Origin of the sequence: Rhodococcus sp. USK10 (assembly GCF_019378875.1) — a bacterium.
Lineage (GTDB): Bacteria > Actinomycetota > Actinomycetes > Mycobacteriales > Mycobacteriaceae > Rhodococcus_F > Rhodococcus_F pseudokoreensis.
This window is the reverse complement of record NZ_CP076048.1, coordinates 2,547,842-2,605,512: the sequence shown is the minus strand read 5'-3', so window position 1 is coordinate 2,605,512 and position 57,671 is coordinate 2,547,842. Positions and strand designations below refer to the sequence as shown.

The window sequence follows — 57,671 nt, the reverse complement described above, 5'->3', positions numbered from 1 at the left end:
GTGCGCGGGCTCGGTGCACGGCAGCGGATCACCCCGGACGTGATCGGGTCCCGCGCGGACGACGTCCGGCCCGGCGACATCGCCGTGTTCCATACCGGATGGTCTGGGTTCTACGGAACGGACGCCTATTACACGCATCCGTTCCTCGACCCCGCACTGTGCGCACTGCTGCTCGACCGGGGAGTGCGGACGTTCTGCCTCGACGCCCCGAGCGTCGACGAGACACCGGACGACGAGCACGCCGATGCCGGATATCCGGTTCACCACCTGATCGCCGACGCGGGCGGCGTGATCGGCGAGAACCTGTGCCGGCTCGACCGGATCGACTTCCCGGACCCGCTCGTCAGTCTCCTGCCGATCTCCCTCGAGGACGGCGACGGAGCCCCCACCCGCGCCGTGGCGATGCACCTGGAATAGCGCGCTCAACCACCGGCGACGGACTGCAGGATCTGCAGTTCCTGCCCCGGGGTCACCGCGGTGCCGACGCCGCCGAGGAGCCGGACGTCCTCGCCGTCCACATAGACGTTGACGTACCGCCGCAGCGCGCCGGTCTCGTCCCGGATCCGGCGGCCGAGGATCGGGAACTCGCCCGCGAGGACGTCGAGTACCCGGGCCACCGTCGACGCGGAGTCGAGGGGCACGTGCACGGAGCGCTCCCCGCCGACGATCGACGCCAGCGCCCGCGGAACCCGAACGGTGACGCCCTCGCTCATGACTCGATCACCGCGGCCCGCACACACAGCACGTCGGGCAGGTGCGCCGCCACCGTGCGGAATGTTGCGCCCTGGTCGGCGCTCCCGTAGACCTCGCCGCCGCGCGTGCCGAAATACACGCCGACCGGGTCGGCGGTGTCCACGGCGGCGGCGTCGCGGAGCACCACGTTGTAGTCGCGGTCCGGCAGCCCGCTGTCGAGGCGCGTCCAGCTGTTCCCGGCGTCGTCGCTCCGGTAGACGGCCGGCCGGCCGTCGGGCGGGATGCGTTCACCGTCCGCCTTGATCGGAACCACCCACACCGTTCCCTCGCGGCGGGGATGGGTGAGCATCACGAACCCGAAGTCCGTCGGCAGTCCGTCCGCGATCGACTTCCACGTGTCGCCGCTGTCGTCGGAGCGGTAGACCCCGTGATGGTTCTGGGCATACAACCGGTCGGGGACGACGCCGTCGCGGGCGAGCTTGTGGACGCACTGGCCGAACTCCGGGTTCGGATCCGGCAGGAAGTAGGCCGTGATCCCGGCGTTGCGCGGCTCCCAGGACGCACCCCCGTCCGTGGTGCGGTACACGCCGCCGGTGCTCATCGCGACGTGCACGGTGTTCTCGTCCTGCGGATGAGGTACGACGGAATGCGCTGCGGCGCCGCCGTATCCGGCACCCCACTCCGGCCGGTGCGGGTGATCCCACAGCCCGCGTTCGAGGTCGAAATGCTCCCCGCCGTCGACCGACCGCCACACCGAGATGGGCTCGCACCCCGCCCACACGACACCGGGACGGTCTTCCGCGTCGGGCCGGATCTGCCACACCCGCTCGAGTGCGGCGCCGTCGCCGTCGCCGAAACGGATGGCGCCGTGGTCCGGTTCGGTCCAGGTGGCACCCAGATCGTCGGAATGCGCGACGGTCGGACCCCAGTGTTCGGACCGGACCCCGACCAGGATGCGGGTGCGCCCACTGCGCGTGTCGATCCCGATGCTCGGAATCTCGTTCATCAGGAAATGCGGGCCCGACAACGACCACGTGGCGCGGTCGCTGCTGGTGGCGAGCCAGAGGCCCTTCTTCGTTCCGATCGCGAGCAGGACGGTGTCGGCTGCGCTCATGAATCCATCGGACCACTCGGCCCGCCGGATGGCAACGACCGGGCGGGAACTCTCAGCGGGCGGGTCCGTGCCCGATCCGCGCCCGCAGGTGGCTCAGCGCGCGGTGCTGCGCGACGCGGACGGCCCCCGGGGTGGTGTCCAGGACCCGTGCGGTCTGTTCTGCCGACATTCCCACGATGACGCGCATGAAGAGGATCTGCTGGTGCCGGACCGGGAGGGTCTCGACGAGCAGTCCCATTTCGCCGCGCAGTTCGTCGCGCAGGACGTGGTGTTCGGGGCCGTCCTCGACGTCCACGACGTGATGTGCCGCGGCAGCGCGCGCGGTCGGCGGGACCGACATCCGGGTGGCGCGTCGCCGCGCGTCGGACACCTTGTGTGCGGCGATGCCGAAGATGAACGACAGCAACGACTTTCCCTGGTTCCGGTACGTCCGCAGCGCGCTCATCAACGCGAGGCACACGTCCTGGGTGACGTCGTCGGCGGTCGTGTGCGGGTGATCCACCGATTCGAGGCGGGTCGTGCAGTAGCGGTGCACGAGCGGGTGCGCAATGCGGAGAACCTCTTCGACGGCGTCTTCGTCGCCCGCCGCCGCGTACGGCGCGAGTCGTTCCAACTCGGCTCTGGCGTCCAATTCGATCATGGTGTTCTCCCTGTTCCTGCGGCTGCATCCAGCCTCGGGGGAACGCTCGATCGTCGATAGGCACCGCAGGGTGCGGAAGTACCCACCCAGGGCTTCCCTCGGGACTTCATAGCGGGATCTAGGACACGCGCTAGATGAGCGCAGATTCGGCAACAGAGGTTGTTACCTTCGTGGCCATGGACCCTGTCCGTAACCCCTACGCACCCGGCGCGGGGCAACGCCCGCCGGAGCTGGCGGGACGTACCAGGCAGCTCGACGCGTTCGACGTGGTGCTCGAGCGGATCGCGCGCGGTCGCCCGGAGCGCAGTGTGATGCTGACGGGTCTGCGCGGGGTCGGGAAGACGGTCCTGCTGAATCATCTGCGGTCGGCGGCCATCTCGCGGCGGTGGGGAACCGGGAAGATCGAGGCCCGCCCGGATCAGGATCTGCGGCGGCCGCTGTCCTCGGCGTTGCACATGGCGATTCGGGAGATCGCGGGCGCGCACCGCGACCCCGACCGGGTCGAGGAGTTCCTCGGAATCCTGAAGTCGTTCGCCCTGCGTGCGACGGCCGACAAGGGCATGCGCGAGCGGTGGCAGCCGGGGATCGACGCGCCGGCGGTGAAGGGTCGCGCCGATTCCGGGGACATCGAGATCGATCTGGTGGAACTGCTGCTCGACGCGTCGTCCCTGGCCCGTGACGTCGGCGTCGGGATCGCGCTGTTCATCGACGAGATGCAGGACCTCGGCGGCGCGGACGTCTCCGCGGTGTGCGGGGCCTGCCACGAACTCAGCCAGGACGCGGCCCCGCTGATCGTGGTCGGTGCCGGACTGCCGCACCTGCCCGCGGTGCTGTCGGCGTCCAAGAGCTACTCGGAGCGGTTGTTCAGCTACCACCGCATCGACCGGCTGGACCGGGTGTCCGCGGACCGGGCGCTGATCGCGCCCGCCGAGCGCGAGGACGTGAAGTTCACCGACGAGGCGCTCGACGCGTTGTACGCCGCGGCCGACGGCTACCCCTATTTCGTCCAGGCGTACGGCAAGGCGACGTGGGACGTGGCCGCGGCGACGCCGATCACGGAGGAGGACGTGCGGGTGGCGGAGCCGACCGCGGAGGAAGAACTGGCGGTCGGGTTCTTCGGTTCGCGGTACGAGCGCGCGACGCCGGCGGAGCGGGAGTACATGCGCGCGATGGCGGACCTCTCGGGGGACGACGGCCCGGTCGCGACGGCGGCGATCGCGTCCGAACTGGGCCGCAAACCCGCGTCGCTGTCACCGGCGCGGGACGGGCTGATCAAGAAGGGCCTGATCTATTCGGCAGAGCGCGGGTCGATCGGATTCACCGTGCCGCACTTCGGGAAGTACCTGCGCGCGCAGCACGACTAGCGCAATCTAGCGAATTCTACGGTTTTGCGTAGAAAGCCGAAGATTGTCCTGTCGAGTGCCGGACGGTTCCGGCCGCTGGCCCTCGCCGCCGCTCCGGCGCATCCTGGAAGGACGACGAAGGGATCAGCGATGTCGGACACTGTCGCCCGCAAGGTCATCGGTGCACACCTCCTCGACGGCCGGATGGAACCGGGCGAGGAGATCTCGATCCGGATCGATCAGACCCTCACCCAGGACGCCACCGGAACCCTGGTGATGCAGGAACTCGAGGCGCTCCACCTCGACCGCATCAAGACCGAGTTGAGCGTGCAGTACGTCGATCACAATCTGCTGCAGGCCGACGAGAAGAACGCCGAGGACCACGAGTTCCTCCGCACCGCCGCCCTGCGGTACGGGCTGTGGTTCTCGAAGCCGGGCAACGGCGTCTCTCATCCCACGCACATGCAGCGCTTCGGCGTTCCCGGCAAGACCATGGTCGGTTCCGACTCGCACACACCGGCGGCGGGATCGCTGGGCATGCTCGCGATCGGCGTCGGGGGGCTCGAGGTCGCCATGGCGATCGCGGGTCAACCTCTCCACCTCCGGATGCCTCAGGTCTGGGGTGTCGAGTTGACCGGCAGGCTCCCCGAGTGGAGTTCGGCGAAAGACGTCATCCTCGAGATGCTCCGCCGCCACGGCGTCAAGGGTGGGCTCAACAGGATCATCGAATACCACGGTGAGGGACTTGCGACGCTGACGGCGATGGATCGTCACGTCATCGCGAACATGGGCGCCGAATTGGGCGCCACGACGTCCATCTTTCCCTCGGACGACGCCGTCCGCGCGTTCCTGCGCTCCGAGGGCCGGGAGGACAACTTCGTGGAACTGCGCGCCGATGCAGGCGCGGAGTACGACGTGCACGAACAGCTCGACCTGTCGACGATCGTGCCGCTGATCGCGAAACCGTCGTCACCGGGAAACGTGGTGCCCGTCCGGGAGGTCGCCGGTGAGGACGTCAGCCAGGTGGTGATCGGGTCGTCCGCCAACCCCGGACTGCGCGACTTCGCGATCGTTGCGGCCATGGTGTCGGGGCGGCAGACCGACCCGAGCGTGAGCTTCGACGTCAATCCGAGTTCGCGGGAGATCCTCTCCGACCTCACCAAGATGGGCGCCACGCTCGAACTGGTCGTGGCAGGCGCGCGGATACATCAATCCGGATGCATGGGTTGTATCGGCATGGGACAGGCGCCGGCGACCGGCCGGAATTCTCTCCGGACGATGCCCCGCAATTTCCCCGGGCGTTCGGGCACCCACGATGATTCCGTGTGGCTGTGTTCACCGGAGACGGCGGCCGCGTCGGCTCTCACCGGGGTGATCACCGACCCGCGGGACTGGGCAGAGGATGCCGGGATGCAGTACCCGGAGATCACGCTTCCGGATGAGGCCACAGTGAACACGGCCATGCTGGTGGCGCCGTTGCCGGAGGAGCAGGCTCGGCACGTCGAACTGGTGAAGGGCCCCAACATCTCGTCCCTGCCCGAGTTTCCGCCCCTGCCCGACCGCATCGAGGCTCCGGTGCTTCTGAAGGTCGGTGACAACATCTCCACCGACGAGATCTCTCCGGCGGGGGCCCGGGCCCTGCCGTTCCGCTCCAACATTCCCAAGCTGTCCCGGTTCACGTTCACCCAGGTCGACGAGACCTACCCGGCGCGCGCGGAGGAGACGGCGAAGACCACCGGGCATTTCATCGTCGGCGGCGACAACTACGGGCAGGGTTCCTCCCGTGAGCATGCCGCGATCACCCCGCGGTACCTCGGTCTGCATGCGGTGATCGCCACCTCGTTTGCCCGTATCCACTGGCAGAACCTCGCCAACTTCGGTGTGCTTGCGCTCGAATTCGAGAACCCGGACGACTACGACACGATCCGGCAGGACGACGTGCTGGTCCTCGACGGAGTGCGGGAGGCCATTCGTTCCGGCCCCCATCTGACCCTGTTCGACTCGACCCGTGACGTGGAGATCCCGGTGCGTCATCGGCTGTCCCCACGTCAGGTCGACGACGTGCTCGCGGGCGGATTGATCCCCCAACTGGCACGCAGGGAGTGATCAGCCGGTCGCCGTACACTCGGCGCCGATGAATGGAATGCACTCGTTGTGGGAGCGCGTGAGCGCCGTCAGCCCCGCGCCGGCTCCCTGGATCGTTCAGGTCACGGCGGTGGTGGCCGTCATACTCGTCCTCGAACCACACGCTTGGCGAATCACCCGCAATGTGGTGACCATCGTGCACGAGGGTGCGCACCTGGTGGTCGCCCTGCTGTTCGGTCGCACGTTGAAGGGGGTGCGGCTGCACTCGGACACGTCGGGTGTGGCCATCTCGTCCGGTAAACCGACCGGGCTCGGCGTGGTCCTCATGACGTTCGCCGGCTACGTGGGTCCCGCCGTTCTCGGGCTCGGTGCGGCCTGGGTGCTGGGCACCCAGCATGCGATCGCGGTGCTGTGGATCGGTGTCGTGGCTCTTGCGGCCATGCTGATCCTCGTCCGGAACCTGTACGGACTGTTCTCCCTCACGGTGGTCGGGGCACTGCTGTTCGGGCTCGTGTGGTTCGGCACGCAGGACCAGCAGGTGGCGGCGGCCTATCTGATCACGCTGTTCATGCTCGTCGCCGCCCCGAGGCCGGTCCTGGAACTGCAGCGTCAACGCGCCCGCGGCGCGGCCCCGGAGTCGGACGCCGATCAACTGGCGCGGCTCACCCACGTTCCCGGCATCGTGTGGGTGGGGTTGTCCCTACTCGTCACGCTGGGCTGTCTCGCGCTGGGCGGCTGGTGGATTCTCCGTCCCGTCGGGGGCTGAATTCTCCGTCCCGTCGGCGGCTGAGACGCCGTCGAGATAGCCGGCCAGGATCGGTCCGATGACGGCCAGCGCCTCCGGGCCGGTCATCTGCGCGTGCGGGCGGTCGACGGTGTGGGCGATCACGTCCCCGTCGATCCACGGCCGCCACGTCGCGCACGCGGCCGTGGGCTGAGAGCCGTCCCCGGCCGCGCCGAAGAACAGCAGGCTGCCGTCGAAGTGTCCGGGCACGAAGTCGGCGGCGGCATCGATGACGTCGACGTAGTCCTCGTATAACCGGGCCAGCTGCTCCGGGCCCAGCTGTTCCGATGCGCCGTCCCCGAATTCCGCGAGCAGTTCCGGCAGCGTCGGTACCGGGGTGCCGCGTTCCGCCGACGCGTAGCTGTCGATCATCGCGAGCACACCGACGTCCTCGCCGTGCGAGCGCAACTCGACCGCCATCGCGTGCGCGATCACGCCGCCCACGGAGTACCCGAGGAGGTGGTACGGGCCCCGCGGTTGCACGCGGCGGATCTCCTGCACGTAGCGAGCGGCGCGCTCCGTGATCGACGTGAACCGGTCGCCGGCCGCCGTCATGGCGGGGGATTGCACACCCCAGACCGGACGGTCGGGGCGGAGATGCGCACTCAATCCCGAATAGCACCAGGCCAACCCGACGGCCGGGTGGATGCAGAACAGCGGCGCCCGTTCGCCGTCCGCCCGCAGCGGCAGCAGCACCTCGAGCGCCGCGGAGGCGTCGGAGGCGGCGGCGAAACTCGACGAGATCCGCGCGGCGATGCTCTCCGCGGTCGCGTCGGTGAAGAACCAGTCGAGGCGGACCTCGACGTGCGTCGTGGTGTGCAGCCGGGACGCCGCCCTGGTCGCGGACAACGAGTTGCCGCCCAGCTCGAAGAAGTTGTCGTCCAGCCCCACCAGACCGGTGCCCAGCACGTCCGCGAACACTGCGGTGACCAGTTTCTCGGTGCGGGTCGTCGGGGGACGGAACCGCTGCGCCCGCGGCACACCCGGATCGGGGAGCGCGCGCCGATCCAGCTTGCCGTGGGGTGTCGACGGCAGTGCCTCCAGCACCACGATCTGGTTGGGCACCATGTACCGGGGCAGCCGCTGTGCCAGTTCCGCCGACACGGCACGGGTGTCCACGTCCGCACCCGGACGCGGCACGACGTAGCCGACCAGCCGGGAACCCGTGGCAGGGGCTTCGTAGACGGCCGCCGCGGACTGCGCGACGGCGGTGTTGCGGCGCAGCGCCGTCTCGATCTCCTCGAGTTCGACACGCTGACCGCGGATCTTCACCTGGAGGTCCCGCCGGCCGAGGTAGCGGATCGTGCCGTCGTGCCGGCGACTGACCACGTCGCCGGTCCGGTACATGCGCTGACCGGGCGGTCCCCACGGATTGGCCGGGAATCGGGAGGCCGTCGTCCCCGGCTGCCCGAGATACCCGCGGGCCAACTGGGCGCCCGAGAGGTAGAGCTCACCGGGAACGCCGGCAGGCACCGGGTGCAGCCGCGAATCCAGCACGAGCGCAACGATACCCTTCTGCGGCACACCGATCGGGACGGTCGTATCGACACGACCGACGACCGTGCGGGTCACGGCGACGGCCGTCTCGGTCGGGCCGTACTCGTTGTAGAGCACCGTGTCCGGACACCGGGCGTGGAAACTGTGCGCGGTGCCCGGCGGCAGAACCTCGCCGCCGCAGGACACCTGCCGGAGTGACGTGAGATCCGCGTCGGGGATCGCGAGGATCTCGGCCAGCATCAGCGGAAGGAAGTATCCGGCGGTCACCCGGTGCCGCCCGATCAGCTCGGCGAGATGCCGGGGGTCGCGGTGGCCGTCCGGGCGGGCGATCACCAGTCGCGCACCGGCGATCAGCGGCCACCAGAATTCGCGGACCGAGGCATCGAACGTGTACTGCAACTTGAGCATCACCGTGTCGCCCGCGCCGAGCGGGTCGGTGTCCTGCCGCCAGTGCAGGAAGCTCACGACGGCCGCATGGGTCACGACGACCCCCTTGGGGGTGCCCGTCGATCCCGACGTGTGGATCACGTACGCGGGGTTCTGCGCCCTCAGCGGCGCAGTCCGGTCGAGATCGGAGACCGGTGACGGGTCGATCCCGGACAGGTCCACCCGGTCGACCACGACGAGCCGTGTCTCCGCGGGCAGGACGTCGGCGAGGTCGAACCGATCGCGTTCGGTGGTGAGGACGACCCGCGCGTCCGAGGCCCGGATGATCTGGGCGTTGCGCTGCGCGGGCTGGTCGGGATCGATCGGCACGTACGCCGCGCCCGCCTTCGCGACGGCATACATTCCGACGAGCAGGTCGACGGAGCGGCGAATCGCCAAACCCACCAGAGACTCCGGGCCGACACGAGCGTCGATCAGGTGGTGGGCGAGCCGATTGATCTGACGGTCGAGTTCACCGTAGGTGAGCACGCGGTCGCCGGCGACGACCGCATCGGCGTCCGGCGACGTGGCGACGTGCCGCTCGAACAGATCGACGAGGGTCTCACCGGAGGACGGCCCTGCGGCCGGGACATCCGGGTCCGGATCGACGAGGGCGAGGTCGCCGACCGCCCGATGCGGATGCGCGACGGCCTCGCTCAACGTCCGGAGGAATCGTTCCCCCAGATTTACGACCGTGTGATGGTCGAACAGGTCGGTGGCGTAGGTGAACACGGCCGTGCGCCGGGTGCGTTCCGTCGACGGGCCGGGATCCGCGGTCACGGTGAGGTGCAGGTCGAATCGGGCCGCCCGGGTGGGCGGAGTCGTCGCCGACACCCGGAGTCCGGGCAGGGTGAGCGGCGTGTGGTCGAGGTTCTGGAACGCCAGGGCCACCTGGAACAGGGGATTGCGGGCGCGGGACCGGGTGGGATCGAGCGCCTCGACCACGGTCTCGAACGGGACGGTCGAGTGCGCGAACGCGTCGAGGTCGTCCTCCCGTACCCGGGCGAGCAGGTCCGCGAAGCTTTCCGCTGGACTCACCTCGGTGCGCAGAACCAGGTTGTTGACGAACATGCCCACCAGTTCGTCGAGCGCCTGATCCCCGCGTCCCGCGACGGGGGTACCGATCACGATGTCCGTGGACCCGCTCAACTTCGCGAGCAGAACCGCGAACACGGCGTGCACCACCATGAACGGGGTGACGGCACACGTCGACGCGGTGTGTTCGACCGCGCGGTACAGCGCGTCGTCGAGCGCGAATTCGACGGTGCCGCCGCGGTGCGACGCGATGGCCGGATGCGGCCGGTCGGTGGGCAGCGACAACTGCTCCGGCGCACCGGACAACGTGTCCTTCCAGTACGACAGTTCCCGTGCCGCGACGGACTGCGGATCGTCGCGGTCGCCCAGCACTTCGTGCTGCCACAGGGTGTAGTCCGTGTACTGGACGGGCAGTGGGGCCCACCGCGGCGCCTCGCCCGCGACCCGCGCCTCGTAGGCGGTCATCAGATCGCGGACGAGCAGCGGCACCGAGAATCCGTCCGCGCTGATGTGATGGACCATGACGGCGAGCACCCACTCGTCGGCGGCGAGGGCGAACAGCCGGGCGCGGATCGGCGGTTCGGCGCCCAGGGTGAAACCCTGCGACGCGAACGTCGCGACCCGTGCGGCGACGTCACCCCGGGCCACGGGTATCGGCCGGAGGGACGGCGTGGCCCGCATCACCGGGATCACCCGCTGGTACGCGACGCCGTCACTGTCGGGGTACAGGGTGCGCAGCGGTTCGTGCCTGCCGACCACATCGGCCACGGCCGCGGTGAGGGCGGCGACGTCGAGTGTTCCGTCGAGTCGCAGCGCCATCGGAATGTTGTATTCGGGCGAGCCGGGTGCGAGGCGGGCGAGGAACCACAGTCGTTGCTGCGCAGGCGACAGCGGCACGCGGGGCGGGCGCGGGCGCACGGTCAGGGCGACGTGCGCCGCGCCGTCGGTCTGCTCGGTGACGGCGGCCGCGAGTGCGGAGACGGTCGGGGTGTCGAACACCGCACGCACCGGCACCGACGTCTCCATCGCGGCACCGATCCGGGACACCGCGCGCGTCGCGGACAGCGACGTGCCACCGAGGGCGAAGAAGTTCTCGTCGCGTCCCACCAGGTCGAGTCCGAGCACCTCGGCGAACACTGTCGCCACCACCCGCTCGGCTTGTGTGTGCGGGGCCTCGAAATCGGTTGCCGCCGGAACGGGGTCGGGCAGCGCCGAGCGGTCCAGTTTCCCGTTGACGGTGAGCGGCACGGCGTCCAGAACGACCACGATCGCGGGTACCAGCGGTGCCGGCAGTCGGGTCGACGCGTAGCGGATCAGCTGATCCGGATCGACTGTCTCGCCCCGTTCCGGGAGTACGTACGAGACGAGTGCGTCGACACCGTCACGCAGTTCACGCACATCCGTCGCCGCGAACCGCACGCCCGGATGGGTGAGGAGGGTCGCGTCGATCTCGCCGAGTTCGATTCGTACACCGCGCAGTTCGATCTGCGCGTCGTTGCGGTAGAGATACTCGATCGACCCGTCGCTGCGCCATCGGCCCACGTCGCCCGTCCGGTACATCCGCTTCCCGGCGCCGCCGAACGGGCAGGGGACGAACCGTGCGGCGGTGAGCGCGGGCCTGCGATGGTAGCCGCGCGCGACACCCGGACCGCGGATGTAGAGTTCGCCGGCCACCCCCGTCGGAACCGGATGCAAACGGGCATCCAGCAGGAATACCGCGGCGCCGCGGACCGGGCGGCCGATGGTGACCGGCCGATCGGCCACCATGGGGTCGCTGATCGTCGTCATCACCGTCGTCTCGGTCGGACCGTAGCCGTTGAACAGCGACACGTGCCGGTGCGGCGACCAGACTTTCACGAGTTCCGGCGGACACGGTTCGCCGCCCACCACGACCACCCGCAGGTCGCGCAGGCCGCGGGGGTCGACCGTCGCCAGAACCGTCGGTGTGGTGAACACGTGGCTGACCCGCTCCCCGGCCAGCACGTCCGTGAGCGGATCATCGCCCTGCACCGTCGGTGGTGTGAGCACCATGCACGCGCCCGCACCGAGTGCGAGCAGAATCTCCAGCACCGCGCCGTCGAAGCCGGGGGACGACGCGTGCAACGTGCGCGAGGACGCCGTCACCGCGTAGCGCTCCCGCTGTTCCGCCGTGAAATCGGCGAGACCGGTGTGAGTTACCGTCACACCCTTGGGTTTTCCCGTCGAACCGGACGTGTAGATCACGTACGCCGGGTGGCGCACCTCCAGCGGCCGCGTGCGTTCCGCATCGGTGATCGGGGCCGAAGAATAACCGCGACATTCGGTTCGGAAGTCGGGGGCGTCGAGCAGCAGCCAGTCCGTCCCGTCCGGCAGCGCCTCGTGGTCCGCGACGGTGGTCAGCCCGAGCGCGGCGCCGGAGTCGCCAAGCAGGTACTCGATCCGTGCGGCGGGATAGTTCGGGTCCACGGGCACGAACGCGGCACCGGTCTTCGCGACGGCCCACACCGAGACGACGGACAGCGCCGAGCGCGGCAGAGCGAGAGCGACGATCGTCTCGGGTCCCGCTCCGCGCCGCATCAGTGCGCGGGCGAGGCGATTCGACTCCGTGTCGAGTTCGCGGTACGTCAGGGTCCGGCCGTCCGCCGTCAGCGCCGGACCGTCCGGATTCCGTTCGGCGGCCGCCGACATCAGGTCGGGCAGCGTCCGCTGCGGCAACGACGGCGCACCGGCGTGCCGGGCCGCCCTCTCCGCACCGCCCCGGAGGTCGATGTCGCCGATTACCCCGCGCGGATGGGCGAGCGCAGTGTGGAGCACCCGCCGGAACCGGTCCGCCAACCCGGAAACCGTGGCCTCGTCGAACAGGTCGGTGGCGTAGGTGAAGACGCACGAGAGGGGCCCGGGGCCACCCTGATCGTCAAGCGATTCGGAGACGGTGAGCTGAAGATCGAATTTCGCGGTGTGCGTGTCGATCTCGACGACAGACGCGGACACCTCCGGCAGGTCGACCACGACGGGTGCCGTGTTGTGATAGGCGAGCGCCAACTGGAACAGCGGATTCCGGCCACGCGACCGCTCCGGCGCGATCGCCTCCACGATCTCCTCGAACGAGATGTCCGAGTGGGAGTACGCGGCGAGGTCGACGTCCCGCACGCAGGCGAGGGTGCCGGCGAACGTGCTATGCAGGGGGAGGTTCGTCCGCAATACCAGCGTGTTGACGAACATCCCGACGAGGTCGTCGAGCGCGCGCGGCCCGCGCCCGGCAATCGGAGTGCCGATCACGATGTCCGCGGTGCCGCCGAGTCTGGCCGCGAGGACGGCCAGCACCGTGTGCACCACCATGAACGGAGTGGCGTCGTGGGTGCGCGCGAGCGCGCGAATCCGCCGGTGCGTCTGCGCGTCGAGGGTGAACGCGACGTCGGCGCCGCGGTGCGTCGCGACCGGCGGTCGGGGACGGTCGCACGGCAGGGTCAGCAGTTCGGGCATCCCGGACAGGGTCTGCCTCCAGTACGCCAGACCCGGCTGCCGGTCCCGCAGTTCACGCTGCCAGAGGGCGTAGTCGGCGTAACGGACCGGCAGTGGCGTCCACACCGCTGAGCCGCCCTGCACCCGAGCGCGGTACGCCGCCATCACATCCCGGGCGAGCGGTCCCAGCGAGAACCCGTCGGCACTGATGTGATGGACGACCAGGGCGAGCACCCACTCGCCGGTGCCGGCCGCGAGAAGTTCGGCGCGTACCGGGGGTTCGGCGGTGAGGTCGAATCCCGCCGACAGCAGTTCCCGCACCCGGCCGGCGGGGTTCGTCGTCTTCCGCACCGTGCACGGCGGCACGGCGCTCGCGGGGAGAACGTGCTGGCACGGGATCCCATCGTGCTCGGGATACATGGTGCGCAGCGGTTCGTGGCGTTCGATCACGTCACGCACCGCCGCACACAGTGCCGCTTCGTCGAGCGTGCCGGTGAGGTGGAGCACGACGGGAATGCTGTCGGTGGCCGAGCGTCCGTCGAGCCGGTTCAGGAACCACAGGCGTTGCTGGGCGAGGGACAGCGGCACGTGGGCGGCCGGGGCACGGGCGATCAGGGGCGACTGCGCGGTCTCGAGGGTGCGGTCCGCGAGATACGCCGACAGTTCCGCGACCGTGGGGTGGTCGAACAGTGCGCGGAGTTCGACGGTGGTTCGCAGCGCCGCTCCGACGCGGGCGGCGGCCTGCGCGGCGGTCAGCGAGTTTCCTCCGGCGGCGAAGAAATTGTCGTACCGTCCCACGGACGCGGTGCCGGTCACCTCCGCGAACACGAACGCGATCACGTCCTCGGTGGGTGTTGCGGGCGGATCGGACGCAGGCCTCGCGGGCGCCGGTTCCGGCAGGGCGGCGCGATCCAGCTTTCCGCTGGACGTGACGGGCAGTTCGGGAAGCGGGACGAAGGCGGACGGAATCATGTAGGCCGGGAGCAGTCCGGCGAGATGGCCGGCGATCCGCTGCTCGTCCGGCGCATCGTCTGCGGTCACGATGTACGCGATCAGCCGGTCTCCGGCATCCCGGTCGCGGTGCACGGTGACCGCCGCGTAGGTCACCGCCGGGTCGGACGTCAACGCGGTTTCGATCTCGCCGGGTTCGATGCGCTGGCCGCGGAGTTTGATCTGGAAGTCGCTGCGCCCCAGATATTCGAGCTTGCCCGCCTCGTTCCAACGAACCACGTCGCCGGTGCGATACATCCGTCCGCCCGTGCCGCCGAACGGATCGGCGACGAAGCGTTCGGCGGTCAGGTCGGGACGTCCGGCGTATCCGCGCGCCAGGTAGGCGCTGGCGACGTACAACTCGCCCCGCGTCCCGACGGGCACCGCTCGCAGCCGGCGGTCGAGCACATACGTACGTATGTTGTGGACGGGGCCGCCGAGGGAGACCGTCGCGCCGATCTCGTTGCCGTCGACCGACTCCGACGTGGCGGCCGCCGCCTCGCACGGGCCGTACCAGTTGTACAGCGCAGCGGCACTGCGTTCCACGAACCGTGTGGCCGTGGCCGCGGGCAGCGACTCGCCCGCCGAATACACGCGACGCACAGTCTGGGGCACCTGCGGCCCGCACTGCTCCAGGAAGGCGTCGAGCATCGACGGAACGACGTGGAGCGTCGTGATCGACTGCTGCGCTACGGTCCGCGCGAGATAGCCGGGGTCCTGGTGTCCGCCGGGCTCGGCGATCACCACCCGTGCGCCGGTGTGTAAGGGCCAGAACAGTTCCCATGCGGAGATGTCGAACGTGAGCGGCGTCTTGTGCAGCACCGCATCGGTACCGTCGAGCGGCGTCAGCGTCTGCGCCCACCGGAACTGGTTGACCATCATCGCGTGGGTCACCGTCACGCCCTTGGGTCGTCCCGTGGAACCGGACGTGTAGATCACGTACGCCGCGTTCGCCGGGCGCAGCGGTGCGCGTCTCTCGGCATCCTCGACCGGGCGGGGATCGTATCCCGCGACGTCCAGCCGGTCGAGATCCACGACAGCGACTCCGTCCGGCACCGTGCCGTTCCCGGTACCGGACGTGAGAACCAGTGCTGCCGAGTCGAGTACGAGGGCGGTGCGTCCGAGCGGGTGCGCCGGATCCACGGGCAGGTAGGCGCCGCCGGCCTTCAGCACCGCGTGCAACGCGACGAGAAGCTGCATCGAACGGGGAACCGCCACCCCGACGACGCTTTCCGGTCCGACGCCCCTCGCCACGAGATACCGCGCCAGCCGGTTCACCCGCGCATCGAACTCCGCGTACGTCACCCGATCCGCGCCGAACACCACCGCCACGGCACCGGGCGAGCGCCCGACCTGCGCGTCGAACAGGTCCACCAGGGTTGCCGGGGGCACCGGTGCGTCCGTCGCGTTCCACGTGCGCAGCACCCGCTCCCGCTCCGCCGCACCGAGGAGGTCGAGGCCGCCGACCCTGACGTGCGGATCCCTGCCGATGCAGTCGAGCACGCGGCCGACTCGTGCGAGCAGGGCCGCGCCGTCGTACCGGTGTGACCGGCACTTCGCCGTCAGCCGCAGGGCCGTGGCCGCCGTAACCGCGAGTGTCACGGCGTAGTGCGAGGCGTCGTGTGCGCGAACGCCGTCCAGGGTCAGACCGTCCGTGGGCTCCGGCAGCGCGGTGCGGTCCACGGGGTACGACTCGAACGCGACCAGCGTGTCGAACAGCGGCGCCACCCCGACCGCCCGCTGGATGTCTGCGAGACCCAGCCAGTGGTGTTCGAGGAGGTGAACGTGCTCGGCCTGCAGGCGGGCGAGCAGCGCGGCGACGTCGATGCCGAGATCCAGTCGGATCCGCACGGGGACGGTGTTGACGAACAAACCCACCGCGCTCTCGACGCCGGCGAGTTCCGGCGGCCTGCCCGAGACGGCCTCCCCGATCACGACGTCGTCGCGGTCGGTCGCCTGCCCGAGGACGATTCCCCAGGCCGCCTGGACGATGGTGCTCAGCGTGACTCCGAGTTCGCTCGCGCGGGCCGTCAGCGTCCGGGTGTCCTCCTCGCTCAGTTCCAGCACCGACTCGGACGGGGTGGGGGTGTCCTCCGCCGGGGCGGCGGGCTCGGTGATGCCGTCGAGTGCGGCGGCCCACGCCCGCGCCGAGGCGTCGGTGTCCCTCGCCGCCAGCCACTCCAGGAAGCTGCGATAGGGGTTCGAATCCGGTGATTCGGTGCGTGAGTCACCGCGTCGGTAGGTGGTGAACAGTTCGCGCACCAACAGCGGCATGGACCAGCCGTCCAGGACGATGTGGTGGGCGGTGATTGCGAGTTCGGCACGGTCCGGTCCTCGCGACAGCAGGGTGAACCGAATCAGCGGTGGGGCCGACAGGTCGAAGCGGGTGGTGCGGTCGTCGAGCAGGATCTGCTCGGCGCCGGTACCCGTGACGTCGACGTGCCGCCACCGCAGTGGCACGTCGCGGAGTACGAGTTGCACCGGGACGCCGCGACCGTCGCGCACGAACGCGGTGCGCAGGTTCGCGTGCCCCGCGAGGACGGCGCCGCACGCGCGTCGGAGTCGGTCCCGATCGAGGTGCCCGGACAGGGTCAGGATCACCTGCATCGCATACGGATCGCCCTCCGCGCCTGCGAACGCCGCGTGGAACAGCAACCCCGACTGCAAGGGCGTCAGCGGCCACACGTCGAGCAGGCCCGGACGGGCGCGTTCCCACTCCTCGATGTCTTCGCGGTCCACGGCGACCAGCGGCAGATCGGACGGAGTGAGCCCACTCGTGTGCGGAGAACGCGCCACCGCGGCGAGGGCTGTCAGCGCCTGCTCCCACAGATCGGCCAGAGCCTGCACGTCCTCGGCCGCAATCGCACCCGTCGGGAACGCGAACGTGGCGTCGAGGACGCCGTGACTGGTGAACGCGGTGATGTCGATCAGGGCGGTGACCGGCATCGACGGTTCGGCGGAGGCGAACACGGCGGTGCCGTCCCGCACCGGCCGCCACTCACGCTCGGAATCAGCGTTGTCGAGCCGCCCGAGGTAATTGAACGCGATCTGGCCGGTCTCGTCCCCTGGACGCCGCAGCAGGCCGTAGCCGACGCCCTTGTCGGGCACCGCACGCAACTGTTCCTTGACCACCGTGATGGCGGTGCCGGGATCGTCGAGGTCGAGGTCCTGCAGATCGAGACGGATCGGAAAAATACTGGTGAACCATCCGACGGTGCGCGAGAGATCGGCACCGGGCAGCACCGCCTCCTCGCGGCCGTGACCCTCGAGCCGGATCAGCGGCACCGTGGCCGGTCGTCCGCGGCGACGTTGCCACTGCGCGAGAGCGAGGGCGAGGGCGGTGAGCAGTACGTCGTTGACCTCGCAGCGGAACGCGGCCGGAACGTCGGTGAGCAGCGAGTGCGTTGCCGATGTTCTCGTGTGAATTCGGCCCACCGTCGAATTCACGTCACGTCGCGGGTCGAGTTGTCGGGTGCCGAGCGGCGGATCCACGACCGACGTCACGGCGCGCCAGAACGACAGTTCGGACCTGCGGCCCGGGCGCTGCGATTCCTCGGCCAGTCCGTGCGACCACCGGCGCAGCGACGTGCCGACCGGCGGAAGGCTGGGCGACGCTCCCGCCTCGAGTTGCGCCCACACGTCGGCGAGGTCGCCGATCAGGATCCGCAACGACACCCCGTCGACCACCAGGTGATGCGCGACGACGAGCAGCCGCGCACGCCGCGCGGTCGCCTCCGCTCCGGGATCGAGCCATACGCACTGCATCATCACGCCCGCAACCGGATTCAACCTCCGGACTGCGCTCTCGTGCTCGTCCCGCGTGCGTTGCGCTGGGTCGTCGTCGGCAGGCAGCGCGACCCGTGTGATCGCGCCGTCCGGCAGCGGTGCGCCGGCCGGACTCACCGTGAGGAATGCCGTCCCGTCGGAGCGGCGTCCGAGGCGCGCCCGCAGCGCGTCGTGCCGATCGACGACGGCCCCGATCACCGTCTGCAGTTTCTGCGCATCCACACCCCGGGGCAGTTCCACCACCACGGCCTGCGCGTACCGGTCGATGACCTCGACGCGGTCAAAGAGGAACCGGGCGGCCGGGGTGAGCGGCATCTCGCCGATCCCGCCGCCGGGGAGTTCCTCGAGGGTCGGTCCGCTTCGGTCGTCGCCGGCGACGACACCGAGCCGGGACACCGTCCGCTGCTCGAACACGTCGCGCGGGGTGAACGACATTCCGGCGCTCCGCGCCCGGGCGGCCAGTTGGATCGCCATGATGCTGTCGCCGCCGAGCGCGAAGAACGACTCGTCCACACCGAAATCGGACGTCCCGAGGATGTCGGCGTAGAGGGCGTGCAGCGTCCGTTCCCGGTCGCCCTCGGGAGCGACCCTGGTAGCCGACCGGGCGTGCGGCTCGGGAAGGGCAGCGCGATCCAGCTTGCCGGACGGGGTCAGCGGAAGGTGGGGGAGCACGACGACGTCGGCCGGCACGAGATGCGGGGGCAGTTCGGCGGTGAGGAACGACAGCAACTCCCGCTCCGTCACGGCGTCGGCGCCCACGTACGACACGAGGTGATCACCGGTGGCCTGCGAGCGAATCACGGTGACGGCGGACCGAACCGCCGGATGCCGGCGGAGCGTGGTGTCGATCTCCCCGGGCTCGACGCGCAGGCCCCGCAGGTTCACCTGCTCGTCGCTGCGCCTGAGGTACTCGAGTTCGTGGTCGCGGGTCCAGCGGACCGTGTCGCCGGTGCGGTACATGCGGGTACCCGGCGGTCCGTACGGATCGGCGACGAACCGCTCCGACGTCTCCCGGGCCCTGCCGTGATACCCGCGGGCCAGGGCCGGCCCCGCGACGTACAGTTCACCGGCCGCGCCGACGGGGACCGGGCGGAGCCGGTGGTCGAGGACCACCACCCTCGTGCCGTCGATCGGCCGGCCGATGGTGACCGGTGCGGAGGCGCGGAAGGGACCGCTGACGGTCGCCATGACGGTGGTCTCCGCCGGGCCGTACGCGTCGATCACCCGGCACCGGGACATCCACCGCGACACCAGTTCCGGTGGGCACGCCTCGCCGGCGACGACCAGGGTGCGCAAACCTTCGACCTCGGCAGGCTGTATCGACGCCAGCACGGACGGGGTGAGCACCGCATGGGTGACGGTTTCGGTGGTCATCAGCTGTGCCAGCGGGGATCCGCCGTAGGTTTCGGGTGGGGCGATGACCAGTGCGGCGCCGGAACCGACGGCCATCAGCATCTCGAACACGGAGGCGTCGAAGCTCGGCGACGCGACGTGCAGAACCCTCGCCGACCCGTCGAGGTCGAGTCGGGTGCGCTGCGCGGAAACCAGATTCGCGATGCCGCGGTGGGTGACCACCACCCCCTTGGGGGTGCCGGTCGAGCCGGACGTGTAGATGAGATACGCGGCGTCGTCGAGTCGTGTTGCCGACGTGCGGAAGTCGGGGCCTCCGGAGCGGGCCGCCTCGTCGAGTAGCTGCCACTCGGTGCCGTCCGGCACCGCCGAGGCGAACTCCGCGGAGGTCAACCCGATCGCCGCGCGGGAGTCGTCGAGCATGTGCCGGACACGCGGCGTCGGATACGTCGGGTCCACCGGCACGAATGCGGCTCCCGTCTTCGCGACGGCCCAGACCGCGCAGAGATAGTCGAAGGACCGTGGGAACGCCAGCGCCACCACGTCGCCGGACCCGACGCCGAACCGTGCCAGAGCCCCAGCGATCCGATCCGACCGCTCGTCGAGTTCCCGATAGGTGACCTCCCCGCCGGACCAGACGACGGCCGTCGCGTCCGGATCGCGGGCGGCAGCAGCGCGGAACACGTCGGCGAGCGTGACCGGCGCACTGCCCGGCGGTCCGGGGCAGGGGACCAGCGCCGCGGTTTCGTTCGTGGCGAGGACGGGAAGATCACCGATCGGGTCCGCAGGCTCGGCGTCGAGGAAGCGCTGGAAGTACCGCAGGAATCTCGTGTGGTGACCGTCCAGCTCGTCCTGCGAATACAGTCGCGGGTTCGCCTTGAAGTCCAGGTGCACGCGTCCGCGGGGACCGGAGCGGTACAGGTTCACCAGCAGGTCCTCGATCGGACCCGAAGACAGCACGTGCAAGTGACTCCGCAGGGAACCGAGTTCGAGTTCCTCGGGGAACAGCATGATGTTGACGGCGGGGCCGAACAGCCGCGGCCCGGACAGCGTGTCTCCCAGATCGGCGCGGATGTCCTCGTGCCGGTACCGCTGATGCCGCAGGGCACCCGACATCACGAGACGCGTGCGGGCTACCAGATCGCCGACGGTCGCGGTCCCCGCACCCGTGATCCGCAGCGGCACAATATTGGACACCATTCCGCCGGACCGGCGCAGCGCCGCCGTCGTGCGGGCCGACACCGGGAGGCTGAGCGTGACGTCGTCCTCGCCGGTCATGCGCGCCAGATAGCCGGCGACCGCGCAGACCGTGAGCGTCGCAGGATTGACCCCGTGCGCGGCCGCGCATTTCTCGAGCCGATCAACCAGTTCGGTGGACAGCAGTCCGCTGACGTCCCGGGAACCGGCGGCCGCGGGCCCGGAGTCGCGCGCGAGGGTGCTCGGGTGGGTGACGCCGCGCATCGTGCCGGTCCAGTACTCCCGGTCGGCGTCGCGGCGGGCCGAGTCGCGGTAGTCGATCTCGAGGTCGTGAATGCGTCGCAGGCCGAGGGTCCTGCTCGCGGGCGGCGGCAGTCCGTGCACCGCGGCCGTGTAGAGCGCGGCGATCCGGTAGACCAGCGTGATCGACCCGAAACCGTCCATCGCGACGTGGTGTGCGCGCGAATACCAGAAGTAGTGGCCCGGCCCGACGTGGAGAACGAACGAGACCGTCAGGCGGTCGTGCCGGATGTCGATCGGGTCGGCGGACTCGGCGCGCATCCACGCGTGCGCCGACGTCTCGGGGTCCGGAGCGTCCCGGAAGTCGATATAGCCGACGGTCGCGTCGAGGCTCGGATCCACCCATTGCCGCGGTTGCCCGTCGACCTCGGTGATCTGCAGGAAGAACGACTCGAACTCGGCGGCAGCGCGAGCACACGCCGACGCGAGTGCGCTACGGTTCAGCGCGCCGCGGATGTCGACGTACTGGGCGACCGACACGGGAACGGCAGGGTCGACGCGCTGCGCGAGCCACATCCCCATCTGTGCGGGCGACAGCGGATAGGCGCGCGCGGGCGAGTCTCCGGGACCAATCGGGGTCGGTGAACTCATCGCTGACTTCTCTCGGGTGCCTCCCTTCAGGAGTCTGCCCCAGTTTTCTAGGAGATTGCTTAGAAACGTCTAGATAGTGCTACTTCCGGTTGCAGTTGTGCGATCACGCCACCTCGTCCTCACCGCCGGCAGCGACTTTTCGCAGGCCACGGTAGGCGCCTTCCGGCGTCTGCCGACCCGCGACCACCGCCTCGACCTCCGCGGCGATGGGCATGTCCACGTTGTAGTCGCGGGCCAACTCCATCACGGTGGGGGCGGTCTTGACGCCCTCGGCCACCTGCCCCAGCTTGGCGACGGCCTCTTCGACGGTCATGCCGCGGGCAATGAATTCGCCCACCCGCCGGTTGCGGGAAGTCGGGGCCATACACGTGGCAATCAGGTCTCCGACGCCGGTGAGCCCGGCGAACGTCCGCGGGTTCGCACCCATCGCCTCGCCCAGCCGGGTCATCTCGGCCAGCCCGCGTGCGAGGACCATCGCGCGGGTGTTGTCGCCGACGTCCAGTCCGTCTGCCATCCCCGACGCGATGGCCACGATGTTCTTCAGCACGCCGCCGAGTTCGCAGCCCAGCACATCGGTGTTCCGGTAGACGCGGAATACCGCCGACGCAAACAACGGCTGCAACGCGGTGGCGACCCGGACGTCCTGGGTGGCGACGACCGACGCCGCGGCAAGCCCGTCGACGATCTCCCGCGCAATGTTGGGGCCCGCGAGAAGCCCGACCGGATGCCCGGGCAAACACTCGGCGATCACCTCGGTGGGCCGCAAGCGTGTTCCCGGCTCCAGCCCCTTCGCCAGCGACAGCACCGGCACCCACGCCCGCACCTCGTTGGTGATCTGAGTGAGCGTGCTGCGAACCGCGTGCGACGGCACCCCGACCACGAGAACGTCGGCTTCCTGCGCCGCTTCCACCAGGTCGGCCGTCGAACGCATGGAGTCGGGGAGTGCCCGCTCGCCGAGATAGCGGGAGTTGCGATGCTCGGTGTTGATCTCGTCCGCAGTATCCGAACTCCGCGCCCACAGCAGGGTCGGCGTGTTGTGGGCGGCGAGACCGGCCACCGTCGTTCCCCACGAACCGGCGCCGAGCACGACGACGCGTACCGGCCGGGCCATTACCGATCACTCATCGAGTTGATGCTGTCCATGGTCTCAAGCGTGGCATTTGTGAGGCGTTCACGAAGCTGATTCGGCAAGTCCCGGCGGTCGGTGTCGTCCTGGCGTGATCGCGCTGTCACGACGCACGCACGTGTGCGATGAGCACCGCCTCGACCTCCGATTGCCGCGCGGAGGCCGGGAGTGGTGGTGCCGCAGATCGGTAGTGGTGCCCGGTCGGGGTGCCCAGGTCGACGAGGTGGGTGCGGCCGGGGCGGCATATCGGGCGGGCCGTCCAACCGTCGCCTTCCTTCGCGTAGTTGCACGCCTCGCAGAGGCCGGACCCGTTGTGCACCGTCGTGGCACCCCGCCGCCGCCGTGAGCGGATGTGGTCGTGGTGTCGGATCGGCGCATCACACCACGGGGTGCGGCACGTCTGATCCCGCAGATCGATCAGCTTTCGCAGACCCTTCGGGAACGTACGGGACTGCGATTCCATCGCCGTCAACGACCCCGACTGCGGGCACGAATACACGCGCTGCAACGACGTCTCGGTGTCACCATCGAGGGCGTCGGCCACCAGCTGTCGCGCGATCCCGGCCGGCACCGGCCCGAACCCCTGAAGCTGCGCCGCCTCGTGACCGCCTGCCAGCAGCGTCTCGTCCGAGAGCACCAGGTTCACCGACACCGGCACACCCGACGCCACCGACGCTCCGGTGCCGCGTTCGAACAACAAGTCCACCATCAGCTGATTTCGGCTGAGACCCCGCACCTTTCCGGTCGCGATGAGACTGTCCGCATCCCGGCCCAGCGTGGCCTGCAGGCACACCGCTTGCTCCACCGGCATCAGCACACTCAGATACGCCATCGAATCCGGGGCAGGCCTTGTCGTGACCCGTCGCTCGGACACGGCCTTGCGATGCCGCCGGACGACCGAGGCGGCGTCGAGTTCCACCGCCAGGGCCTTGGCCCGCGCGATCAGACCGCGGTCGCCGACGCCGTCGAGTGTTGCTGGTTCCGAACATAACTGACGATCGACGATAGCCCGATCGGTCGCGGACAGGCAGGCTGTCTCCCTCACGAGTAGGGTGGCACGCCATTCGTTCAGCCGACCGGTCTGCAGCATGGCCAACGTATGCGGCATCTCGTGCACAAGAGCCTGCGCGAAACCCAGATGCCGCCCACCGCGGTTTGGAGACTCCCTGCGCGCCAGCGCAATCTGCGAGGCGATACCCCGATCCCACTCGGATCGCGGACGTTTCCGAGCCCTGCGGTCCGCACGGATACTCGTCGCGACATCGTCGGTGATCACCGCCTGCACCGCGCACCCGACCGATTTCAACGTCTCGATCGCATCGAGCAGGTCGATGCCCAACCCCGGATCCCCACTCGCCGCTTCGGCGCATTGCAGTCGCGCCGTGAATGCGCGCAATTCCTCGAGAAGCATTGCCCCCACAACCAACCTCCCCCAAGGTCATTCGAATTTACGTTCGATTGTAGTTGGAGACGCGAGGCTGGGCAATACCCGAATGGCAGGCGCAGTCCCCGTGGAGGGGCAGGCACTGACCGTCAGCCCACGCGGATGCCCTTGTCGGCGAGGAATTGGCGGGCTCTACCCGGGACTTTCGACCACATCGACTCCGTCCACATCGACTGGATCTGACTACCAGTAGATTCGGCCACCGGTCGTGCTCGAGGGTCGCCGCCGGGTCCTGTGTGTCGCGGCGTTGACGTCTTCGCTCAGGGGGTGTTCGGCCCGGGCAGGGCGTAGCCGAGTTTGTGTAGGGCCCTGCGGAACTTCGGTTCGTGTTCGACGGGGACCGCGAGGTGGCGGTCGCCGATCGGACGGCACAGTGTGCGGAGTGCGCGGTCACGGGTGATGAGCGCAGCGAGTGCGGCATCGGTGCATTCGATCACCCGGGCGTGGCCGTGGTCGGTGAGCTGGGTGGCTCGGCGGGTGACGTCGTCGATGACGGTCCGCAGCGTGCCGGGCAGCTCATGGTCGGTGCGCGCGGCGAGGAAGGTAGTGAGGTCCTCGAGGTGGTGGCCACCGTCGATCGCGGCCAGCAGGCTCGCGGCGGAGAGGGTCCAGACCCGGTCCGCGGTGTGCTCGGCGTAGCCGGACAGCAGTAGCTGATCGCCGGGGGACAGGGTTCCAGTGGCGACGATGTCGAGGTTGGGCAGGACCTTCAGAACCCGGGGTGGAGGGTTGTCGGCGGGCGGCTCGTAGGTGTCGGTCAGGCCCAGGGTGTAGCAGCCCAGGGCGGTGAGCCGGATCGCCTGCAGTCCGTCATACCTGCTCAGCGCGTCCAGGTCGTCACCGCCCCAGTTGGCGTGGAAGTCCGACCGTGCGCCGGTGGGGTTGAGGTAGTCGAGGTCGAGCAGGCCCAGCGTGCCGGCGTACTCGAACAGCACCGCCATCGTGTAGCGGCCCTCGAGGATCTCCCACCGGTGGTAACCGTCGTAGCCGAGACTGCCGTACTGCGGGTCGACGAGATAGAGCTTCCACAGCGCGCGCTCGCTGCGTGTGACGTTGGGGCTCATGCCTTTCCGTCGCATTGCCGTGAACAGGGAATCCATGCCGATCCACTCTCCGGGTGGGCAGCCGGCCAAAGCCGCAGCGACGGTCTGCCGGCGGGTCCGGGCCGAGGTGAGGACGTTGTGTGCGCGCTGACCCTTGATCTGTTCGATTCGGCTGAACTCGTCGATCACCGCGTGGGTGAGCCAGCGCCGCCACAGTTGGGAGATCGCCTCGGCCGCCGGCCGACGCAGGGCGGTACGGCCCTTCGGGGTCAGCCGCAGGCGCCCGCTCTCGATCGTGGCGAGCCCCCCCCGCCTGAATGAGCAGCGGCCACGCGAACGACGCGATCGGGTCGTCGAGGTAGAAGTCGCCGTGCGCGAGCTGTGAGCCCACGGCAGCGACCGTCGCCGCGGAGGGGCGGTGGGTCTTCTCGCTGCACCGCAATTCACCGGCCGCGCAGAGGTGCAGCACCGTGTGCAGATTCGATATGGCCTCCTGTTCGGTCATTCGTATCCGGTGCTCCCCGGTCGCGCTCGGAGGTGCAGTGTCGCCGGTGTTCATGCTCGTGTCCTCACCTATCTCAGCCAGTGGCGGTATGCCTCGATCCACTCGGCACCGTCGGGTGGCGGTGCCGGCAACGGCAGGTCGAGGTTCTCGTGGAGCATGGTGTAGAAGCCGGTGACGCATTCGCTGTCGTTGTAGCAGTCGATCGTCGACTCCGCGACCATGGCCTCCAGTGCGTCGCGGTTGGGTGATCTCACGGCGACGAGGATAGCCCGAAGCAACCCGGAGTCGGACTCGCGTTCCCGCTGCTGCCGGGTTCGCGGCGCGCGCTGGGGGTGTTCGCGTTGCCCGATGACCTGCGGATCCTCGACCTGGATGATCCGGTGGAGTTGGTGCGATTGGGACTGTGCCCGACGCAGGTGGTGACCCGGAATCTTACGGTCACCCCGCGATGGTCGACGCGGCGAAGGCCCTCCAGCGCATCGTCGAGGTGTACCACATTCGGCAAGTCCCGGCGGCGGCTGCCACCGGGACTTGCCGAGTCGGAAACCTAGACCTTGGCCGCTGCGGCGGCACTCTGCGCCGCGAGTTTCGCGAGTCCGGCCGGGTACATCCGCTTGCCGAGGAACAGGGCGACGATCGCCAGCACGTACACCAGCGGTGCCAGCTGCAGGGCGCCGAGCAGGCCGAGGCGGTCGGCGAGGATGCCGATGACGAAGGGGCCGGTGGCCAGGCCGAGGACGTTGTTGGTGACGGTCAGGCTGCCGAGGGCCGAGGCCCGCACCGATTGGTGGGTCAGACCCGCCACCATGGCGGCGGTGGGGCCGGACGAGCCGGCGGCGAAGAAGGCGCCGATGCCCAGCAGAATCAGCTGGGATGCCCCGGTTTCCAGCTGAAATGCGATTCCGAGCGAGGTCAGCGAGATCGTGCAGTAGATGATCGCGCTTGTCCACTTCGTGGCCGCGGTGTTTCGGCCGACCCGGTCGGTGATCATGCCGCAGACGATCATGCCGATGGCGATCAGCAACACGAACGCCGACGCGACCGCCCCCGCTTTGTCCGGGGCCATGCCGTAGTAGCGGTTGAAGAAGCTGGGGGCCCAGGCGAGCAGCACGGCCGCGTTGAACATCTGCAGTCCGCCGCCGAGGTATGCGCACCACACGGTCGGGTTGGTGAACAGTGTCGACACCGGGACGCGGATCGCGGATTCGTCGGGGCGGACGGCTTCGGCGGCGTCGTCGGTGGCGGCGTGCTCGGCCAGGCGGCGTTCGGTGACGATCGTGCGGAACGCCAGGACCAGGATGAGTCCGAGGACCGCCATCGCGGCGAACGACCAGCGCCAGCTCAGGTGCACGGCGATGACGGCGCCGAGCGAGACTCCGACGACCGAGCCGAAGGAACCACCGGCCATGAACGCGCCGCTGAGCGTGGAGTGGACGCGTGGCGCGAAGACGCTGAGAACCACGGCGATTCCGACACTTCCGTACGCGGCCTCGCCGACACCGACCAGGAAGCGCGCGGCGAGCATCTGCTCGTAGCTGGAGGCGATCGCGCACAGCAGGGTCGCGACACTCCACAGCGTGGCCATCAGCACCAGGGACTTGACGCGCCCCCAGCGGTCGGCCAGCAGGGACAGCGGGAGGGTGAGCAGCCCCACCATCAGCGCGACGATGCTGGTGAGGGATGCGAGCTGGGAATCCGTCAGCGCCCAGTCGGCCTTCAGGAACGGGAAGACCGCACTGAGAACCTGGCGAGACATGTAGTCGGACAGCAGCAACGCGAACGCGAGGGCGAAAACGAGCCAGGGGTAGAGCGAGGAGCGTCGGGTGCGGCGGTCGGCGGTCGGCACGGAACTCGACAAGTCGGCGACTGCGATCTCGAGTTCGGACGTGGTGGGATTCGGTCCCATGGATGCTCCTGAGGGTGCGGATGGAGAGGAAGGGAGTGGGGGAGCGGCGTTCAGTGTGCCGGGCGCCGGGACTCGTACGCGTCGAGTTCCTCCGCGAGGATCGGCACGCCGAGATTGCAGGCGTGGATTCCGAGGACGCTGACCATCTCGAGGACGGTGAGGATCTCCTCCTTGGACACACCGAGTTCGAGTGCGGCCCGGATGTGCCTGCGCACTCCCGGCGCGTACAGGTGGGTGGCGGCGGCATCGATGGCAATGCTGAGCAGTTCGACGAACTCGGGCGTGAACACCCCACGCTGCACGGGCGTGGCGTTCATGGCCATGAACTGCTCGGTCCACTCCGGATCCCACTGGGACAGGGTGTCCCACAGAGGATTCCAGCTTCCCGCACTCTTCATTCGGTCGAGTGTCGGGGTGGGTATCGGCTCAGCGGTCATGGCGGCTCGTTTCACGGAGAACGAATCGGGTGTGATGCGGGCGACGGCCCGACCCGATAGTGGCCTGCATCACGCTACGTGGCCCGTGAGCCGATTAGTTGCCCCTACGGGACGGAATTCTTTGCATTTCGGGACATCAGTCGCACACCTATCCCGAGGTCTGTTTGCGCCACTCGCGAGGGCTCATGCCGAACTGCTGATGGAACCACCGGGAGAAGCTGCTGGGCGTCGAGAAGGCGAGCATCTCGGAGATTTCCGTCAACGAGTAACGCCGGCCGGTGACCATGCGTTTCGCGAGTTCGGCGCGGGTGGAGTCGAGGACCGAGGTGAAGGTCTCTCCCGATTTCGCGAGGTGTCGATGCACCGTCCGGCGATCGACGCCGAGGCTGCGGGCGACCTGCTCGATCGAGCAGCGTCCGCTCGGCAGCAGCAGTTCGACGAGTTCGCGCACGCGATTGGTGAGGGTCGGTTCCTCCGGCGTGGTGAGAGTGTCGAGGACCTGTTGCGCATAGGACCGCAGCAGCGGGTCGGACAATCTGTTCGGCTCGTCCAGATCTCCTGTGTAGACCAGGATTCCGGAATACTCGCCGTCGAAGTGGAGTGGCGCACCGAAGAACTGCCGGTGTGTGGAGTCGTCGGCCGGGCGTCCGTGTTCGAAGCTGACGGACACCGGATGCCACCGCTCGCCCAGCAGGTGCCGCAACAGTTGGTGGGTCACCGCGACCGCCAGTTCGACGGACTGCCGGACCGGCACGGGTTCGCCGGGATCGAAGCGGATTCGTATCGTCGCCAGGCCGTCGCGCTCGGCCAGCCGGATGTGCAGCGCCTCGTTGTACGTGTGCTGGAAGCGGATCAGCATCCGGAGTGCGCTTCGCGCGTCGGGCTCGTCCCGGATGCCGACGCTCAGTGGACCGAGGGTGGACAGGCGCCGCCGCTCGGCCAGCTTCAGCGCGAAGTCCTGGCGACCCGACGTCGCCGCGGACAACTCCAGGAGGCGGGCGACCGACGCCGCGGGCACCCAGCGGTCCTGCAGGTCCAGCCCGGCGGGGTCGAGTCCGACGCTCGTCAGCAGCGTCACCGGGTCGAGCGAGAGTGTGCGGCCCAGTTCGACGAAGCCGGTCAGCGCGGCATACCGGGCGAGGGGCTTGGCCATTCGCGTCACCTTCCGTCGCATGCGTCCCGCTCGGCCGAGGTGTCCCGAACAGGAAACAAATATGTCCCGTCAGGGTAAGTATGGACCCCATCCCGTGGCTACCGTTGTGTCAGCTGAGTCACAGTCCCGCCGTCCGCAACCTTTCGAACGGAGAACATCCATGCATTTCCACGACGACGCCCTCTTCCCCGAAACCCAGGAGAAGCTGGTCATCACGTGTGCCCCGTACGGCCCGGAGTGGGAGCCGGACGACTTCCGCGAGGACCTGCCGCTGACGATGGACGAGCACGTGCAGAAGGCGGTCGACTGCTACGAGGCCGGCGCCACCGTGCTGCACATCCACGTCCGCGAACTCGACGGCAAGGGCTCCAAGCGGCTGTCGAAGTTCAACGAACTGCTCGCCGGACTGCGCCAGGCCGTGCCGGACATGATCCTGCAGGTCGGCGGTTCCATCTCGTTCGCCCCCGAGGGTGAGGGTGCGGACGCGAAGTGGCTCTCCGACGACACCCGGCACATGCTCGCCGACCTCGATCCGGCGCCGGATCAGGTGACGATCGCGATCAACACCTCGCAGATGAACATCATGGAGCTGATGACCGCCGACGACATCGCCGGCACCTCGATGCAGCGCCCCGAACTCGCCGAGGCGTACCGGGAGATGACGGTCCCGGCCGGTCCGGCGTGGGTGGAGGAGCACCTGCGGCGGCTGCAGGCGGCGGGGATCCAGCCGCATTTCCAGCTGTCGAGCATCCCGCAGCTCGAGACGGTGGAGCGGCTCATCCGGCGTGGGGTGTACACCGGTCCGCTGAACCTGACCTGGGTGGGCATCGGTGGCGGCTTCGACGGCCCGAACCCGTACAACATCATGAATTTCGTGCAGCGGGTGCCGGACGGTGCGTGCCTGACCCTCGAGACGTTGATGCGCAGTGTGTTGCCGGTGAACGCGATGGCGATCGCGATGGGTCTGCATCCGCGGTGCGGGAACGAGGACACGATCTGGGGTCGTAAGGGCGAGAAGATGACGTCGGTCGCGCAGGTCGAGCAGTTGGTCCGGGTGGCCGGGGAGCTGGGCCGGGAGGTGGCCACCGGGAAGGAGGCCCGCGACATCTACCGGATCGGTCAGACCTACGCCGATGCCGACGAGACCCTCGCCCAGCTCGGGTACGCCCCGAACCGCCGTCCCGGCCAGGTGGGCTTCACCCAGCACGCCTGACGTCGACGCCGCCTGGGCGACACATCATCGGCCGATGATGAGCACTGTCGACCCTGCCGCGAAACGGCGTGCCGCGCAGTTGGGCCGGCGTCCGTCCGCCCGGAAGGCGGCGGCGGTCCTGGTGATGCTGTTCGTCGCCGGTTGTTCGCTCACCCTGCTCGGTCTGATCAGCTGGATCAGCCTGTGTGTCAAGCACGGCCGCGGTGGCCCGCTGTACGGTCCGGCGACGGCGGCTCTCGGGTTCGGTGCCGGGTGGCTGTACGCCGCCGCCCACACCGATCCGGGCCCGGACGAGCTCGCGCAGGCGGGCGGCCGCGCGCACCGTGCGGTCGGGGACGCAGACGGTGGGGACCGTGACGGACAAGGGTTATCGCGAGTTCACGCCGCGCCCGTTCGGCCCGAGCACGATCCTGACGGTCGTGACGTTCACGTTCGTCGACGCGAACGACGTGCAGCGGTGGGTTCGGCGGCGAATGCTGATCAGCAGCGACGCACCCGTTCTCGACGGTCAGGCGACGAAGATCTGGTACGACGCTGCCGATCCGGGCAACGAGAGCAGGATCGTGGTCGAGCTCGCTACCACTTCCGCGCGGTGAGCAGGAGGTACTCCCAGTTCATCACGGTGCTGCCGGTGTCGTGGTCGAAACGCCGTGCAAGGTCGGCGAGTTCGTGGTCGAGCTCGGCCACCCGGGCGGGGTCGTCGGCGATGTACCGGTACACCGCGATGGTCGGGCCGTAGCGGGTCTTGAAGTAGTCGCGGAAGTCTTCCGGGGTCCGGAACTGGTCGATGCGGACGGTGCGCCGGGCTGCGACGACATCGGTCACCCGATGTCCGAACAACGCCCGGACGTGGTCTTCGCGACCCCACAGCGGCGGCGGCTGCGCGCCGGGAGGGGGCGGGGGTGCGTACGGTTTCATCGTCGCGAACATCTGCCCGATGAACCCCTCGGGGGTCCAGCTGAGCAGTCCGATCGTCCCGCCCGGCCTGCAGACGCGGACGAGTTCGTCGGCGCTCTCCTGATGGTGCGGGGCGAACATGACACCGACGCACGACATCACGGTGTCGAATTCGTTGTCGGCGAACGGCATCGCCTCGGCATCGGCTTCGCGCCACTCGACCTCGGCGCCGAGTTCGGCGGCCCGGCGGCGCCCGGCGTCGAACAGTTCCGGGGTGAGGTCACCGGCGACGACGCTCGCACCGGACAGCGCCGCGGGGATGGCGGCGTTGCCGGAACCGGCCGCGACGTCGAGGACACGGTCACCGGGCCTGACCCGGCTCGCCCGCACCAGGGCGGGGCCGAGGTCCGCGATGACGTCGGTGGCCACGGCGGGGTAGTCGCCGAGCGCCCACATGGCGCGGTGTGTGGTCTTCAGTTCGCGGTCGGCTCGTACTGCGTCGATCGTGTCATCCATCTCGGTACTCCGGTGGGTCGGCTGCATCGGTCGAGATCCAGCCTGGCCGGACGGCGGTGCCCGGAACAGGCACCCTCGGGGTGGGTTTCCCGCCACCCGGGACGTCACTCCTGGTCGCGGAACTGCGCCGCGAGTTCGCTGCGCGAGCGGATGCCGAGCTTCGCGTAGACGCGGGTCAGGTGGTACTGCACGGTCTTGACGGACAGGAACAGCTCGCCCGCCGCCTCCTTGTTGCTGGCTCCACCGGCGACGAGTATGGTCACCGCCCGTTCCTGCGGGGTCAGTTCCTCGAGCGTGAACCGGCTGCGTTTGACGTTGAGGCCACCTGCCTTCAGTTCGCGGTCGCACCGCTGCACGTAGGCGGTGGCGCCGAGCGCGGAATACCCTTCCCGCGCGGCCTGCATGACGGCGTCCGCTTCGCGTCGCTTGCCTGCCCGGCGCAGGGTCTGGCCGTACGCGAAGTTCACCCGGGCGCGGTCGTAGGGGAGGGGCAGCGTGTCGAGCTGGGTCAGCGCAGTCTCGAACACGTCCCGGGCGGTGTCGATGTCGCCGCGCGCACCGGCGATGCGACCGCGAGCGTAGCCGAGACGCGCCATCGCGGACCGGTGCCCACGTTCTGCGGCCCGTTCCTCGTGCGGGGTGAGGAACGCGTCCGCGTCGTCGACGTGCCCGGTCATTACGAGCGCATTCGCGTACACGTCGGGCCACTGCCAGAAACCGGGCTCGTCGACGCCCTCCCGGGGTTCCAGACGGGTGAGGGGCTCCAGCGCCCTGATGACGGCGGCGTAGTCGGTCTCCACTTCGGCGCACTGGGCGCGCGCCAGGGCGGACGGAATGAACATCATCGGGTAGTCGTGAGAACTCGCGGCGGCGCGGCGGAGATGCTCCTGTGCCGCGGGCCAGTTCCCGCGCAGCGCGTGGGTCTGCGCGCCGGTCCAATGGACGAGGGGCCGGAGGAGGTCGAGCGTGGCGTCCTCGAGTTCGTGCGCGGCACGGTCGACGGTGGCGATGGCGCCGTTCCAATCGCCGAGGGCGAATTGTGTTCGCGCCAGCCAGGCTTGCGCCCACAGCGAGATGCGGGTGGAGCCCATCCGGAAGGCCGTGGGGACGGCACTCTCGAGTTCCTGGCGCGCCGCTTCGGGATCGTCCAGTGCCAGGTCGAGCCAGCCCCGGGCCATGTCGAAGCGCTGGGACTGGGCGCCGAGGGCGATCTTCGCGGACAGGGTGTCGTAGTGTGCCCTCGCCTCCGCGATCCGGCCGGTGGCCGCGAGTCCGAGCCCCATGATCGCCGCGGATTCGACGGCCGACGGATCAGCCGCATCGACGAGAGCGACTGCCCGGGAACCCCACTCGACGAGGTCCGGTCCGTCCCAGCGGGCCAGCGAGTCGAGGACGCGGCGCTGGCAGATCAAGGCCGCGGTGGCCGGATCGGTCTCCGGGTCGCAGGCGGCCCAGGACTGGGTGAGCAGCGTCTCGGCTTCCGCGCGACGGCCGCGTTGGATCGCGAGGTAGCCGAGCACGGCGTCGCGCAACGGGCTTTCCGGGAAACTCTCGATCTCCGGGGCGAAAGCCACTGCCTGAGAGAGATTTCCGGTGCCGAGGAGGGCGTCGACGGCGCGAATCAACCGCTGCTCGCGTTCCCGCCGATCCGCGGTGAGGCGGCTCGACTTGATCAGTGCGTCTGCGACCGCCGACCACGCCCCGACCGTCGCCCTGCTCGCGGAGTAGCGGTCGAGTTCGTCGGCGAGCGCGGGGTCGGCGAACGGGGACGCCGCGGCGCGGTGGTCCAGTCGCCTGCCCTCGTCCTCGACGATCCGTGCGGCGTGATCGTGCAGGTCGCGCTTTCGGATCGGCCCGAGGCTGTGGTAGACGGCGGCGCGGGTGAGTGGGGACGGGAAGGTCAGCACGATCACACCGCGGTGCTCACCGGCGGTGAGGAGGCCTGCCTGGTGAAGTTCGTCGAGCGCGTCCACCGGGTGTTCGATGCCGGCGAGGGCGGCGGCGTCGGCGAATCTCGGATTCCCGGACAGGACTGCGGCCGCTTCGGCGAGCGCCCGGGCCTGCGGTGAGGCCTCGGACAGCAGCGACCGTACCTTCGCCGCGAACGTGTGCGGCACCGGGAGGACCGCCTGCCAGCGTCCCCAGTCGACCGGATCGACTTCCTGGAGGAGTTGCGTGAGATGACGCGGGTTCCCGGCCGTGTGCTGGACCAGCTGGTGCGCGAGCGGGGCGGGAAGGTCGACGTGCGCGAGGCTGCTCGCGAGGGCGCGAGCGTCGGACGCGGCGAGGGGGCGGACACGAACCCGATGGCGGCTGTGCCGGTCGAGAACGTCGAGGACGTCCGCGGGAACACCGTCGGGTGGTTCCGGGTTAGTGACGAGGACGATCACGGCCGGACGGTCGAGCAGGTGCACGGCGGAGGTCAGCGACTGCAGCGACGCGAGGTCTGCCCAGTGCGCGTCGTCGACCACGACGAAGAACGGCGCATCACCGGCGCGCGGACCCACCGAAGTGACGAATTCACGGGCGACGTCGAGAGGGTCCTGCGACCTGACGGCCGTACCCAGGAGCTGTTCGGCGACTCCGAAGGGACGGCTCGACGCCCACCGGGCACACACCGCGAAGAACGCGGGCACATCGGGATGCGCGGCGAGGAAATGTTCCACCAGAGTCGTCTTGCCGATGCCCGGCACGCCTTCGACGACCACGACGACGGGCGCGTTCCGGGTCGTCTCGTGCAGGGCCGCCTCGAGTTCGGCGAGCTCGCGGGAATGTCCGACGAACTCGATTTTCCCTGGGTCACTCACGTCACACACCGTATCGCGACGCGCTATTTCGGCGTCTTCCTGGCGAAAATTGGGAACGCTTGTACGGTGAGGTTAGAAGCTGCTGGTCAGAGCGAACACGAGTCGAAGGATTCGGTGCAATTCATGACGACGGTGCATTCATGACGGACGCGAACTCCACGAAGCTGGAGCGGGTGGCGATCCGCTTTGCCGGCGACTCGGGCGACGGTATGCAGTTGACCGGCGACCGGTTCACGTCGGAGGCGGCGGCGTTCGGCAACGACCTCGCCACCCAGCCCAACTTCCCCGCCGAGATCCGGGCGCCGCAGGGCACCCTGCCCGGGGTGTCGTCGTTTCAGATCCAGATCGCGGACTACGACATTCTCACGGCCGGCGACCGCCCGGACGTCCTGGTCGCGATGAACCCGGCGGCGTTGAAGGCGAACGTGGCCGATCTGCCGCGCGGCGGCATGATCATCGTGAACACGGACGAGTTCACCAAGCGGAATCTCGCGAAGGTCGGGTACGCCACGAGCCCGCTCGACGACGACTCCCTCGACGACTACGTGGTGCACCCGGTGGCGATGTCGACGCTGACGTCGGGTGCGGTGGAACCCGCCGGACTGAGCCGGAAGGACGGCGAGCGGGCGAAGAACATGTTCGCGCTCGGGCTGCTGTCCTGGATGTACAACCGCCCCACCCACGGCATCGAGCGGTTCCTGCAGGTCAAGTTCGCGGAGAAGCCGCAGATCGCGGAGGGCAATCTGCTCGCGTTCAAGGCCGGGTGGAACTACGGGGAGACGACGGAGAGTTTCGCGACGACGTACGAGGTGTCGGCGGCGACGCTCCCACCGGCCACGTACCGCCAGGTCACCGGGAACACGGCCCTGGCCTACGGGGTGGTCACCGCGGGGCGGCTGGCGTCGCGGGACGTCTTCCTCGGCACCTATCCGATCACCCCGGCGTCGGACATCCTGCACGAGCTGAGCAAGCACCGGAATCTCGGCGTCACCACGTTCCAGGCTGAGGACGAGATCGCCGGGATCGGCGCGGCGCTGGGCGCGTCGATCGGCGGTGCGCTCGGGGTGACGAGCACGTCCGGGCCCGGGCTGGCGCTGAAGAGCGAAGCGATCGGGCTGGCGGTGATGACGGAGGTTCCGCTGCTCGTCATCGACGTCCAGCGCGGCGGTCCGTCCACCGGTCTTCCGACGAAGACCGAGCAGTCGGACCTGTTGCAGGCGATGTACGGGCGCAACGGCGAGTCGCCGGTGGCCGTGATCGCACCGTGCTCACCCGCGGACTGTTTCGACGCGGCGGTCGAGGCCGCCCGGATCGCGTTCACGTACCGCACCCCGGTGCTGTTGCTGTCGGACGGTGCGATCGCGAACGGCAGCGAACCGTGGGCCGTCCCGGACGTGTCCGAACTGGACCGGATCGATCCCGGCTACGAGACGGCACCACCGGTGGACGGCGAGTTCGCACCGTACGTCCGCGACCGGGAGACGCTCGCGCGTGCCATGGCGATACCGGGAACTCCCGGGCTCGAACACCGCATCGGCGGTCTCGAAAAGGCCGACGGCAGCGGCGACATCTCCTACGATCCCGCCAACCACGACCTGATGGTCCGGTTGCGTCAGGCCAAGATCGACGGAATCACCGTTCCCGACGCCGTCGTCGACGACCCGTCGGGGGAGGCCGACCTGCTGCTCGTCGGGTGGGGAAGTTCGTACGGGCCCATCGGCGAGGCCTGCAGGCGTGCTCGCCGTGAGGGCAAGAAGGTTGCCCACGTGCACGTGCGCAACCTGAACCCGCTGCCCGCGAACCTCGGTGCGGTGCTTCGCAGCTACGCGACCGTCGTCGCCCCGGAGATGAATCTGGGACAACTCGCGATGATCCTCCGCTCGCGGTTCCTCGTCGACGTTCAGTCGGTGACGAAGGTGAAGGGCCTCGCGTTCCTCGGCGACGAACTGCACGAGGTGATCGACTCCGCGCTGGCCGGGACGCTGCGGGAGCACGAACTCGCGAAGACCGCCGACGCGCTCGCGTCGGCGACCTATCGATCGACCGGACCCCGGCAGGAGGAGTCGGCGTGACGCGGATGATCAGTCGTGTCGGTGCGGATCTGGGACTGAGTGCCACGGCGCACGTGCCCCGGACCGACGAACCGCAGAAGGCGAAGGACTTCACGTCGGACCAGGAGGTCCGCTGGTGTCCGGGGTGCGGAGACTACGTCATTCTCGCGACGATCCGAAGTTTCCTGCCCGAACTGGGCCTTCGACGCGAGAACCTGATGTTCGTCTCCGGCATCGGATGCTCGAGCCGGTTCCCGTACTACCTGGACACGTACGGTCTGCACTCGATCCACGGTCGCGCGCCCGCCATCGCAACGGGTCTGGCGGTGACGCGTCCGGACCTGTCGGTGTGGGTGGTGACCGGCGACGGCGACGCATTGTCGATCGGCGGCAACCACCTCATCCACGCCCTGCGCCGGAACGTCAACCTGACGATCCTGTTGTTCAACAACAGGATCTACGGGCTGACGAAGGGCCAGTACTCCCCGACGTCGGAGGTCGGGAAGGTCACCAAGTCGACCCCGCTGGGGTCGGTGGACCACCCGTTCAACACGCTGTCCCTCGCGCTGGGCGCCGAGGCGACGTTCGCGGCCCGCGCGATGGACTCGGACCGCAAGGGGCTGACGGAGGTGCTGCGGCAGGCGGCGGCCCACCGCGGCACGTCCTTCGTGGAGATCTACCAGGACTGCCCGATCTTCAACGACGGCTCGTTCGACGTCCTCCGCAAGGACGGTTCGGAGCAGCGCCTGATCCCGCTGGTCCACGGCGAGCCGATCGTGTTCGGCGGTTCAGGCGAATACTGCGTCGTCCGATCGGGTTTCGGCCTGAAGGTCGTCGCGACCGCCGACGTCGACCGGGACGAGATCGTGGTGCACGACGCCCACACCGACGATCCCGACTACGCCTACGCACTGTCGAGGCTGTCCGACCAGGACCTCACCCATACCGTGACGGGTGTGTTCCGCAGCGTCGCGCGGGACACGTACGACGACATGGTGCGTCTGCAGAACGAGATCGCGCGGGAGACGGACCCGGTCGACGACGGTTCGCTGCAGCGGTTGCTGACCGGTCACGACACCTGGACGGTGGAGTAGGACTCCTCGCTCGTGGTCGCAACCGTATCCCGTTGGCGCGGGACGAAGAACGTCACGATCCCGCCCAGGACGGCGATGCCCGCGAAGACGTAGAACGCCACCTGGCTGCTGATGCCGGCGCTGATCAGGGCGCCGCCGATCAGTGGGCCGAAGATACCGCCCAGCCGGCCGAATCCGGCGCACCAGGCCACCCCGGCGCCGCGCGCGGACGTCGAGTAGTAGTTGGAGACGAATCCGTAGATCAGGACCTGGGTGCCGATGGTGCCGACTCCGGCGACGGCGACGGACGCGAGGAGCACCGGAAGCGGGAAGCCGAGCGTCAGGAGGATCAGGGCCATCGCGGCGAGACCGAATGTGGTGGCGACGACGCGTTGCGGTCCGATGCCGTCGGCGACCTTCGAGGCGATCAGGCCGCCGAGGATGGCGCCGCCGTTGAGGACGAGCAGGAACGACAGCGAACCCTTCGCGTTGAAACCGGCGTCCTCCATGATCTTCGGAAGCCACGTGTTGAGGCCGTAGGTGAGCAGCAGGCCGGAGAAGCTCATCAGGCCGAGAAGTGCGGTGCCCCAGGCGTAACGGCGCGTCGCGAGTGCCGCGAAGCCGACCTTCTCGACCGACGCCCGGTCCGCGGCGATCTCCTCGGCGCCGGGCATCGGGATACCCGTCCGTTCGGAGACGCGACGGGCCTTGTCCTCCTGCCCGCGGGCGACGAGCCACTTCGGCGACTCCGGCAGTTTCGCGAGGGCCAGCGGAAGGAGGATCACGATAGGCAGTGCACCGATCCAGAAGAGGCCGCGCCACCCGATCGTGTCGCGCAGGACGATCGCGAGGAGGGAGGCGAGCACACCGCCGGCGGGAACGCCGCTGTAGACGATCGCGTTGTACAGGTTCCGCTTTCCGGGAGGGGCGAATTCCGCCACCATCGCGCCCGCGGTGGCGACGAGACCCCCGACGCCGATGCCGGTGAAGAACCGCAGCAGGCCGAACATGGTGACGTTCGTGGCCAGCGCGGCGAGTCCCATGCCCACGGAGAACCATGCGATGTTGACGAGCATCATCCGGCGCCTGCCGAGGTAGTCGCCCACCGCGCCCGCGGTGAGTGCGCCCACCATGACGCCGATCAGCGCGTACGAGCCGAGGGCGCCGGCCTGCTGAGCGGAGATCTCGCCGAGTTGGCCGGGATCGTTCATCAGCGTCGGGAGGATGGTGCCGTACACGACGAGGTCGTACCCGTCGAAGATGATCGCGATCGTGGCGATGGCGACGATCCAGGTGACGGCGCTGCGGTGTCTCGGACCTGCCCAGGTGCCGGGGGTGGATTGAGTCATGGTGATCTCCGCTCGGTGGGTGTGACGGGGAATCGGGGTCTTGCGTGAAAGTGCTCTGTGTCACAGTTGAATTCGGGTAGAGAAATGCCCCATCGGCGAGGCGGTGCAACGCGCCCCGCCGATGAGGCGGTCGAGATCTGTGGGGGCTAGCCGAGGTCGCCACCGGCGACGGGCAGGACCGTGCCGGTGATGTACGAGGCCTCGTCCGAGGCGAGGAAGACGATCGCGGCGGCCTGCTCGTCGAGCGTGCCGTACCGCTTCATGAGGGAGGAGTCGACGGTCTGGTCGACGATCTGCTGGTACCAGGCCTTTTCCTGATCGGTGTCGGCGCCGGGGCCGCGGGGAACGCGGCGCGCGGGCGCCTCGGTGCCGCCGGGAGCGGTGGCCACCACGCGGATTCCGTACTGCGCCGCTTCGAGCGCGAGGGAGGCGGTGAGCGCGTTGACCCCGCCCTTCGACGCCGCGTAGGGCACGCGGTTGACGCCCCGGGTGGCCACCGACGACACGTTGACGATGGTGCCCGACTGCTGCGCGATGAGGTGGGGGAGGGCGGCGCGGCACGTCCACAGGGTCGGGAACAGGGAGCGCTGCACCTCCGCCTGGATCTGCTCGGCGGTGTAGTGCTCGTACGGCTTGGCCCAGATGGTGCCGCCGACGTTGTTGATCAGCACGTCGAGTCGGCCGTGCTGCTGCCGGGCTTCACCGACCGCCGCCTCGGCGTCGGCGAACTGCTCCAGGTCGGCGGTGATGCTGTGCGCCTCGGTGCGGTTCTCCCGCAATCCCTTCGCGACGTCGTGGACGAGGTCGGCGCGGTCGATGAGGATCAGCGACGCGCCCTCGGCCGCGAGTCGGGTGGCGACCGTCAGTCCGATACCCTGCGCTGCGCCGGTGACCGCGACGACCTTGCCGTCGAATCGGTGCGGAGTGACGAATCCACTCATGCGACGGCACTCCTCTCGATGGCGCGGCACATGGTGGCCTTCGCGTGCGCGCTGTGGCTGACGATCAGGTCGTGGGCGGCAGCGCGGTCGCCCTTCTCGAACGCGGCGACGATGTCGAGGTGGTCGTGCTGGATGTGCTCGTCCACCCAGTCCGCGGTGCGGAGCACTTTGGTCATCAGCTGCGTGACCTCGAGGCGGTTGTACGCCTCCAGCAGCACGTCGTTGGCGGTGCACCGGAACAGGAACTCGTGGAACGAGGCGTTGGTGTCGGTGAACTTGCCCGCGTCCGTGAAGTGGTCGTTCTCGATCGATTCGCAGGAGGTCTCGGCGAGAATCCGGTACTCGGACAGCTGTTCCCGCGTCATCCGGCCGATGGTCAGTTCCATCGCACCCAGTTCGAGGGCCATGCGGGCGTCGAACTGCGCGTCCGACTCGGACAGCGGCTGGTGCTCCTCGCCGATCTCGTACTCGGGAGCGGCCTCGACCATCTCGACGACCTCTGCTTCCGGCGCCGCGGCCGCCGCCGAGCCACCCGGTGTCGCCGCGTTGTTGAACTTCTCGAAGTAGAAGTTCGCCGGCGTGACGCCCTCCGCCTTCAGGTGGTCGCGCACCGCCTCGACCATCGGAGGCGGGCCGCACAGGTACACGTCCACGTCGCCGTCGTTCAGATGCGCGGGTTCGAACAGGCCGGTGACGTACCCCTTGTTCGGGGCGCTGCTCGCCGGGTCGGACACGCAGTAGTCGAACGTGAACTGCGGCAGCGACTTCGCGTAGTCCTCGAGCTTGTCCAGTTCCACCAGGTCCGCGTCGGACGACACACCGTAGATCAGGTGCACGGGGTGGTCTGCGGCGTCGGCGCGCATCTTGTCGAGGATCGACAGCAGCGGGGCCAGCCCGGTGCCGCCTGCGAGCAGCAGGGCGCGGCGCTTCTGCTCGCGCAGGAAGAAGCTTCCCATCGGGCCGGTGAACTCGAGTGCGTCGCCTACCTGGGCGCGGTCGCGGAGGTATTCCGACATCAGACCGCCGTCGGTGATCTTGACCAGGAACGACAGTTCCTTCGACGTGGGTCCGGTGCTGAACGAGTACGAGCGCGTCGCCTCCGTCCCGGGAACGGTGATGTTGACGTACTGCCCGGGGAGGAAGACGAGGTCGTCCCGGTTCGCGATGTCGATGGTGAACCCGATGGTGGTGTCGGAGAACTTGCGGATCTCCGTGATCGTCGACGTGAACGTGCCTGCCGCCGTCTTGGCGACATCCGACGTCGTCGGGATCTGCAGCACCAGATCGCTTTCCGGCATCATCTGGCACGGGAGGCAGTAACCCTGCTCCGCCTCGTCGTCGGTGAGCGCTTCCTCGATGTAGTCGCCGCCGTCGTACGTGCCGGACTCGCAGAGCGACTTGCAGGTGCCGCACGCCCCGTCTCGGCAGTCGAGGGGAATGTTGATGCGTGCGCGGTAGGACGCGTCGGCGACCGTCTCGTCGCCGTCACACTTGATGAAGCGGGTGATCCCGTCCTCGAAACTCAGTGCAACTTGGAAAGTCATGGAAAACAGCTCGATTCGCGAAGAATGGAAGGAAATCAGATGTGATAGATGTCGACCACGTGGTGGATGTAGTCGTTCTTGAGCACGACCTTCTTCTTCATGATCAGAGGCTGCTCACCGGAAAAATCGATCGTGTAGAACGAATTCCCGAAATACGTGTCGACCGTGTTGTACCGGAAGTACAGGGTGAACCAGTTGAACCGGATGTCCACGACGTCGCCGCGGCGCTCGACCACCTCGACGTTGGAGATGTTGTGCCCGGTGCGCGGTTCAGGAAGGCTCGTCGCGCTCGACCGGTCGGTCTTGATGCGAAACACCCGGTCCTCGATGCCGCCGCGGTTGGCGTAGTAGATCAGTGAGATCTCGGTCATCGGGTCGGTGGTCAGTTCACCGTCGTCGGCCCACGCCGGCATCCAGAACTCGGAGTCGGGGTGATAGCACTCGATCCACTTCTCGAACTCCCGGTCGTCGAGGTAGCGGGCCTCACGGTAGAGGAACTGCTCGATGTCGTGCTGGGTGACGGTGCTTTCGGCTACTGCAGTCATGGTGATCGTCTCCCTCAGCGGTTGTTCGCGGCAACGTCGGCGTCGAGTGCCTTGGTGAGCGCCTGCACCCAGTAGCCGTGCTGGATCGGGTAGAGGCCCTCGTCCTCGGTCTTCACGCCACTGGAGATCGGGTTGATGCCGATCTTCTTGGCGTCCTCGTCGGGACCCTGGAGTTGGTGGGTGACACCGCGGCTGAGGTCGTTGAACGGTGCGGCCCCGGCCTGGTACGTCTTCTGGCAGGAGCGGAACTCCTCGAGGTCGTCCGGGGTGGCCATGCCGGTGGCGTTGAAAAAGTCCTCGTACTGGCGGATGCGGGCGGCGCGGGCCGTCCGGCTCTCACCCTTCGGGGCGATGCAGTAGATGGTGACCTCGGTCTTGTCGACGGAGATCGGGCGGAAGTGCCGGATCTGCGAACCGAACTGGTCCATCAGGTACACGTTCGGGTACAGGCACAGGTTGCGGGACACCCCGATCATCCAGTCGGCGCGGTCCTCGCCGTACTCGGCGATCAGTTCGTCGCGACGCTCGTTGAGGGGGCGGTTGGCGGGGTCGGCCCACTTGGTCCACAGCAGCAGGTGGCCGTTGTCGAACGAGTAGTAGCCGCCCTGCTGCTTCGACCACTTGCCGGCGTCCATCGCCTTCGTGTCGTTGGTGGACTCGCCGGATTCGCGTCGCGACGTGGTCGCCGCGTAGTTCCAGTGGGTGGCGGACACGTGGTAGCCGTCGGCGCCGTTCTCGGTCTGCAGCTTCCAGTTGCCGTCGTAGGTGTAGGTGGACGCACCGCGCAGCACCTCGAGTCCGTCGGGCGACTGGTCGACGATCATGTCGATGATCTTCGTGGTGTCCCCGAGGTGTTCCTCGAGCGGCGGGACGTCGGCGTTGAGGCTGCCGAACAGGAATCCGCGGTAGTTCTCGAACCGTGCGACCTTCGTGAGGTCGTGGGAGCCGTCCTTGTTGAACTGCTCCGGGTAGCCGGCCTCGCGGGGGTCCTTGACCTTGAGCAGCTTGCCGGAGTTGTTGAACGTCCAGCCGTGGAACGGGCAGGTGAACGTGGTCCGGTTGTCCGTCTTGCGCCGGCAGAGCATGGCGCCGCGGTGGCTGCACGCGTTCACCAGGGCGTTGAGTTCGCCCTCCTTGTTGCGGGAGATCACGACCGGCTGGCGGCCCATGTACGTGGTGAAGTAGTCGCCGACGTTCGGGATCTGGCTCTCGTGGGCCAGGTAGATCCAGTTGCCCTCGAAGATGTGCTTCATCTCCAGTTCGAACAGGTCCTCGTCGGTGAAGACGCTGCGTCGCACCTGGTAGCGGCCGGTTTCCGGGTCTTCGATGAGCGCGTCGGCCAGCTTGGCGCGCACGTCCTCGGACGGCGCTGAGTACAGGGTTTCAGTCATGGGATCCTCCAAGATCTCCGGGGGCTTGCGCCCTGCGAGGGCGCCCGGGTCCGGCAATGGATTCCACTCTTGCAGCCTGTGCGCTGCATCACACTAGGCATTTACCGAGTACTGGCTAGGACGTGTTCGGCATGCGCACGCGAGCCGGGATCGGACGGCAGGACCCCGGACACGCAGACGCACCCCTTCTCCGCGTCCGCACCCGAATTCGAGAACTATTTCGGGTGCGGTTGCGGAGAAAGGGTGCGTCTGTGGGGTCGATCGGCTACTTGTTGCCGAAGTACGAGACGTCGTCGTTTCCGATGAGGTCGGGTACTGTCCAGCCGTCGAGGTCGTACTCGGCGAGGCACTGCTCGGCGAGGCCCTTCATGGAGGCGACGTCGCCACGGTTCTCGGCGGCGAACAGCAGTTCGGCCTTGACGTTCTCGTGGTTGCCGGAGTAGTTGCGCTCGTAGAGTTCGTGGCGGCCACCGAATTCGCTGCCGATCGAGTCCCACAGGGCCTTCATGATCTTGACGCGTTCGACGGCGGTCATGCCGTCCGAGCCGCGGACGTACTTGTCGAGGTACGGGCGGACGTCGGGTGACTTGAAGTCGCGTGCGCTCGAGGGGAGGTAGATCAGGCCGGACGCGACGTCCTGCTCGATGATCTCCTTGATCCGCGGGTAGCCCTGGATCATGAACATGCGGTACGTGAGGCCGTACTCGAGCTTGGGGATGACGGTGTCGCCGATCCACGGCTCGGGGTTGCGGGCCATCGATTCGGTGAGTGACCAGAACAGGTTTCGCCAGCCGATGACTTCACCGACGCGGGTCTGCACACCGCGGAATCCGCCGGCTCCGGTGGCGTCGAGGGCCTTCATCAGCATGCCGGCGATGAAGTCGAGCTTCACCGCGAGACGCGTGCAGCCCTGGAACGTGAAGCGGGGCAAGAACCCCGACTGCGGGAAGAAGCCGTTGATCTTGTCCACGTCGCCGTACATGAAGACGTTCTCCCACGGCACCAGCACCTTGTCGAAGATGAAGATGGTGTCGTTCTCGTCCATCCGGCTCGACAGCGGGTAGTCGAACGGGGAGCCCATCACGGCCGCGTTCTGGGTGAACGAGGACCGGCAGATCAGCTTCACGCCCGGCGCGTCCATCGGGACGGTGCAGATGAGCGCAAATTCCTTCTTCTTGATCGGCAGCCCGTAGTGCGCGATGAAGTTGTAGTTGGTGATGGCGGACCCGGTGGCCACGACCTTCGCGCCGGAGACGATGAGGCCGGCGTCGGTTTCCTTCTCCACCTTCATGAACACGTCGCCGACCTCGTCCGGCGGGAGCTGGCGGTCGACGGGCGGGTTGATGATCGCGTGGTTCCAGTACAGGACCTTTTCCTGCGATTCCTTGTACCAGCGCTCGGCGTTGTCCTGGAACGGTGAATACAGCTCCTTGTTCGCGTGCAGGGTGCCGAGGAAAGAGGCCTTGTAGTCGGGGGAGCGACCCATCCAGCCGTACGTCATCCGCGCCCACGTGGCGATCGCGTCGCGTTCCTTCAGCAGGTCGTCGGAGGAGGTGGGGGCCTTGAAGAACGGCATCGTCACGCCGCCGTTGCCGGTGTCGGTGGAGGTGGTGACCTTGTCGACGTGCTCACCGGTGTGCATCGAGTCGTAGAGACGCGCGGTCATCCGGATGGGGTTCCGGAACGCCGGGTGCGTCGTGACGTCCTCGACGCGCTCGCCGTGCAGCCAGATCTCGCGGTCGTCCTTGAGGGACTCGATGTACTCGTCACCGGTCATCGGGCGGGTGGCGAAGTTCGCGGTGCGGTTGGCTTCACAGTCCGCGGCAGGGTTGACCTTCGTCGGGTCGAGCGTGGTCTCGGGAGCGCTTTCGGTGGTGGTCATGGTCGGTCCTTTCGGATTCGGCAATCAGTGGACGGGCTGAAGGTGGAATGGGGTGAAGGAGGTGGTGGAGTCGAACCATCCGCTGTTCGGATCGTCCATCGATCCGTTCCACGCGGCGGACGCCGACGGGGAACCGAGGTCGTGGAACGTGCTCCGGTAGAACAGCAGTGGATCCTTGCCGCTCGATTCGGCGGCCACGATCTCACCGATGAAGATGATGTGGTCGCCGCCGTCGTACTCCGCCCACGGTTCGCAGGACAGCGTGGCGGCGGCGCCGCAGAGGACGGGGGCCGTCGGTCCGTCGGCCCACACGGGTTCGGGGTTCTGCGGGCGTCCGGCGAAATGCATCGCCGTGTCCACCTGGTCCGCGGCGAGGATGTTGACGGCGAACGGCGACTTGCTCAAGTAGTTGCAGGCCTTCGACTTTCGGGTCAGGGTGATCTGGCACAGCCTCGGCTCGATCGAGACGGCGGTGAAGGCGGTGACCGTCGCTCCGTGCGGCAGACCGTCGGAGTTGGCGCACGTGATGACCGTGACTCCGCTGGCAAACTGCCCGAAAATGTTCCGGAGTTCGCGCTGCTCCATGTTCGGAGCCTCCCTTCCTGTCCGGGGCGCTGTTGAGGTACGGAGAAACGTACGACCGCGGGAACGGGGCGTCGATCCGCTGAGCGCGGAGGTGATCCGCTTTGCGCGGCGAGTTGAGGCGCGGGCCTCGATTGCATTGCGAAGTGTGCGCGGTCACACTGGTGCCATGTCGGCCACGTCGAAGATTTCCCGCCCCGAGGACTGGGACGAGGCGTCGCACGTCGTGTCGGACGTGTACTTCCCGCACACCCTCACGCCGCTGAGCAGGTCGAAGGCCACCAATACGGTCGCGGAGGCCGTGGAGTTGGGCCCGGTGAAGATCACGCACATCGGCTGGGGTGCGGATGTGTCGATCCGGTCCGACCACCCCGGCGCGTACGCCGTCAACGTCCCGCTGTCGGGACACCTCGAGTCGGTGACCGGCAGGAACGAGGTGCTCTCGGCGCCGGGTTCCGGGACGATCTGCCCGCCCGACACGTCGACGCTCATCACCAACTGGAGCGAGGAGTGCTCGATCATCGGGGTTCGCGTCGACCGAGACCACCTGCACCGGGAAATGTCGCGGATCCTGGCCCGGCCCGACATCCAGCTACCGCCGCAGATCGACGTGACCACGGAGAACGGTGCGAGTTGGCTTGCTCTGGTGCGGTCGTTGCTGAAGCAGATGCTGGAGTCCGACGGGGTGCTGAACAACGCGCTCGTCGCGGAGCAGTTGTCGGGTGCGGTCACCACCGCGCTCGTGCTCGCCGCGGTCCCGGACGACGGGGCCGGGGTGGGATGCGCGCGTCCGCGGATCGTGAAGCGGGTGGTCGACGAGATCCACGCCGACCCGTCCCGCGCCTGGACGGCGGCCGACATGGCCGAGGTCGCCGGGGTCAGCGTCCGCCGGTTGCAGGAAGGGTTCCGCGACTACGTCGGGGTGAGCCCCCGCGACTACTTGCTGGACGTGCGACTCGAACGCGTCCACGACGACCTGCTGCGCGCGAACGGTGCACAGACGGTCGCCGAGGTCGCGATGCGCTGGGGTTTCTCCCACACCGGCCGGTTCGCGGCGGCGTACCGCCGCAAGTACGGTGTGGCGCCGTCGGAGGCGCTCCGGGGCTGACGGCCCGGGCTCAGCCGACGTAGGAGAAGATGGTCGCCATGCCCGCGGCGAGGTGATAGTCGTTGTGGCAGTGCGTGATCCACTGGCCAGGATTGGTCGTGTCGATGTCGGCGGCGACGGTCTGGCCGGGGAGCACGATCACGGTGTCCTTCCGCGGTCCGGAGCCGTCGATCCGGGCCACCGCGAACGTGTGCCCGTGCAGGTGCATGGGGTGCCACATCATCGTCTTGTTCGTGTAGACCAGCCGTACCCGCTGATCGGAGTGCACCGTCAGCGGTGTGTGATCGGGATACGCCTGGCCGTTCACCGTCCACGAGTACGCCTTCATGTCGCCGCCGAGCGATGCCTCCAGGGTGACGGCCGGGTCGAGAACCGGTAGGCGGGCGGCCTCGGTGGCTCGCAGGTCGGCCACGGTGAGCGGCGGTGCCGCGAGTTCGGCGGGCATCACAGTGGGTGCGGGGGCCGCGCCGCCCCCGGTGCGGACCACCGCGAGTCCCTGCGTGCCCTTCCCCTCGGCGACCGCGACCAGCGGAAACACCCCGTCCTGCAGGGTGACGACGGCGTCGTACCGCTCGCCCATACCGATCAGCACCGAATCGGTGTCGACCGGTTCGACGGGGAAACCGTCCGTGTCCGTGACGGTCAGCCGGTGGCCACCCAGGGCGACCCGGAACGCCGTGTCGTCGCCGGCGTTGATCAGCCGGATGCGGGCGCGTTGCCCCGCTCGGGCGGTGAAGACCACCGGGTCGGCGGGAGTTCTGCCGTTCACGAGATACACCGGATACCGCACGTCCCCGGCATCGCCGCCGAGCGCGGCCGACGTCATATCGGGCATGGACGCCATCCGCCCGCCGCGCCGCTCGTCGAAGACCTGCGTCGGCGTGCGATCGGTCAGCCAGTCGGACAGCACGACGACGAACTCGGCGTCGTAGTTCGCGGGTGCTGCAGGGTCGTCGACGATCAGCGCCCCGTACAGCCCGCGGCCGCGCTGGAGATCGCCGTGCGTGTGGTACCAGTACGTGCCCGGGTCGGGCGGGATGAAGTCGTAGACGAACTCTGTGTCCGCCGGTATCGGAGCCTGCGTGACATTCGGGACCCCGTCCATGTCGTTGCGGATGGCCAGCCCGTGCCAGTGCACGGTCGTGGGGTCCGGGAGCTGGTTGCGACACCGCACCTGGACCCGGTCGCCGACGTTCGCGCGCAGGACCGGGCCCGGCAGTTGCGTGTTGTACAGCCACGCCGCGGTGCGCGTGCCTGCAAGGTCGACGTCGGACTGCGCCGCGGTCAGCTCGTAGGCGACCGGACGACCGCCGGGGAACCGCCGCGACTCGGCCTCGGCGAACGCCCGCACCTGCGGTGAATCCGGTCCGATCGCCGCCTCGCTGTTCTCGCTGCGGGCGCAGGCCGCGGTGAGTCCGAGCAGCGCGGCTCCCGCGCCCCACTGCAGCACCCGCCGCCGGGACAACTGCGCGTCGAGTGGGCGGTCGCCGGGCATCCCCCGCTCCTTCCGCGGGTAGACCTTTTCCCGTGACGCTACCCGGGTGGGTTACGCGAGGGCGCCGATTCGCGCCCGGTCGCGGAGGGCGATGAGTTCGCGGGCGTGCGCCTCCAGTTTGCGATCCTCGTCGGACTGCGGAACCCACTGCCGCGCAGCCGTTGCCGCGCCGTTGTCGTCGACAGCGGCGACGACGGTGAGGCAGTGGGTGGTGAGGTTCATTTCCCGGGTGCGCGGATCACCGGACCGCACGTGCACCGAGATGTGCATGGTCTGCGCGCCGGTGTGCAGCAGGCGGGCGTCGACCTCGACGACGTGCCCGATCTGGATCGGGCGGTAGAACCGGACACCGCCGGCGTAGACGGAGACGCACGGGGTGCCGTTCCACGAGGTGCCGCACAGGTAGGCGGCCTCGTCGATCCAGCGCATCACGGTCCCGCCGTGCGTCTTGCCGCCCCAGTTGACGTCGGTGGGCGCGGCCAGGAAGCGGGTCAGCGATTCCGGTGCGGTGCCCGCGTCGGTGTAGCTCTGCTTGCTCATCGCCTCTTCGATGTCGGCCCGTAGGCCGATGCGCATGACGGCCTCCTCGGACTCGGCGTGGTCGGCGGCGGTGAGGGGCTTCCACGGCGGCACGGTCGTCGGCTTTCCGGAGTCGTCGACGGCCACGAAGATGATCAGGCAGTTGCTGGCCTCGGTGAACTGGCCGGTCCGCGGATCGGCGGACGAGACCGTGCACTGGATGTGCATGCTGGAGCGCCCGGTGTGGACGAGGCGCGCTTCGACCTCCACGAGATGTCCGGACTCGATGGACCGGGTGAATTTGATGTTTCCGACGTACGCGGTGACGCAGTAACTCCCGCTCCAGCCGACCGCGCAGGCGTACGCGGCCTTGTCGATCCATTCGAGGATGCGGCCGCCCTGGACCGCGCCTCCGAGCGTCGCGACCTCGGTGGGTGCGGCGAGGAAGCGGAGGGTGATGCTGCGGGGAGGGGTGGTCATCGATGTGTTCCTCGGGTGTTCGACGTGGCCGGCGCGAGGGCGCGCACCGGGCGACGGCGAAACGTCGTTGTCCGCCGGTGGCCGGGAAATTATCCCACAGTTGCCCCGGACCGACCCGTTCGCGATGTGAACGGACCGCAGTTGACGAACGCCTGTGACTGCGCGCACACTCGATCACGACCGCACAGCGTTCCCTGTGTACGCACAGCGTGCATTAGTGATCGGATCAGGTGATGACCTCAACGTCGACGACGACCGCACCCCGGGCGGACCGGGCCTGCCTCGACTACGTGGACCGGGAGTTCTACCTCCCCGCGCAGCGGGTGCTGCCGTGGACGGCGAACCTCGCGGCACTTCCCGGCGAACCCGGAACGCCGCTGCGGATGACGGGCGTCGTCCGGTCCCGCACCGGCGAACCGCTGTCGGGTGCAGAGATCGAGATCTGGCACGCGGACGCCGACGGATGCTATTCCGGGTACTCCGTGGAGATCCTGCGCAACAACCTGCGCGGCATCGTCGTCACGTGCGTGGGCGGTCGCTTCGACATCGCGACCGTGCAGCCCGCGCCGTGCGAATTCTCCAGCGCCCGAGGCGATGCCGACGTGGGGCACCTCAACGTGATCGTGCACGCGCGCGGCTACCGGCCGCTCGAGACGCGTGTGGTCCCCGCGTCGGGCGGTGCGCGTGTCGTGGCGGCGTCCGCCGTCAAGACACGCGTCGACGTCGGCGCCGGCGGCGCGGTCTCCTGCGACTTCGTGCTCGATCCGATCTGACCGGCGTGCCGCCGTCAGCCGGCGTAACCCATGTCCGCGCTCAGGGCGGCCGCGGCGGCGAGGACGCACGGAACGGCCTGTTCGCGGAACTGCGCCGGAGTGTTGCGCGCCGACGACGTGGAGCATGCGACCACGCCGACCACCGTGCCGCCGGCGTCCCGCACCGGTGCGGCGAGCGAGATCAGCCCCTTCTCCAGTTCCTCGGCCGTCAGCGCGAAGCCCTGCTCCCGGACCTTGGCGAGTTCGCGGTCGAGTTCGGCCGCGGAGCCGATGGTCTCCGGCCCCAGTTTCTGGAACGTCGACTCGGCGACCACCCGCTCGACGACGTCGGCGGGCGCCCAGGCGAGGAGGGCGCGGCCCATGGACGTGGCGTACGCGGGGACACGGGTGCCCACGGAGACGTTGATGCTCATGATCCGCCGGACGGGGACCCGCGCCGCGTAGACCACGTCGGCGCCGTCGAGCACACCGAGCGACGCGGACTCCTGAGTCTTCTCGGCCACTTCGAGCAGTCGGGGCATCGCGGCCTCGATGAGCGCGTGCGACTCCGAGTAGTGCTGTCCGATGCTGAGCACGCGCGGGGTGAGCGACCACCGGCCTCCCGCCCCCGCGACGTACCCCAGCTTCTGCAGGGTCAGCAGGATCCGGCGGACGGCGGGGCGCGACAGTCCCGCTTCCGTCGCGAGTTCGGCGAGCGTCGGGTTCGGGCGCTGGGCGTCGAACGCCAGCAGCACTGCGAAACCGCGCTCGATGCTCTGGATGTAATCGCGATCGCTCTCGGTCATTGCGGCCTCCACCAGCGATTCGTGTGCTTCTTCGGACTCGGGGTTGACATTTCAATGTGACTGCGCGCACAGTAGTGGTGTACGCACAGCGTGATGTTAGTACGCACAGCGTACATATGCAAGACCCTCCGGCGTGTGAACACCCACCGCGTCGCCCAGAACTCGATACCAGCCCTGTCCGAATTCCTTCAGCCCGAGGAGAAACGATGACCACCACCGAGAGCCCCACCGCAGCCGGATCCGGCTCCGCCGCCACCGACAAGTTCAAGGCCGAGCGCGTCAGCGCCGACACCTCGCCCGAGCGGCTCGCGGCGATCGCCAAGGACGCCCTCGGCGCGCTCAACGACGTGATCCTCAAGCACGGCGTCACCTACCCCGAATACCGCGTGTTCAAGCAGTGGCTCATCGATGTCGGCGAGGGCGGCGAATGGCCGCTGTTCCTCGACGTGTTCATCGAGCACTCCGTCGAAGAGGTCCTCGCCCGCTCCCGCAAGGGCACCAAGGGCAGCATCGAGGGCCCGTACTACATCGAGAACTCGCCGGAACTGCCGTCCACGTGCACCCTGCCGATGCGTGCCGAGGACGAGAAGATCACCCCGCTCGTCTTCGCCGGCCAGGTCACCGACCTCGACGGCAACGGCCTCGCCGGGGCGAAGGTCGAACTGTGGCACGCCGACAACGACGGCTACTACTCGCAGTTCGCACCGCACCTGCCCGAGTGGAACCTGCGCGGCACGATCATCGTCGACGGCGAGGGTCGCTACGAGATCACCACGATCCAGCCGGCGCCGTACCAGATCCCGACCGACGGCCCGACCGGCCAGTTCATCGAGGCGCAGAACGGCCACCCGTGGCGTCCCGCGCACCTGCACCTCATCGTGTCGGCGCCCGGCAAGGAGTCGGTCACCACGCAGCTGTACTTCAAGGGCGGCGAGTGGATCGACAGCGACGTCGCGTCGGCCACCAAGCCGGAACTGATCCTCGACCCGAAGACCGGCGACGACGGCAAGAACTACGTCACCTACAACTTCGTGCTCGACCCCGCGTGACCCGTTCCACCCGTACAGAAAGTGATCCGATGACCGACCTGTCGATCGTCTCCGTCGAAACGACGATCCTCGATGTGCCGCTGGTGCGTCCCCACAAGTTCGCGACCACGTCGATGACCGCGCAACCGCTCCTGCTGGTCGCGGTCAGGACCGCGGGCGGCGTGACCGGCCACGGCGAGGGCGTCGTCCCCGGCGGCCCCTGGTGGGGCGGCGAGTCGGTGGAGACGATGCAGGCGATCATCGAGAAGTACATCGTCCCGGTCCTGCTGGGGCGGCGTGTCGACGAGATCACCGGCATCATGTCGGACATCGAAAGGGTGGTCGCAAACGCACGTTTCGCGAAGGCCGCCGTCGACGTCGCGTTGCACGACGCCTGGGCGCGCAGCCTGGGTGTGCCCGTGCACACGCTGCTCGGCGGCGCCTTCCGAAAAGGCGTCGACGTCACCTGGGCCCTCGGCGCCGCACCCGCCGAGGAGATCATCGAGGAGGCCCTCGGCCTCGTCGAGTCGAAGCGGCACTTCAGTTTCAAGCTGAAGATGGGCGCGCTCGACCCCGCCGTCGACACGGCGCGGGTGGTCCGGATCGCCCAGGCCCTCGAGTGCAAGGCCGGCGTCCGGATCGACGTCAACGCCCGATGGGACCGGCTGACCGCGCTGAAGTACGTGCCCCGCCTCGTCGACGGCGGCGTCGAACTGATCGAGCAGCCCACACCCGGTGAGCAACTCGAGGTCCTCGCCGAGCTGAACCGTCTCGTCCCCGTTCCGGTGATGGCCGACGAGAGTGTCCAGACGCCGCACGACGCCCTCGAGGTCGCGCGCCGCGGCGCCGCCGACGTCATCGCGCTCAAGACCACCAAGTGCGGTGGCCTCGCCAAGAGCCGCGAAGTGGTCGCCATCGCCAAGGCCGCCGGAATCGCCTGCCACGGAGCCACGTCCATCGAAGGCCCGATCGGGACCGCGGCGTCCATCCAGTTCGCCTGCGCCGAGCCCGGCATCAACTTCGGCACCGAACTGTTCGGGCCCCTGCTGTTCAGCGAGGAACTGCTGCAGGAACCGCTTCGCTACGCCGACGGCCAGGTGACCCTGCCCGAAGGCCCCGGACTCGGAGTCGAGCTCAACATGGACGCCGTCAAGACCTGGACCAGGAACTGAGGAGGACACCACCCGATGGCACTCTTTCACGTGCGCATGGACGTCGCCATTCCCCGCGACCTTGACCCGAAGGTCCGGGACGAGACCATCGCCAAGGAGAAGGCCTACTCGCAGGAGCTCCAGCGCTCCGGCAAGTGGCCCGAGATCTGGCGGATCGTCGGTCAGTACAGCAACATCAGCATCTTCGACGTCGAGTCGGCCGACGAACTGCACGAGATCCTGTGGAACCTTCCCCTGTTCCCGTACATGAAGATCGAGATCATGCCGCTCACCCGGCACGGTTCCGACGTCAAATAGGCCTCCGGCCCGTGCGTGCCTAGCGAGTCTCTGGACTCGTTAACCACGCACGGGCGGCGGAGCCGCCTATTTCTGCTGCGCGAGCAGCCGGTCGACGGCCCGCACGCTGAGGACGTGGTCGAGTGCCATGGTGGCGCTGCCGACGACGCCCGACAGTTCCCCGTGCGTCCAGGGGAGGATCTGAAGCTGCTGGGTGGCGACGGCGATCGCGTTGCCGTACAGGGTTTCGCGTAGCCCGGCCACGAACGTCTCGTACGCCTGCGCCATGTCGCCGCCGACGATCACGACCTCCGGGTTGAGGAGGTTGATCGCCCCCGACAGGACCTCGCCGATCTGACGCCCGCTCTCGCGGATCATTCGCCGGGCCTCGGCGTCGCCGGCGAGCGCGAGGGTGATCACGTCGCGGATGTGGGTGACGTCGCGTCCCTGCTCCTGCAGGTTGCGGACCAGCGCCCACCCGCCGGCGACGGCCTCGATACAACCCACATCACCGCAGCGGCACACCACTCCTTGTGCCGCTGCGGTTTTCGTGTGCCCGATCTCGCCCGCCGCGCCCAAGGCGCCCCGCTGCAGCACGCCGCCGGACACGAGTCCGGCGCCGAGCCCGGTCGACGCCTTGATGAGCAGCATGTCGGCGAAGTCGCGGCGTTCCCCGCGCCGCTCGGCCAGGACCATGACGTTGGCGTCGTTGTCGACGAAGACGGGCGCGTCGGTGACGTCGGCGAGGAACGGCTGCAGCGGGACGCCGTCCCAGCCCGACATCATGGGGGAGTTCAGGCTGCACCCGCGTTCGGTGTCGACGGTGCCGGGGAGGCTGATCCCGATCCCGACCGTCCGCCCCGCGGTCTCGCCCAGGCCCTCGCGCAGCGCGATGAGCCGCCTCGCGATGACGGGCATCAGCTCGGCCGGGCTCGTGCCGATTTCCTGCTCCACATCCTCGGCGACGATGACGTCGCCTGCGAGGTCGCAGATGGCCAGCTGGGTGCGGCTCCGGCCGATGGCGGCCGACAGCACCACGCCGGCCTGCACGTGAAACGAGAGTTTCACCGGCGGGCGTCCGCCGGTCGACACGCCCTCTTCGCGTTCGACGACGAGTCCCGACGCCTGCAGTGACGACACCCGGGCCGCGACGGCCGTGCGGGACAGCCCGGTGAGGTTGCCGATCTCGGTGCGCGTGGTGGCTAGCCCGGCGCGAATGAGGGCGAAAACGTCGCCACCCGTCGCCGGGGAGGTCGTCGAGCGAGGCGTCCGCATGCAGGCCATTCAACCAACCGGACACGCGTCTGACAACGTAAGGTTCAGATCTTTGTTCGTAGAAATACTTAAGTCTGTATTGATCGAAAGCCAAAGGTCGCCTACTCTCGTCTGTGATGGCCCACACATCCGGCTTTCAGAGGGAGATGACATGTCACCAGCGACCACCGTGGAACCGTGCGATTTCGTCGTGTTCGGCGGCACCGGCGACCTGGCGGTTCGTAAGCTGCTTCCCGCGCTCTACCTGCGCGACAGGGACGGTCAGCTGCCCGCCGAAACCCGCGTGATCGGTGCCTCGCGAGCCGGTCTCGACACCGACGGCTACCGCGACAAGGTGCGAGGAGAACTCGCACGGTTCGTCTCCGGCGATCAGCTGGATTCGGACACCTGTGAGCGATTTCTCAATCGCCTCGAATACGTCACCGTCGACGTCGCGGACCCGGCGGACTGGGCGGGCCTGCAGGACTGTCTCGTCGACCGGGAAGGCGCCATCCGGGTGTTCTACCTGGCGTGCGCCCCCGGCCTGTTCGGGCCGATCTGCGAGAACCTCGCCCTGAACGGTCTCGCCGACGCGCAGTCCCGCGTCGTGCTGGAGAAGCCCATCGGCCACGACCTCGCCTCGGCTCGCGCCGTCAACGACGCGGTCGGCGCAGTGTTCGAGGAGTCGCAGATCTTCCGCATCGACCACTACCTCGGCAAGGAGAGCGTCCAGAACCTGCTGGTCACTCGATTCGCCAACACGTTCCTCGAGCCTCTGTGGAACTCCTCGTCGATCGACCACGTGCAGATCAACGTCGCCGAGTCGCTCGGAGTGGGCAGCCGCGGCGGCTACTACGAGTCGGCGGGCGCGCTGCGCGACATGCTGCAGAACCACCTGCTGCAGATGCTCTGCCTCGTCGCGATGGAGCCGCCCACCTACGTCGACCGCGAGACCGTGCGCGACGAGAAGCTGAAGGTGCTCCAGGCACTCAAGCCGATGAGTCCGCAGGACGTCGAACGCTGCACCGTCGCGGGCCAGTACGGCCCCGGGCTCGCCGACGGGAAAGCTGTGCCCGGATACCAGGACGACGTCGAGAACCCGGACAGCACCACCGAGACGTTCATCGCCGTCAAGGCCGAGATCCAGAACTGGCGGTGGGCAGGCGTGCCGTTCTACCTGCGCACCGGAAAGCGCATGGACCGCCGCTGCTCGGAGATCGTGGTGCAGTTCAAGCCCGTCCCGCACCCTATGTTCCCCGGCAGCGAGGGTCACAGCGAACCCAACCGCCTGGTCATCCAGTTGCAGCCCCACGAGGGCATGCGTCTGCACATGACGGCGAAGGAACCCGGCCCCGGCGGTATCCGCCTCAAGCCGGTGTCGCTGGACCTCAACTACATCGAAACGTTCAAGCGTCCGTCGCCCGACGCCTACGAGCGGCTGCTGATGGACGTGGTCCGGGGTAACCCGACCCTGTTCATGCGCCGCGACGAGGTGGAGGCCGCCTGGGAGTGGGTCGAGCAGATCCTCGTCGGGTGGGAGAAGTCCGAGCGCGCACCGCGGCGGTACCCGGCGGGCACCAACGGACCCACCGACGCGACCATCCTGATCGAGCGCGACGGCCGCGCCTGGCACGAAGGAGTTACCGCATGACCGACGCGCCCACACCCACCGCCGACGTACACCCCGTCCTCGCCGCCGTCACCGAACGCATCATCGAGCGCAGCAGGCCCGAGCGCACGGTCTACCTCGACCGCATCCGGCAGGCCGCCGACCGCGGCCCGGCGCGCGGCAAGCTGGCCTGCGCGAACCTGGCGCACGGCTTCGCCGCGTCTGGACCGGCCGACAAGAAGGCACTGCGCGCCTTCGTCAAGCCCAACATCGCGATCGTCTCGTCCTACAACGACATGCTGTCGGCGCACCAGCCGTTCGAGCACTTCCCCCGGCAGCTGAAGGCCGCGGTCATGGAGGCCGGCGGCATCGCCCAGTTCGCAGGCGGCGTCCCCGCCATGTGCGACGGCATCACCCAGGGCCGCGACGGCATGCAGCTGTCGCTGTTCAGCCGCGACGTCATCGCGATGGCGACGGCGATCGGCCTGTCCCACGACATGTTCGACGGCGCCCTGATGCTCGGCGTGTGCGACAAGATCGTGCCCGGAATGCTCATCGGCGCACTCGGATTCGGCCACCTGCCGACGATCTTCGTGCCCGCCGGGCCGATGACGTCCGGGCTGCCCAACAACGAGAAGTCGCGCGTCCGCCAGCTGTACGCGGAGGGCAAGGCCGACCGCGAGCAACTGCTCGACGCCGAGGCTGCGTCCTACCACAGTGTCGGCACCTGCACGTTCTTCGGCACGGCCAACTCCAACCAGCTGCTCATGGAGGTCATGGGCCTGCACCTGCCCGGATCGAGCTTCGTGAACCCGGGCACCCCGCTGCGGGAAGCCCTCACCTGGGAGGCGGGAAAGCGCGTCACCGGTCTCACCTCGCTCGGCGACGACTACACGCCGGTCGGCGAGGTCGTGGACGAGAAGGCCGTGGTCAACGGTTGCGTCGCACTGCTCGCGACCGGCGGATCGACCAACCACACGATGCACCTCGTGGCGATCGCCCGCGCCGCCGGCATCACCCTCACGTGGGACGACCTGTCGGACCTGTCCGCGGTGGTGCCGCTGCTCGCCCGGATCTATCCCAACGGCTCGGCGGACGTGAACCACTTCCACGCGGCGGGCGGCCTCGGCTACGTCGTATCGTCGATGCTGGATGCGGGACTGTTGCACGAGGACGTGAAGACCGTCGTCGGCGCCGGACTCCGCCGGTACACCGAGGAGCCGAAGCTGTCCGGCGAGGGCGTCGAATGGCAGCCGGGCACCCGAATCAGCCTGGACACCAACGTGTTGCGCGGACCGGAAGATCCGTTCGACGTCAACGGCGGTCTGAAGATGCTGACCGGAAACCTGGGTTCGTGCGTGATGAAGACGTCGGCGGTCCACCCGGACCACCGCGTGGTGACGGCCCCCGCCCGGGTGTTCGACGATCAGCTCGACTTCCTCGCCGCCTTCGAGGCGGGCACGCTGACCGGCGACTTCGTGGCCGTGCTCCGGTA

39 protein-coding genes (2 of these 39 running past the window's edge) are annotated in these 57,671 nt (G+C 68.6%); 15 read left to right on the top strand and 24 right to left on the bottom strand.

Going from position 1 to position 57,671, the window contains the following annotated elements:
* A protein-coding gene (locus tag I1A62_RS19035; RefSeq protein WP_219459420.1) for a cyclase family protein crosses the window boundary here: on the top strand, positions 1–417 show its 3' portion. 252 nt of this gene lie to the left of the window's left edge; the window shows 417 of its 669 coding nt (coding positions 253–669); its start codon lies off the left edge, out of view; it ends in the stop codon at positions 415–417.
* A 5-nt stretch (positions 418–422) separates the two neighbouring features.
* Here I1A62_RS19035 and I1A62_RS19030 read toward each other — a convergent pair whose 3' ends face one another.
* The 3 genes from I1A62_RS19030 to I1A62_RS19020 are packed head-to-tail and all read right to left on the bottom strand — an operon-like array spanning position 423 to position 2,447.
* Positions 423–713, bottom strand: a complete 291-nt coding sequence (locus tag I1A62_RS19030; protein WP_124391069.1) for a MoaD/ThiS family protein — start codon at positions 711–713, stop codon at positions 423–425.
* A complete protein-coding gene (locus I1A62_RS19025) occupies positions 710–1,807 on the bottom strand; it encodes an exo-alpha-sialidase (protein WP_219459419.1) in 1,098 nt (365 codons plus the stop codon). Before I1A62_RS19025 ends, I1A62_RS19030 begins: the two co-directional genes overlap by 4 nt.
* 52 nt (positions 1,808–1,859) lie before the next feature.
* Positions 1,860–2,447, bottom strand: a complete 588-nt coding sequence (locus I1A62_RS19020) for a sigma-70 family RNA polymerase sigma factor (RefSeq protein WP_124391071.1) — start codon at positions 2,445–2,447, stop codon at positions 1,860–1,862.
* A gap of 176 nt (positions 2,448–2,623) precedes the next feature.
* Between I1A62_RS19020 and I1A62_RS19015 the strand changes: the two genes are divergently transcribed.
* From I1A62_RS19015 to I1A62_RS19005, 3 genes are all read left to right on the top strand, one after another.
* A complete protein-coding gene (locus I1A62_RS19015) occupies positions 2,624–3,811 on the top strand; it encodes an AAA family ATPase (RefSeq protein ID WP_124391072.1) in 1,188 nt (395 codons plus the stop codon).
* A 129-nt stretch (positions 3,812–3,940) separates the two neighbouring features.
* Positions 3,941–5,896: an aconitate hydratase gene (locus tag I1A62_RS19010; protein WP_219459418.1), complete on the top strand. Its 1,956-nt coding sequence runs from the start codon at positions 3,941–3,943 to the stop codon at positions 5,894–5,896.
* A gap of 28 nt (positions 5,897–5,924) precedes the next feature.
* On the top strand, positions 5,925–6,641 hold the full coding sequence (locus I1A62_RS19005; RefSeq protein WP_124391074.1) for a M50 family metallopeptidase: 717 nt from the start codon (positions 5,925–5,927) through the stop codon (positions 6,639–6,641).
* Here I1A62_RS19005 and I1A62_RS19000 read toward each other — a convergent pair.
* From I1A62_RS19000 to I1A62_RS18965, 8 genes are all read right to left on the bottom strand, one after another.
* Positions 6,576–21,272: a non-ribosomal peptide synthetase gene (locus I1A62_RS19000; RefSeq protein ID WP_219459417.1), complete on the bottom strand. Its 14,697-nt coding sequence runs from the start codon at positions 21,270–21,272 to the stop codon at positions 6,576–6,578. The genes I1A62_RS19005 and I1A62_RS19000 overlap by 66 nt on opposite strands.
* A 103-nt stretch (positions 21,273–21,375) precedes the next feature.
* Positions 21,376–22,383 carry an NAD(P)H-dependent glycerol-3-phosphate dehydrogenase gene (locus tag I1A62_RS18995; protein ID WP_206009709.1) on the bottom strand — a complete coding sequence of 336 codons (1,008 nt, stop codon included), beginning with the start codon at positions 22,381–22,383 and terminating at the stop codon, positions 21,376–21,378.
* Positions 22,384–22,501: 118 nt separating this feature from the next.
* Complete coding sequence (locus I1A62_RS18990) at positions 22,502–23,818, bottom strand: HNH endonuclease signature motif containing protein (RefSeq protein WP_219459416.1); 1,317 nt, start codon at positions 23,816–23,818, stop codon at positions 22,502–22,504.
* Positions 23,819–24,102: 284 nt separating this feature from the next.
* Positions 24,103–25,074 (bottom strand): helicase-associated domain-containing protein, encoded by a 972-nt coding sequence (locus I1A62_RS18985; protein ID WP_257890840.1) that lies wholly within the window; start codon positions 25,072–25,074, stop codon positions 24,103–24,105.
* Between the two features lie 384 nt (positions 25,075–25,458).
* Positions 25,459–25,644, bottom strand: a complete 186-nt coding sequence (locus I1A62_RS18980) for a hypothetical protein (protein ID WP_124391079.1) — start codon at positions 25,642–25,644, stop codon at positions 25,459–25,461.
* Positions 25,645–25,937: 293 nt separating this feature from the next.
* On the bottom strand, positions 25,938–27,296 hold the full coding sequence (locus tag I1A62_RS18975) for an MFS transporter (protein WP_124391080.1): 1,359 nt from the start codon (positions 27,294–27,296) through the stop codon (positions 25,938–25,940).
* 50 nt (positions 27,297–27,346) lie between these two features.
* Positions 27,347–27,733 carry a carboxymuconolactone decarboxylase family protein gene (locus tag I1A62_RS18970; RefSeq protein ID WP_124391081.1) on the bottom strand — a complete coding sequence of 129 codons (387 nt, stop codon included), beginning with the start codon at positions 27,731–27,733 and terminating at the stop codon, positions 27,347–27,349.
* 148 nt (positions 27,734–27,881) lie between these two features.
* Positions 27,882–28,886, bottom strand: a complete 1,005-nt coding sequence (locus tag I1A62_RS18965) for an AraC family transcriptional regulator (protein ID WP_124391082.1) — start codon at positions 28,884–28,886, stop codon at positions 27,882–27,884.
* A 160-nt stretch (positions 28,887–29,046) separates the two neighbouring features.
* Between I1A62_RS18965 and I1A62_RS18960 the strand changes: the two genes are divergently transcribed.
* The gene (locus I1A62_RS18960) at positions 29,047–30,099 is read left to right on the top strand and encodes a 3-keto-5-aminohexanoate cleavage protein (RefSeq protein WP_219455467.1); all 1,053 of its coding nucleotides are present in this window, start codon (positions 29,047–29,049) and stop codon (positions 30,097–30,099) included.
* Positions 30,100–30,452: 353 nt separating this feature from the next.
* Positions 30,453–30,695 (top strand): hypothetical protein, encoded by a 243-nt coding sequence (locus I1A62_RS46400; RefSeq protein ID WP_257890839.1) that lies wholly within the window; start codon positions 30,453–30,455, stop codon positions 30,693–30,695.
* Here I1A62_RS46400 and I1A62_RS18950 read toward each other — a convergent pair.
* Together I1A62_RS18950 and I1A62_RS18945 are read right to left on the bottom strand one after the other, a co-directional pair.
* Positions 30,676–31,512, bottom strand: a complete 837-nt coding sequence (locus I1A62_RS18950; RefSeq protein ID WP_219459415.1) for a class I SAM-dependent methyltransferase — start codon at positions 31,510–31,512, stop codon at positions 30,676–30,678. The two genes, I1A62_RS46400 and I1A62_RS18950, sit on opposite strands and share 20 nt — an antisense overlap.
* Before the next feature lie 104 nt (positions 31,513–31,616).
* Positions 31,617–34,319, bottom strand: coding sequence for a LuxR family transcriptional regulator (locus I1A62_RS18945; protein ID WP_219459414.1), 2,703 nt, complete (start codon positions 34,317–34,319; stop codon positions 31,617–31,619).
* 140 nt (positions 34,320–34,459) lie between these two features.
* Here I1A62_RS18945 and I1A62_RS18940 point away from each other — a divergent pair, with 140 nt between their 5' ends.
* Both I1A62_RS18940 and I1A62_RS18935 read left to right on the top strand, forming a co-directional pair.
* Complete coding sequence (locus tag I1A62_RS18940) at positions 34,460–36,391, top strand: 2-oxoacid:acceptor oxidoreductase subunit alpha (protein ID WP_219459413.1); 1,932 nt, start codon at positions 34,460–34,462, stop codon at positions 36,389–36,391.
* Positions 36,392–36,396: 5 nt separating this feature from the next.
* Positions 36,397–37,464, top strand: a complete 1,068-nt coding sequence (locus tag I1A62_RS18935) for a 2-oxoacid:ferredoxin oxidoreductase subunit beta (protein WP_219461267.1) — start codon at positions 36,397–36,399, stop codon at positions 37,462–37,464.
* On the opposite strand, the gene I1A62_RS18930 is transcribed toward I1A62_RS18935, so the two are convergent.
* The 7 genes from I1A62_RS18930 to I1A62_RS18900 all read right to left on the bottom strand — a co-directional run bounded on the left by I1A62_RS18930 (position 37,440) and on the right by I1A62_RS18900 (position 45,680).
* Complete coding sequence (locus tag I1A62_RS18930; protein WP_124391086.1) at positions 37,440–38,792, bottom strand: aromatic acid/H+ symport family MFS transporter; 1,353 nt, start codon at positions 38,790–38,792, stop codon at positions 37,440–37,442. The two genes, I1A62_RS18935 and I1A62_RS18930, sit on opposite strands and share 25 nt — an antisense overlap.
* Before the next feature lie 146 nt (positions 38,793–38,938).
* Entirely contained in the window at positions 38,939–39,733 is a 795-nt protein-coding gene (locus I1A62_RS18925) for a 1,6-dihydroxycyclohexa-2,4-diene-1-carboxylate dehydrogenase (RefSeq protein WP_124391087.1), read from the bottom strand.
* The gene (gene benC / locus I1A62_RS18920) at positions 39,730–41,277 is read right to left on the bottom strand and encodes a benzoate 1,2-dioxygenase electron transfer component BenC (protein ID WP_219459412.1); all 1,548 of its coding nucleotides are present in this window, start codon (positions 41,275–41,277) and stop codon (positions 39,730–39,732) included. Before benC ends, I1A62_RS18925 begins: the two co-directional genes overlap by 4 nt.
* Before the next feature lie 35 nt (positions 41,278–41,312).
* Positions 41,313–41,822 (bottom strand): benzoate 1,2-dioxygenase small subunit, encoded by a 510-nt coding sequence (gene benB / locus I1A62_RS18915; RefSeq protein ID WP_124391089.1) that lies wholly within the window; start codon positions 41,820–41,822, stop codon positions 41,313–41,315.
* Positions 41,823–41,836: 14 nt separating this feature from the next.
* Entirely contained in the window at positions 41,837–43,213 is a 1,377-nt protein-coding gene (gene benA, locus I1A62_RS18910; RefSeq protein WP_219459411.1) for a benzoate 1,2-dioxygenase large subunit, read from the bottom strand.
* A gap of 265 nt (positions 43,214–43,478) precedes the next feature.
* On the bottom strand, positions 43,479–45,095 hold the full coding sequence (locus I1A62_RS18905) for a 4-hydroxyphenylacetate 3-hydroxylase family protein (protein ID WP_072947615.1): 1,617 nt from the start codon (positions 45,093–45,095) through the stop codon (positions 43,479–43,481).
* A 24-nt stretch (positions 45,096–45,119) separates the two neighbouring features.
* Positions 45,120–45,680: a flavin reductase family protein gene (locus I1A62_RS18900; protein WP_124391092.1), complete on the bottom strand. Its 561-nt coding sequence runs from the start codon at positions 45,678–45,680 to the stop codon at positions 45,120–45,122.
* 166 nt (positions 45,681–45,846) lie between these two features.
* On the opposite strand from I1A62_RS18900, the gene I1A62_RS18895 reads away from it, so the two are divergent.
* A complete protein-coding gene (locus I1A62_RS18895) occupies positions 45,847–46,785 on the top strand; it encodes an AraC family transcriptional regulator (protein ID WP_219459410.1) in 939 nt (312 codons plus the stop codon).
* Positions 46,786–46,795: 10 nt separating this feature from the next.
* On the opposite strand, the gene I1A62_RS18890 is transcribed toward I1A62_RS18895, so the two are convergent.
* Positions 46,796–48,280, bottom strand: a complete 1,485-nt coding sequence (locus I1A62_RS18890; RefSeq protein ID WP_219459409.1) for a multicopper oxidase family protein — start codon at positions 48,278–48,280, stop codon at positions 46,796–46,798.
* A 51-nt stretch (positions 48,281–48,331) separates the two neighbouring features.
* The gene (locus I1A62_RS18885; protein ID WP_124391095.1) at positions 48,332–49,279 is read right to left on the bottom strand and encodes an acyl-CoA thioesterase; all 948 of its coding nucleotides are present in this window, start codon (positions 49,277–49,279) and stop codon (positions 48,332–48,334) included.
* A 233-nt stretch (positions 49,280–49,512) separates the two neighbouring features.
* On the opposite strand from I1A62_RS18885, the gene I1A62_RS18880 reads away from it, so the two are divergent.
* Positions 49,513–50,052: an intradiol ring-cleavage dioxygenase gene (locus tag I1A62_RS18880; protein ID WP_219459408.1), complete on the top strand. Its 540-nt coding sequence runs from the start codon at positions 49,513–49,515 to the stop codon at positions 50,050–50,052.
* 14 nt (positions 50,053–50,066) lie between these two features.
* On the opposite strand, the gene I1A62_RS18875 is transcribed toward I1A62_RS18880, so the two are convergent.
* Positions 50,067–50,837 (bottom strand): IclR family transcriptional regulator C-terminal domain-containing protein, encoded by a 771-nt coding sequence (locus I1A62_RS18875; RefSeq protein ID WP_124391097.1) that lies wholly within the window; start codon positions 50,835–50,837, stop codon positions 50,067–50,069.
* Positions 50,838–51,043: 206 nt separating this feature from the next.
* On the opposite strand from I1A62_RS18875, the gene catA reads away from it, so the two are divergent.
* From catA to catC, 3 genes are read left to right on the top strand one after another with little or no spacing between them, the layout of a single operon-like run.
* On the top strand, positions 51,044–51,886 hold the full coding sequence (gene catA / locus I1A62_RS18870; RefSeq protein WP_219459407.1) for a catechol 1,2-dioxygenase: 843 nt from the start codon (positions 51,044–51,046) through the stop codon (positions 51,884–51,886).
* A gap of 29 nt (positions 51,887–51,915) precedes the next feature.
* Positions 51,916–53,037 (top strand): muconate/chloromuconate family cycloisomerase, encoded by a 1,122-nt coding sequence (locus tag I1A62_RS18865; protein WP_219459406.1) that lies wholly within the window; start codon positions 51,916–51,918, stop codon positions 53,035–53,037.
* Positions 53,038–53,052: 15 nt separating this feature from the next.
* Positions 53,053–53,334 (top strand): muconolactone Delta-isomerase, encoded by a 282-nt coding sequence (gene catC, locus I1A62_RS18860; RefSeq protein ID WP_072947638.1) that lies wholly within the window; start codon positions 53,053–53,055, stop codon positions 53,332–53,334.
* Positions 53,335–53,400: 66 nt separating this feature from the next.
* Here the strand turns inward: catC and I1A62_RS18855 are convergent, their stop codons facing one another.
* Entirely contained in the window at positions 53,401–54,588 is a 1,188-nt protein-coding gene (locus I1A62_RS18855) for an ROK family protein (RefSeq protein ID WP_219459405.1), read from the bottom strand.
* A gap of 151 nt (positions 54,589–54,739) precedes the next feature.
* Between I1A62_RS18855 and zwf the strand changes: the two genes are divergently transcribed.
* Together zwf and edd are read left to right on the top strand one after the other, a co-directional pair.
* The gene (gene zwf / locus I1A62_RS18850) at positions 54,740–56,218 is read left to right on the top strand and encodes a glucose-6-phosphate dehydrogenase (protein ID WP_219459404.1); all 1,479 of its coding nucleotides are present in this window, start codon (positions 54,740–54,742) and stop codon (positions 56,216–56,218) included.
* On the top strand, positions 56,215–57,671 hold the 5' portion of the coding sequence (gene edd, locus I1A62_RS18845; RefSeq protein ID WP_219459403.1) for a phosphogluconate dehydratase. 397 nt of this gene lie beyond the right edge of the window; the window shows 1,457 of its 1,854 coding nt (coding positions 1–1,457); the start codon lies at positions 56,215–56,217; its stop codon lies beyond the right edge, outside the window. Before zwf ends, edd begins: the two co-directional genes overlap by 4 nt.

Coding starts and splice junctions, on each gene's coding strand:
- I1A62_RS18895 (WP_219459410.1), top strand. CDS start 45,847: ATGTCGGCCACGTCGAAGATTTCCCGCCCCGAGGACTGGGACGAGGCG.
- benA (WP_219459411.1), bottom strand. CDS start 43,213: ATGACTGAAACCCTGTACTCAGCGCCGTCCGAGGACGTGCGCGCCAAG.
- I1A62_RS19005 (WP_124391074.1), top strand. CDS start 5,925: ATGAATGGAATGCACTCGTTGTGGGAGCGCGTGAGCGCCGTCAGCCCC.
- I1A62_RS19020 (WP_124391071.1), bottom strand. CDS start 2,447: ATGATCGAATTGGACGCCAGAGCCGAGTTGGAACGACTCGCGCCGTAC.
- I1A62_RS18960 (WP_219455467.1), top strand. CDS start 29,047: ATGCATTTCCACGACGACGCCCTCTTCCCCGAAACCCAGGAGAAGCTG.
- I1A62_RS18885 (WP_124391095.1), bottom strand. CDS start 49,279: ATGACCACCCCTCCCCGCAGCATCACCCTCCGCTTCCTCGCCGCACCC.
- catA (WP_219459407.1), top strand. CDS start 51,044: ATGACCACCACCGAGAGCCCCACCGCAGCCGGATCCGGCTCCGCCGCC.
- I1A62_RS18905 (WP_072947615.1), bottom strand. CDS start 45,095: ATGACCACCACCGAAAGCGCTCCCGAGACCACGCTCGACCCGACGAAG.
- I1A62_RS19030 (WP_124391069.1), bottom strand. CDS start 713: ATGAGCGAGGGCGTCACCGTTCGGGTTCCGCGGGCGCTGGCGTCGATC.
- I1A62_RS18975 (WP_124391080.1), bottom strand. CDS start 27,296: ATGGGACCGAATCCCACCACGTCCGAACTCGAGATCGCAGTCGCCGAC.
- I1A62_RS18950 (WP_219459415.1), bottom strand. CDS start 31,512: ATGGATGACACGATCGACGCAGTACGAGCCGACCGCGAACTGAAGACC.
- zwf (WP_219459404.1), top strand. CDS start 54,740: ATGTCACCAGCGACCACCGTGGAACCGTGCGATTTCGTCGTGTTCGGC.
- I1A62_RS18900 (WP_124391092.1), bottom strand. CDS start 45,680: ATGGAGCAGCGCGAACTCCGGAACATTTTCGGGCAGTTTGCCAGCGGA.
- I1A62_RS19015 (WP_124391072.1), top strand. CDS start 2,624: ATGGACCCTGTCCGTAACCCCTACGCACCCGGCGCGGGGCAACGCCCG.
- I1A62_RS18890 (WP_219459409.1), bottom strand. CDS start 48,280: ATGCCCGGCGACCGCCCACTCGACGCGCAGTTGTCCCGGCGGCGGGTG.
- I1A62_RS18970 (WP_124391081.1), bottom strand. CDS start 27,733: ATGACCGCTGAGCCGATACCCACCCCGACACTCGACCGAATGAAGAGT.
- benB (WP_124391089.1), bottom strand. CDS start 41,822: ATGACTGCAGTAGCCGAAAGCACCGTCACCCAGCACGACATCGAGCAG.
- I1A62_RS18925 (WP_124391087.1), bottom strand. CDS start 39,733: ATGAGTGGATTCGTCACTCCGCACCGATTCGACGGCAAGGTCGTCGCG.
- I1A62_RS18880 (WP_219459408.1), top strand. CDS start 49,513: ATGACCTCAACGTCGACGACGACCGCACCCCGGGCGGACCGGGCCTGC.
- I1A62_RS18965 (WP_124391082.1), bottom strand. CDS start 28,886: ATGGCCAAGCCCCTCGCCCGGTATGCCGCGCTGACCGGCTTCGTCGAA.
- I1A62_RS19025 (WP_219459419.1), bottom strand. CDS start 1,807: ATGAGCGCAGCCGACACCGTCCTGCTCGCGATCGGAACGAAGAAGGGC.
- I1A62_RS18935 (WP_219461267.1), top strand. CDS start 36,397: ATGATCAGTCGTGTCGGTGCGGATCTGGGACTGAGTGCCACGGCGCAC.
- catC (WP_072947638.1), top strand. CDS start 53,053: ATGGCACTCTTTCACGTGCGCATGGACGTCGCCATTCCCCGCGACCTT.
- I1A62_RS18875 (WP_124391097.1), bottom strand. CDS start 50,837: ATGACCGAGAGCGATCGCGATTACATCCAGAGCATCGAGCGCGGTTTC.
- I1A62_RS18855 (WP_219459405.1), bottom strand. CDS start 54,588: ATGCGGACGCCTCGCTCGACGACCTCCCCGGCGACGGGTGGCGACGTT.
- I1A62_RS18940 (WP_219459413.1), top strand. CDS start 34,460: ATGACGGACGCGAACTCCACGAAGCTGGAGCGGGTGGCGATCCGCTTT.
- I1A62_RS18865 (WP_219459406.1), top strand. CDS start 51,916: ATGACCGACCTGTCGATCGTCTCCGTCGAAACGACGATCCTCGATGTG.
- I1A62_RS18995 (WP_206009709.1), bottom strand. CDS start 22,383: ATGGCCCGGCCGGTACGCGTCGTCGTGCTCGGCGCCGGTTCGTGGGGA.
- benC (WP_219459412.1), bottom strand. CDS start 41,277: ATGACTTTCCAAGTTGCACTGAGTTTCGAGGACGGGATCACCCGCTTC.
- I1A62_RS19010 (WP_219459418.1), top strand. CDS start 3,941: ATGTCGGACACTGTCGCCCGCAAGGTCATCGGTGCACACCTCCTCGAC.
- I1A62_RS18930 (WP_124391086.1), bottom strand. CDS start 38,792: ATGACTCAATCCACCCCCGGCACCTGGGCAGGTCCGAGACACCGCAGC.
- I1A62_RS19000 (WP_219459417.1), bottom strand. CDS start 21,272: ATGAGTTCACCGACCCCGATTGGTCCCGGAGACTCGCCCGCGCGCGCC.